This is a genomic window from Sulfitobacter dubius (genome assembly GCF_027214245.1).
Lineage (GTDB): Bacteria > Pseudomonadota > Alphaproteobacteria > Rhodobacterales > Rhodobacteraceae > Sulfitobacter > Sulfitobacter dubius_A.
Window position 1 is genome coordinate 451,135 of sequence record NZ_JAPWHM010000004.1, and the last position, 54,350, is coordinate 505,484.

Annotated in this window: 59 protein-coding genes, 1 tRNA gene and 1 other RNA gene (1 of these 61 running past the window's edge); 24 read left to right on the plus strand and 37 right to left on the minus strand. The window is 61.9% G+C overall.

The genetic code is table 11. The features are described 5' to 3' along the window. On the plus strand, positions 1-321 hold the 3' portion of the coding sequence (gene cobS, locus O4H31_RS12240) for an adenosylcobinamide-GDP ribazoletransferase (protein WP_269346139.1). 486 nt of this gene lie to the left of the window's left edge; the window shows 321 of its 807 coding nt (coding positions 487-807); its start codon lies off the left edge, out of view; it ends in the stop codon at positions 319-321. 52 nt (positions 322-373) lie between these two features. Here the strand turns inward: cobS and O4H31_RS12245 are convergent, their stop codons facing one another. From O4H31_RS12245 to O4H31_RS12265, 5 genes are all read right to left on the minus strand, one after another. Then, a complete protein-coding gene (locus O4H31_RS12245; protein WP_007120274.1) occupies positions 374-886 on the minus strand; it encodes a CarD family transcriptional regulator in 513 nt (170 codons plus the stop codon). Between the two features lie 315 nt (positions 887-1,201). After that, a complete protein-coding gene (gene fdxA / locus O4H31_RS12250; protein ID WP_093925769.1) occupies positions 1,202-1,537 on the minus strand; it encodes a ferredoxin FdxA in 336 nt (111 codons plus the stop codon). Positions 1,538-1,589: 52 nt separating this feature from the next. Further along, positions 1,590-1,973: an RNA-binding S4 domain-containing protein gene (locus O4H31_RS12255; protein ID WP_269346145.1), complete on the minus strand. Its 384-nt coding sequence runs from the start codon at positions 1,971-1,973 to the stop codon at positions 1,590-1,592. Further along, on the minus strand, positions 1,974-4,955 hold the full coding sequence (locus tag O4H31_RS12260) for a helicase-related protein (RefSeq protein ID WP_269346148.1): 2,982 nt from the start codon (positions 4,953-4,955) through the stop codon (positions 1,974-1,976). Between the two features lie 15 nt (positions 4,956-4,970). After that, the gene (locus O4H31_RS12265; RefSeq protein WP_269346150.1) at positions 4,971-5,528 is read right to left on the minus strand and encodes a tetratricopeptide repeat protein; all 558 of its coding nucleotides are present in this window, start codon (positions 5,526-5,528) and stop codon (positions 4,971-4,973) included. 74 nt (positions 5,529-5,602) lie between these two features. On the opposite strand from O4H31_RS12265, the gene O4H31_RS12270 reads away from it, so the two are divergent. Genes O4H31_RS12270 through O4H31_RS12295 form a run of 6 tightly spaced genes read left to right on the plus strand, consistent with a single transcriptional unit; the run spans position 5,603 to position 11,616 of the window. Further along, positions 5,603-5,893: an SCP2 sterol-binding domain-containing protein gene (locus O4H31_RS12270; RefSeq protein WP_269346152.1), complete on the plus strand. Its 291-nt coding sequence runs from the start codon at positions 5,603-5,605 to the stop codon at positions 5,891-5,893. Next, on the plus strand, positions 5,893-6,840 hold the full coding sequence (locus O4H31_RS12275) for an alpha/beta fold hydrolase (protein WP_259981728.1): 948 nt from the start codon (positions 5,893-5,895) through the stop codon (positions 6,838-6,840). The genes O4H31_RS12270 and O4H31_RS12275 overlap by 1 nt, the downstream gene beginning before the upstream one ends. 57 nt (positions 6,841-6,897) lie before the next feature. After that, entirely contained in the window at positions 6,898-7,902 is a 1,005-nt protein-coding gene (locus tag O4H31_RS12280; protein ID WP_269346154.1) for a ligase-associated DNA damage response exonuclease, read from the plus strand. Continuing rightward, a complete protein-coding gene (locus O4H31_RS12285) occupies positions 7,899-9,497 on the plus strand; it encodes an ATP-dependent DNA ligase (protein WP_269346155.1) in 1,599 nt (532 codons plus the stop codon). The genes O4H31_RS12280 and O4H31_RS12285 overlap by 4 nt, the downstream gene beginning before the upstream one ends. A gap of 56 nt (positions 9,498-9,553) precedes the next feature. Beyond that, positions 9,554-11,374, plus strand: coding sequence for a M3 family oligoendopeptidase (locus O4H31_RS12290; protein ID WP_269346157.1), 1,821 nt, complete (start codon positions 9,554-9,556; stop codon positions 11,372-11,374). Further along, a complete protein-coding gene (locus tag O4H31_RS12295; RefSeq protein ID WP_269346159.1) occupies positions 11,374-11,616 on the plus strand; it encodes a hypothetical protein in 243 nt (80 codons plus the stop codon). Before O4H31_RS12290 ends, O4H31_RS12295 begins: the two co-directional genes overlap by 1 nt. A gap of 3 nt (positions 11,617-11,619) precedes the next feature. Here O4H31_RS12295 and O4H31_RS12300 read toward each other — a convergent pair whose 3' ends face one another. The 3 genes from O4H31_RS12300 to O4H31_RS12310 all read right to left on the minus strand — a co-directional run bounded on the left by O4H31_RS12300 (position 11,620) and on the right by O4H31_RS12310 (position 13,301). Then, positions 11,620-11,889, minus strand: a complete 270-nt coding sequence (locus tag O4H31_RS12300) for a DksA/TraR family C4-type zinc finger protein (RefSeq protein ID WP_067936579.1) — start codon at positions 11,887-11,889, stop codon at positions 11,620-11,622. Positions 11,890-12,149: 260 nt separating this feature from the next. Then, positions 12,150-12,536, minus strand: coding sequence for a hypothetical protein (locus O4H31_RS12305; protein ID WP_269346162.1), 387 nt, complete (start codon positions 12,534-12,536; stop codon positions 12,150-12,152). Positions 12,537-12,740: 204 nt separating this feature from the next. Continuing rightward, complete coding sequence (locus O4H31_RS12310) at positions 12,741-13,301, minus strand: hypothetical protein (RefSeq protein ID WP_269346164.1); 561 nt, start codon at positions 13,299-13,301, stop codon at positions 12,741-12,743. An 89-nt stretch (positions 13,302-13,390) separates the two neighbouring features. Here O4H31_RS12310 and O4H31_RS12315 point away from each other — a divergent pair, with 89 nt between their 5' ends. Further along, entirely contained in the window at positions 13,391-14,029 is a 639-nt protein-coding gene (locus O4H31_RS12315) for a GntR family transcriptional regulator (RefSeq protein WP_269346166.1), read from the plus strand. Between the two features lie 49 nt (positions 14,030-14,078). On the opposite strand, the gene rpoH is transcribed toward O4H31_RS12315, so the two are convergent. Both rpoH and O4H31_RS12325 read right to left on the minus strand, forming a co-directional pair. Beyond that, the gene (gene rpoH / locus O4H31_RS12320) at positions 14,079-14,975 is read right to left on the minus strand and encodes an RNA polymerase sigma factor RpoH (RefSeq protein ID WP_067624486.1); all 897 of its coding nucleotides are present in this window, start codon (positions 14,973-14,975) and stop codon (positions 14,079-14,081) included. Positions 14,976-15,148: 173 nt separating this feature from the next. After that, positions 15,149-16,195, minus strand: coding sequence for an RluA family pseudouridine synthase (locus O4H31_RS12325; protein WP_269346352.1), 1,047 nt, complete (start codon positions 16,193-16,195; stop codon positions 15,149-15,151). Between O4H31_RS12325 and O4H31_RS12330 the strand changes: the two genes are divergently transcribed. Further along, positions 16,194-16,484: a DUF6476 family protein gene (locus O4H31_RS12330; protein ID WP_243260962.1), complete on the plus strand. Its 291-nt coding sequence runs from the start codon at positions 16,194-16,196 to the stop codon at positions 16,482-16,484. The two genes, O4H31_RS12325 and O4H31_RS12330, sit on opposite strands and share 2 nt — an antisense overlap. On the opposite strand, the gene O4H31_RS12335 is transcribed toward O4H31_RS12330, so the two are convergent. Continuing rightward, positions 16,485-17,270, minus strand: a complete 786-nt coding sequence (locus tag O4H31_RS12335) for an inositol monophosphatase family protein (protein WP_067624477.1) — start codon at positions 17,268-17,270, stop codon at positions 16,485-16,487. Positions 17,271-17,436: 166 nt separating this feature from the next. On the opposite strand from O4H31_RS12335, the gene O4H31_RS12340 reads away from it, so the two are divergent. Then, positions 17,437-18,477, plus strand: a complete 1,041-nt coding sequence (locus O4H31_RS12340) for an NADP-dependent oxidoreductase (protein WP_269346169.1) — start codon at positions 17,437-17,439, stop codon at positions 18,475-18,477. Positions 18,478-18,586: 109 nt separating this feature from the next. On the opposite strand, the gene O4H31_RS12345 is transcribed toward O4H31_RS12340, so the two are convergent. Further along, on the minus strand, positions 18,587-19,492 hold the full coding sequence (locus tag O4H31_RS12345) for a LysR family transcriptional regulator (protein WP_269346170.1): 906 nt from the start codon (positions 19,490-19,492) through the stop codon (positions 18,587-18,589). Between the two features lie 94 nt (positions 19,493-19,586). Here O4H31_RS12345 and O4H31_RS12350 point away from each other — a divergent pair, with 94 nt between their 5' ends. Both O4H31_RS12350 and O4H31_RS12355 read left to right on the plus strand, forming a co-directional pair. Beyond that, positions 19,587-20,453, plus strand: coding sequence for a methylenetetrahydrofolate reductase (locus O4H31_RS12350; protein ID WP_269346171.1), 867 nt, complete (start codon positions 19,587-19,589; stop codon positions 20,451-20,453). Between the two features lie 81 nt (positions 20,454-20,534). Next, a complete protein-coding gene (locus O4H31_RS12355) occupies positions 20,535-21,017 on the plus strand; it encodes a PaaI family thioesterase (protein WP_067624465.1) in 483 nt (160 codons plus the stop codon). 80 nt (positions 21,018-21,097) lie between these two features. On the opposite strand, the gene O4H31_RS12360 is transcribed toward O4H31_RS12355, so the two are convergent. Both O4H31_RS12360 and O4H31_RS12365 read right to left on the minus strand, forming a co-directional pair. Next, positions 21,098-21,553, minus strand: coding sequence for a PRC-barrel domain-containing protein (locus O4H31_RS12360; RefSeq protein WP_269346173.1), 456 nt, complete (start codon positions 21,551-21,553; stop codon positions 21,098-21,100). A 183-nt stretch (positions 21,554-21,736) separates the two neighbouring features. After that, positions 21,737-21,813 (minus strand) — tRNA-His (locus O4H31_RS12365). 362 nt (positions 21,814-22,175) lie between these two features. Between O4H31_RS12365 and O4H31_RS12370 the strand changes: the two genes are divergently transcribed. After that, positions 22,176-22,364: a DUF6324 family protein gene (locus O4H31_RS12370; RefSeq protein WP_067624462.1), complete on the plus strand. Its 189-nt coding sequence runs from the start codon at positions 22,176-22,178 to the stop codon at positions 22,362-22,364. Between the two features lie 96 nt (positions 22,365-22,460). On the opposite strand, the gene O4H31_RS12375 is transcribed toward O4H31_RS12370, so the two are convergent. Beyond that, the gene (locus tag O4H31_RS12375; RefSeq protein ID WP_269346176.1) at positions 22,461-22,937 is read right to left on the minus strand and encodes an MmcB family DNA repair protein; all 477 of its coding nucleotides are present in this window, start codon (positions 22,935-22,937) and stop codon (positions 22,461-22,463) included. Between the two features lie 89 nt (positions 22,938-23,026). Between O4H31_RS12375 and O4H31_RS12380 the strand changes: the two genes are divergently transcribed. The 3 genes from O4H31_RS12380 to ssrS all read left to right on the plus strand — a co-directional run bounded on the left by O4H31_RS12380 (position 23,027) and on the right by ssrS (position 25,358). Then, positions 23,027-24,355 carry a hypothetical protein gene (locus O4H31_RS12380; RefSeq protein ID WP_269346177.1) on the plus strand — a complete coding sequence of 443 codons (1,329 nt, stop codon included), beginning with the start codon at positions 23,027-23,029 and terminating at the stop codon, positions 24,353-24,355. Further along, positions 24,352-25,128 (plus strand): hypothetical protein, encoded by a 777-nt coding sequence (locus O4H31_RS12385; protein ID WP_269346179.1) that lies wholly within the window; start codon positions 24,352-24,354, stop codon positions 25,126-25,128. The genes O4H31_RS12380 and O4H31_RS12385 overlap by 4 nt, the downstream gene beginning before the upstream one ends. Positions 25,129-25,203: 75 nt before the next feature. Next, a non-coding RNA gene (gene ssrS, locus O4H31_RS12390) (6S RNA) lies at positions 25,204-25,358 on the plus strand. A 56-nt stretch (positions 25,359-25,414) separates the two neighbouring features. Here ssrS and nusB read toward each other — a convergent pair. The 4 genes from nusB to O4H31_RS12410 form a co-directional block, all read right to left on the minus strand. After that, positions 25,415-25,891 (minus strand): transcription antitermination factor NusB, encoded by a 477-nt coding sequence (gene nusB / locus O4H31_RS12395; RefSeq protein ID WP_120350678.1) that lies wholly within the window; start codon positions 25,889-25,891, stop codon positions 25,415-25,417. Continuing rightward, the gene (locus tag O4H31_RS12400; RefSeq protein ID WP_269346181.1) at positions 25,888-26,439 is read right to left on the minus strand and encodes a 6,7-dimethyl-8-ribityllumazine synthase; all 552 of its coding nucleotides are present in this window, start codon (positions 26,437-26,439) and stop codon (positions 25,888-25,890) included. The genes nusB and O4H31_RS12400 overlap by 4 nt, the downstream gene beginning before the upstream one ends. Before the next feature lie 5 nt (positions 26,440-26,444). After that, positions 26,445-27,569, minus strand: a complete 1,125-nt coding sequence (gene ribB, locus O4H31_RS12405) for a 3,4-dihydroxy-2-butanone-4-phosphate synthase (RefSeq protein WP_269346183.1) — start codon at positions 27,567-27,569, stop codon at positions 26,445-26,447. Positions 27,570-27,651: 82 nt separating this feature from the next. Further along, positions 27,652-28,239 (minus strand): riboflavin synthase, encoded by a 588-nt coding sequence (locus O4H31_RS12410; RefSeq protein ID WP_269346185.1) that lies wholly within the window; start codon positions 28,237-28,239, stop codon positions 27,652-27,654. A 129-nt stretch (positions 28,240-28,368) separates the two neighbouring features. On the opposite strand from O4H31_RS12410, the gene O4H31_RS12415 reads away from it, so the two are divergent. The 3 genes from O4H31_RS12415 to O4H31_RS12425 all read left to right on the plus strand — a co-directional run bounded on the left by O4H31_RS12415 (position 28,369) and on the right by O4H31_RS12425 (position 32,934). Beyond that, entirely contained in the window at positions 28,369-29,661 is a 1,293-nt protein-coding gene (locus O4H31_RS12415; protein WP_269346187.1) for a capsule biosynthesis protein, read from the plus strand. Positions 29,662-29,775: 114 nt separating this feature from the next. Beyond that, positions 29,776-30,906, plus strand: coding sequence for a polysaccharide biosynthesis/export family protein (locus O4H31_RS12420; RefSeq protein ID WP_269346189.1), 1,131 nt, complete (start codon positions 29,776-29,778; stop codon positions 30,904-30,906). A gap of 9 nt (positions 30,907-30,915) precedes the next feature. Further along, the gene (locus O4H31_RS12425; RefSeq protein WP_269346191.1) at positions 30,916-32,934 is read left to right on the plus strand and encodes a capsular polysaccharide biosynthesis protein; all 2,019 of its coding nucleotides are present in this window, start codon (positions 30,916-30,918) and stop codon (positions 32,932-32,934) included. 3 nt (positions 32,935-32,937) lie between these two features. On the opposite strand, the gene ribD is transcribed toward O4H31_RS12425, so the two are convergent. Together ribD and nrdR are read right to left on the minus strand one after the other, a co-directional pair. Next, positions 32,938-34,017, minus strand: a complete 1,080-nt coding sequence (gene ribD / locus O4H31_RS12430) for a bifunctional diaminohydroxyphosphoribosylaminopyrimidine deaminase/5-amino-6-(5-phosphoribosylamino)uracil reductase RibD (protein WP_269346354.1) — start codon at positions 34,015-34,017, stop codon at positions 32,938-32,940. A 29-nt stretch (positions 34,018-34,046) separates the two neighbouring features. Then, entirely contained in the window at positions 34,047-34,514 is a 468-nt protein-coding gene (gene nrdR, locus O4H31_RS12435) for a transcriptional regulator NrdR (protein WP_067264800.1), read from the minus strand. Positions 34,515-34,700: 186 nt separating this feature from the next. On the opposite strand from nrdR, the gene O4H31_RS12440 reads away from it, so the two are divergent. Further along, positions 34,701-35,372: an SDR family oxidoreductase gene (locus tag O4H31_RS12440; RefSeq protein ID WP_269346196.1), complete on the plus strand. Its 672-nt coding sequence runs from the start codon at positions 34,701-34,703 to the stop codon at positions 35,370-35,372. An 18-nt stretch (positions 35,373-35,390) separates the two neighbouring features. Here O4H31_RS12440 and O4H31_RS12445 read toward each other — a convergent pair whose 3' ends face one another. The 11 genes from O4H31_RS12445 to O4H31_RS12495 form a co-directional block, all read right to left on the minus strand. Next, positions 35,391-35,807, minus strand: a complete 417-nt coding sequence (locus O4H31_RS12445; protein ID WP_269346198.1) for a secondary thiamine-phosphate synthase enzyme YjbQ — start codon at positions 35,805-35,807, stop codon at positions 35,391-35,393. A 1-nt stretch (position 35,808) separates the two neighbouring features. Then, positions 35,809-36,288 (minus strand): hypothetical protein, encoded by a 480-nt coding sequence (locus O4H31_RS12450; RefSeq protein ID WP_269346200.1) that lies wholly within the window; start codon positions 36,286-36,288, stop codon positions 35,809-35,811. Between the two features lie 79 nt (positions 36,289-36,367). Next, positions 36,368-36,781 (minus strand): hypothetical protein, encoded by a 414-nt coding sequence (locus tag O4H31_RS12455; RefSeq protein ID WP_269346202.1) that lies wholly within the window; start codon positions 36,779-36,781, stop codon positions 36,368-36,370. A gap of 101 nt (positions 36,782-36,882) precedes the next feature. After that, positions 36,883-38,865, minus strand: coding sequence for an RNA polymerase sigma factor RpoD (gene rpoD, locus O4H31_RS12460; RefSeq protein WP_269346204.1), 1,983 nt, complete (start codon positions 38,863-38,865; stop codon positions 36,883-36,885). A gap of 136 nt (positions 38,866-39,001) precedes the next feature. After that, positions 39,002-41,002: a DNA primase gene (dnaG, locus tag O4H31_RS12465; protein WP_269346205.1), complete on the minus strand. Its 2,001-nt coding sequence runs from the start codon at positions 41,000-41,002 to the stop codon at positions 39,002-39,004. A 114-nt stretch (positions 41,003-41,116) separates the two neighbouring features. Then, positions 41,117-41,425, minus strand: a complete 309-nt coding sequence (locus O4H31_RS12470; protein ID WP_067626514.1) for a hypothetical protein — start codon at positions 41,423-41,425, stop codon at positions 41,117-41,119. 51 nt (positions 41,426-41,476) lie between these two features. Then, the gene (locus tag O4H31_RS12475; RefSeq protein ID WP_269346208.1) at positions 41,477-42,013 is read right to left on the minus strand and encodes a sarcosine oxidase subunit gamma; all 537 of its coding nucleotides are present in this window, start codon (positions 42,011-42,013) and stop codon (positions 41,477-41,479) included. Next, the gene (locus O4H31_RS12480) at positions 42,006-44,942 is read right to left on the minus strand and encodes a sarcosine oxidase subunit alpha family protein (RefSeq protein WP_269346210.1); all 2,937 of its coding nucleotides are present in this window, start codon (positions 44,940-44,942) and stop codon (positions 42,006-42,008) included. The genes O4H31_RS12475 and O4H31_RS12480 overlap by 8 nt, the downstream gene beginning before the upstream one ends. Then, entirely contained in the window at positions 44,939-45,211 is a 273-nt protein-coding gene (locus O4H31_RS12485; RefSeq protein WP_269346212.1) for a sarcosine oxidase subunit delta, read from the minus strand. The genes O4H31_RS12480 and O4H31_RS12485 overlap by 4 nt, the downstream gene beginning before the upstream one ends. Positions 45,212-45,223: 12 nt before the next feature. Then, positions 45,224-46,477, minus strand: a complete 1,254-nt coding sequence (locus O4H31_RS12490) for a sarcosine oxidase subunit beta family protein (protein ID WP_269346214.1) — start codon at positions 46,475-46,477, stop codon at positions 45,224-45,226. 149 nt (positions 46,478-46,626) lie between these two features. Next, on the minus strand, positions 46,627-48,057 hold the full coding sequence (locus tag O4H31_RS12495) for a Glu/Leu/Phe/Val family dehydrogenase (protein WP_269346216.1): 1,431 nt from the start codon (positions 48,055-48,057) through the stop codon (positions 46,627-46,629). Positions 48,058-48,413: 356 nt separating this feature from the next. On the opposite strand from O4H31_RS12495, the gene O4H31_RS12500 reads away from it, so the two are divergent. From O4H31_RS12500 to O4H31_RS12510, 3 genes are read left to right on the plus strand one after another with little or no spacing between them, the layout of a single operon-like run. Continuing rightward, on the plus strand, positions 48,414-49,844 hold the full coding sequence (locus O4H31_RS12500; protein ID WP_269346218.1) for a Tad domain-containing protein: 1,431 nt from the start codon (positions 48,414-48,416) through the stop codon (positions 49,842-49,844). Beyond that, positions 49,841-50,380: a TadE/TadG family type IV pilus assembly protein gene (locus tag O4H31_RS12505; RefSeq protein ID WP_269346220.1), complete on the plus strand. Its 540-nt coding sequence runs from the start codon at positions 49,841-49,843 to the stop codon at positions 50,378-50,380. The genes O4H31_RS12500 and O4H31_RS12505 overlap by 4 nt, the downstream gene beginning before the upstream one ends. Continuing rightward, positions 50,380-50,928 (plus strand): TadE/TadG family type IV pilus assembly protein, encoded by a 549-nt coding sequence (locus O4H31_RS12510; RefSeq protein ID WP_269346222.1) that lies wholly within the window; start codon positions 50,380-50,382, stop codon positions 50,926-50,928. Before O4H31_RS12505 ends, O4H31_RS12510 begins: the two co-directional genes overlap by 1 nt. Here the strand turns inward: O4H31_RS12510 and O4H31_RS12515 are convergent. The 5 genes from O4H31_RS12515 to O4H31_RS12535 all read right to left on the minus strand — a co-directional run bounded on the left by O4H31_RS12515 (position 50,925) and on the right by O4H31_RS12535 (position 53,689). Next, positions 50,925-51,431 carry a hypothetical protein gene (locus tag O4H31_RS12515; RefSeq protein ID WP_269346224.1) on the minus strand — a complete coding sequence of 169 codons (507 nt, stop codon included), beginning with the start codon at positions 51,429-51,431 and terminating at the stop codon, positions 50,925-50,927. The two genes, O4H31_RS12510 and O4H31_RS12515, sit on opposite strands and share 4 nt — an antisense overlap. 125 nt (positions 51,432-51,556) lie before the next feature. Further along, entirely contained in the window at positions 51,557-52,075 is a 519-nt protein-coding gene (locus tag O4H31_RS12520) for a periplasmic heavy metal sensor (RefSeq protein ID WP_269346226.1), read from the minus strand. Between the two features lies 1 nt (position 52,076). Continuing rightward, positions 52,077-52,451: a hypothetical protein gene (locus O4H31_RS12525; protein WP_269346228.1), complete on the minus strand. Its 375-nt coding sequence runs from the start codon at positions 52,449-52,451 to the stop codon at positions 52,077-52,079. Next, on the minus strand, positions 52,444-53,040 hold the full coding sequence (locus O4H31_RS12530) for an RNA polymerase sigma factor (protein ID WP_093925725.1): 597 nt from the start codon (positions 53,038-53,040) through the stop codon (positions 52,444-52,446). Before O4H31_RS12530 ends, O4H31_RS12525 begins: the two co-directional genes overlap by 8 nt. A gap of 46 nt (positions 53,041-53,086) precedes the next feature. Beyond that, the gene (locus O4H31_RS12535; RefSeq protein ID WP_269346230.1) at positions 53,087-53,689 is read right to left on the minus strand and encodes an EF-hand domain-containing protein; all 603 of its coding nucleotides are present in this window, start codon (positions 53,687-53,689) and stop codon (positions 53,087-53,089) included. A 218-nt stretch (positions 53,690-53,907) separates the two neighbouring features. On the opposite strand from O4H31_RS12535, the gene O4H31_RS12540 reads away from it, so the two are divergent. Continuing rightward, entirely contained in the window at positions 53,908-54,324 is a 417-nt protein-coding gene (locus O4H31_RS12540; RefSeq protein WP_093925723.1) for a DUF983 domain-containing protein, read from the plus strand. Positions 54,325-54,350 lie beyond the last annotated feature (26 nt).

Here is a 54,350-nt window from a genome sequence, read left to right on the forward strand (position 1 = left end):
CGCGCGGCAATGGTCTGGGTAATGGACAGCCTGCCGACGGTACGCCGCGATGGGCTGTCAAACCGCACCGGCCGGCCCGGCGAATTGGCGACGGCGGTGGCAGTGCTGATCGGGGTGGTGGTGATCGTGGTCGCGCCGGACTATTCAGCATGGCGCTTGGCGCTGTTGGGGCTGCTCGGGGCGCTGGTGGTGCGGCAGATCGCCAAACGCAAGATTGGTGGGCAGACCGGCGATGTGCTGGGCGCGACCCAACAGGTGACAGAGATCGCCCTGCTAACCGGCTGTCAGATGATGGCCTATGGCTGGCAGGCCATCCCCTAACGAAAAAACCGCGCCCCTAGGGGACGCGGCATCTTCTTAACCTGCGAAGCCCTTAGGCGGCGACGCGGCTTTCCAGCACATCGCCCACCTGTTTCGCGGCGGCAAGTTCATCGCCCCCCGAAACAGCGGCCACTTCGCGTGTCAGACGCTCAAGTGCGGCTTCGTAAAGCTGACGCTCGGAATAGCTCTGCTCGCGCTGGTCGTCGGTGCGGTGCAGGTCGCGCACAACCTCGGCAATGGCAATCAGATCGCCGGAGTTGATCTTTTGCTCATACTCCTGCGCGCGGCGGGACCACATGGCGCGTTTGACTTTGGCCTTGCCCTTAAGTGTCTTCATCGCGTGGTTGATCACATCGGGCGTCGACAGGGCGCGCATGCCAATTTCGGTTGCCTTATGGGTCGGCACCCGCAGGGTCATCTTGTCTTTTTCAAAGGAAATTACGAAGAGCTCCAGCGCGATGCCGGCAACTTCCTGCTCCTCGATCGAGACGATCTGCCCCACGCCATGCGCAGGGTAGACGACGAATTCATTGGGGCGGAAATCAAGCTTTTTCGATTTGGTCATATAGGTCGCTCCTTGGCGCGCGGGGGAAACCCCGCCATTACTTCATATACCTGAACAACACGTCAAAACGCATACGAAGCACCGCCAGAGCGGCTTGCGTTCGGGTGCGTCTGATCTAGAAATGTGAGGTCAACCTTGGCAGCAGGGTCGAAACATTATCAGGCTCGTGTGTTACAGCTTGAAGACATCATACCACAGAATCACGCCTTCCGAAAGCTACACCAAGTCACGCTCGGCGGTTTCCCGGTCATTTCAGCGGTTTAACCCGAAATTTTGAGGTCACAAAGCCGCAACAAAGCGCGAATCGACTGAGCCTCAGCCGCCCTCGCCCGGCTTTTCCGAGAAGAGCTCCATCTTGCCATCTTTGCCGTCCATTTCCTCTGCCTCGGGCAGCGGATCTTTCTTGGTGATGATGACGGGCCAAAGCTCGGAATACTTGCGGTTGAACTCCACCCACTTCTCCATGTCCGGCTCGGTGTCCGGGCGGATCGCATCGGCGGGGCACTCAGGCTCGCAGACGCCGCAGTCGATGCATTCATCGGGGTGGATCACCAGCATGTTCTCGCCTTCATAGAAGCAATCCACCGGACATACTTCGACGCAGTCGGTGTATTTGCAGGCGATGCAGGCGTCATTCACGATATAGGTCATGCGGGAAACTCTGGCTGGGTATGTGAGGGACTAGCTAAACCGGGGCGCGGGATCATTCAAGGTGGCGTGCCTTAGAAAGATCAAGCTGCCTGCGGTCACGCTTGGTCGGGCGGCCCTTTCCCTCAAAGCCGGGATTTTCGGGCTGTATGTCCTTTGGTTTCGGCTGTGGCGGGGACAGATCGGTGTAAAGCGCTTGCGCTTCGGGCGCTGGACCGCGGCGTAGGCCGATTGCATCGATCTGTATCACCCGAACGTGATCCCCTTGGGCAAAGGTTAACACATCGCCGGGGCCGACGTTGCTCGCGCGTTTCTGGGTGGGGGTGCCGTTGATCCGTACCGCGCCGCCCGCCACCTGAGCGGCAGCGAGCGAGCGGGTCTTAAAGAAGCGGGCGTGCCACAGCCATTTATCGAGCCGTAGTTTCTCGCCCGCTGCCACTTACTTGTCGTCCTTCAGCCCCATAAGCGCGGCGGCGAATGGATTGTCGGGATCGATCTGCTTTTCCTTGCGTGGTGGACGGGCGGAGAAATTCTGCGCCTTGCCACCCTTGTCGCCACCGGGCTTGCGCCCTTTGCCTTTAGCGGGTTTGCCGCGCGGCTTGCCCTGCCCGTGAGGACGGTCACCGCCACGGCGGTTGCCGGCATTTCCACGGGGGCTGCGCGACCATGTGAAGGTATAGAAGGTCTCCATCTCCGGCCCTGCCAGATCGGCATCCGGCGCCGTGCCTTGGGGAATTTCCTCGGCCGGAACCTCGGGAATTGTGGTGTCGACCTCTGGGTCTTCGGCGGCCACGTCGGCAATGGGGGCAATACCATCATCGGGAATGGCGGCCACATTACCGGGGCGGTCGTCGGGGTTGGTCTCACTCGAAGGTGTCTCAATGATCCCGCCTGCAGGCTCTTCCGCCGCCACATCCATGATGGGCTTGTCCGCCGAGTCATCAGCAGCAAGATCACTGTCGAGTTTTTCAGGGACGTTGGTATCAGCAGAGGCGCCCATCGCATCATGGCTGCCGTCTTTGGGCATCACCACATCAACCGGTTTCACCTTGGTCCGCTCGTCCTTTTCGGCCTTGTACCCCAAGCCCTCCATCAGGTCGGCGAATTGTTCAAGCGTCATCCCTGTGATCGACAGCATGTCGGGCTTGGCTTCAAACCCACCCCGGGAATCTTCGGCGCGCAGCATATCGGCCAAACGCTCCAGCATGTCGATGCGGATCGCGCGTTTGCCAGCGTTGCGGTAACCCGACATCGTGTCGGCACCCGCAGGCGCGTCTGCCTCGACCGGGATTGTTACCAACCCGGGAGGAGGCGATTCAGGAAATTCGTTCAGCCCTTTAGTCAGCGACCAAAGCACCAGACGCAAGCGCGTCGGCGCGGGCTTGAGCATTAGCGGCATAAAGATGGTGAACTGGCCGAAGCGGATGCCATGCTTGCGCAGCGCGCCACGGGCGTCTTGATCCAGCGCTTTTACATCATCGGCCACTTGGGCACGCGGCAGAATGCCGAAATTCTCAACCAGTTGGAATGCAAAGCCACGGGCCAAGCCGGTCAGCGTCTCATCCTTGCTCAGCCCCAGCAGCGGCTCGAACAATGCTGCAACCTTGCGGTCGATGAAGTGCTGCAGTCGGCGCTTCACCTTCTCCACCACTTCGGGACCGGCGATATCGTCGACGAAGACCTCGACCTGCGGCTTCAACGCGTCGCTGCCAGCGGTCAGTTTACCAACCGCAGCGCTGCCCCACATCAGGCCGCCCTGTTCGGTGAAATCAATCTCGGTATCGGGTGCGTTGTAGAACCGGTCGGCACGCAGATGGAATTGCGGAGCCAAGGCCTGCAATGCGGCGGTTTTCACCGTCTTGTCCTCGGCCGCGCCCGCGCCCTTATCCACCCGAAAGCGGAACCCGTCCAGCTTGCCTACAAATTCACCTTCAACGGTGACTTCACCGGTCTCGTTTACATCGGCCACCATGGCTTCCTTCTGTCCAAGCCGGCGCAGCAATACGGATGTGCGCCGATCTACAAATCTTTGAGTCAAACGCTCATGCAGAGCATCCGACAAGCGGTCTTCTACGACACGCGTCGTGTCGCGCCAATGGCTTTCGTCCTTTGTCCAGCCCTTGCGCTGCGCAACGTAGGTCCATGTGCGAATAAACGCGAGTCGTTTGGACAACGCATCAATGTCGCCATCGGTTCGATCAATTCTCTTGATTTGTCGTGCGAGCCAATCGTCGGGGATATATCCGCGCTGGTGCAGGTCGTTGAAAATGGTCTCCAAAAGCCCCGCATGTTCGGCATGGCTGATGCCGCGGAAATCGGGAATGCGACAGACATCCCAGAGCAGCCGCACGGACGCGCCGTCGGTCGCCCGGGCAAAAACTTCATCGACTTGGGCAAGCGCTTTGAGAGCCTTTAGATCGTCGGACTCGCGGGCCCGGACCAGCCGCTCATCCTCGGGCGGCATCTCCAAGGTTTGGATCAGTCGGTCGATACTGCCAAATTGCAACGCGTGGTTGCGCCAGTTCACCTTGTTCTGAGGCGTGAAGTTATGGTCCATGATTGCCCGCGCCACGCCATCGTCCAGCGCCGGTGCATCGCCGGTGGTGCCAAAGGTGCCCGATTTGAACCCGCGCCCTGCCCGGCCCGCGATCTGCGCCAACTCATTGGGCGCAAGTGGACGCATCCGCCGCCCGTCAAACTTGCTAAGCGCCGAGAAGGCAACGTGATCGACGTCGAGGTTCAAGCCCATGCCGATGGCATCGGTAGCGACCAGATAATCGACCTCACCATTTTGATACATTTCAACCTGTGCATTGCGCGTGCGCGGGGAAAGCGCGCCCATCACCACGGCTGCACCGCCTTTCTGACGGCGGATCAGCTCGGCGATGGCATATACATTCTCAACTGAAAACCCGACAATAGCGCTGCGCGGCTTCATTCGGCTTATCTTTTTCTGACCAGAATAGACCAATTCGCTCATCCGGTCGCGGCGCATGAAATCGACACCCGGAACCAGCGCCGCGATGGTGCCGCGCATCGTATCAGACCCCATGAACAAGGTCTCATGCAGACCACGCGCCCGCAGCAAGCGGTCGGTGAACACATGGCCCCGCTCGGGGTCGGCGCAGAGCTGGATCTCATCAATGGCCACGAAATCCGCGCCCATCTCTTGGGGCATCGCCTCAACCGTGCAGACCCAATACTGCGTGCGCGGCGGCACGATCCGCTCTTCGCCCGTGACCAGCGCCACGACCGAGGGCCCGCGTGCCTTGACGATCCGGTCATAGACCTCACGCGCCAACAGCCGCAGCGGCAGGCCGATCACCCCGGTCCGATGCGCCAGCATCCGCTCAATTGCATAGGTCGTTTTGCCGGTATTTGTCGGGCCGAGAACGGCCACGACACGCTTATTGCCTGCCACCTGTTTATCCTTGAATTAAAGCTCGCGCCCGATGCCGTCCCTGCGCAGCCCCTCAAGGGCCGACCGGGCGTCATCGTGATGCGGGTTGAGGGCGAGCGCCCTGCGGTACAGTTCCGCCGCGCGGCCCAGATCTCCGAACTCCTGTATCATCACGGCAAGGCCGAAGATCGCGTTGTAATTGTCGGGGTTCAGCGCCAGCGTCCGTTCCAGATCATCCAGCGCGGGACCATAGAGGTTGGCCGCATAATAGGCCTGCGCCCGCGTGTGGAACCCTTCGGCAAAACCGGGCGCGTGATCGGTCAGCGCGGTCAAATGCTCAATCGCCAACTGGCTGTCGCCATTTGCCATCGCTTCGCGCCCTCGTGACAGCAGCAAATCCATCGAAGCCGAGCCGGAGCGCTGCCAATGCGCTTCGATTTCATGAGTGATTCTGGGGGCTTCGGCTGCAGGGGCCTCGCGCAGCTTTTGCATAAGCTCGGGCGGGGCCATTTCGGCCACGGCCATGCCCGCAAGCAACACAAAGCCACCAACTGCCGCAACGGTATGTTTGAGGTTGACGGGTATGATGCGCATAACAAAACTGAATGTAACAGGCTGCCGCCGCAATTCCAGACGTAGCGGGGCCAAATGCCAAAAAAGGGCGAGCGATGAGCGATATTGTGAACGAAGCGGTTGTGGTGCTGAACGAAAAGCTGGCCGGCAGTGATTTTGACGGCACGGCCAAGTTCGACATCGAAGGTGAAGGCACCGTGATGATGGACGAAAACGGCGCCCGCGCCGCGGATGAAGAAGCCGACGTGACGCTTAGCGCCGACCCGGAAACTTTCCAGTCGATCCTTGAGGGCGACACCAACCCGACATCCGCATTCATGACCGGCAAGCTCAAGATCGACGGCGATATGGGCATGGCGATGAAACTCGCCGCTGTTCTCGGCTGATGCAGCTGGACCCGGCCCCGCTTTACACCGATATCGCCCCCGGCCCCGAGGGGGGCCAAGCCCATTGGGCCGAGACATCGGATGGCAAGCGGATCAGGCTGGGTCATTGGCCTTGCGCTGGCGCGCGCGGCACTGTGCTGCTTTTCCCCGGACGCACGGAGTATATTGAAAAATATGGGCTTTGCGCCGCCGAACTGGCGCGGCGCGGCCTTGCCACCATGGCGATCGACTGGCGCGGTCAGGGTCTTGCCGACCGGATGCTGCCGGACGCGCGGATCGGCCATGTGGATGTTTTCAGTGACTACCAGAAAGACGTCGCCGCCATGCTGCGTGCCGCGCGCAGCTTAAACCTGCCGCGCCCCTATTTTCTGCTGGCCCACTCCATGGGCGGCTGCATCGGCCTGCGTGCCGTGATGGAGGGGTTGCCGGTGCAGGCCGTCGCCTTCACTGGTCCAATGTGGGGCATCTATGTCGCCCCCCGGTTGCGCGCTATTGCGTGGTCTTTGGCGCAGTTCATGCCGCGGGTCGGCCAAGGCCACCGCCTGCCCCCGGGCACCAAGATCGACGCCTATCCGGCCATAGCCCCTTTCGAAGACAATCTGCTGACCACTGACCCCGAAATGTACGACATGATGCGCGATCAACTGGCCGCGCATCATGAGCTCAGCCTCGGCGGCCCCAGTTTTGTCTGGCTGCGCGAAGCTTTAGCCGAGACGAAGCACCTCGCCGGGCGCTCAGCACCCAACATTCCCTGTGTAACCTTCCTTGGCAGCAACGAACGTATCGTCGCCACCGACCGGGTGCACGCGCGCATGGCACAGTGGAAAGGCGGGCGGTTGGAAATCGTGCCGGGCGGTGAGCACGAAGTGCTGTTCGAAACCCCGGAGCTGCGCAAACCGATCTTCGACGGGCTGGAAAAGCTCTATCTGGGCAATATTACCGGTTAATCCCGCTCAGGCGTCATTTTCCTGTGCAATCGGCCCGCGCCGCCTAGATTGCTTGGGATGACACGTGAACCCGTCCTTACCTTCACCGAAAACGGCATTTATTGCCCTGCAGGTGACTTTTACATCGACCCTTGGCGCCCCGTTGACCGGGCGTTGATCACCCATGGCCACGCCGACCATGCCCGCGACGGGATGGGCAGTTACCTTGCCACCCACGCTGCCCTGCCCGTAATGCGCCACCGCTTGGGCGAGATTGCCATCGAGGGCATCGCCTATGGCGAGACGCGGCAGATCGGCGGGGCGATGGTCTCTTTCCACCCGGCGGGCCATGTGCCCGGCAGCGCACAGATCAGGGTTGAAGTCGGCGGAGAGGTCTGGGTCGCGTCGGGCGACTACAAGGTAATCGATGATGACATGTCTGAGCCCTTCGAGCCGGTCCAGTGCCACCATTTCATTACTGAAAGCACCTTTGGCCTGCCGGTCTTTCGCTGGGCGCCGCAGGCCGAGGTGGCAGCGCAGATCAACGACTGGTGGGCGGGTTGCAAGGCGGCGGGCAAGACCGCTTTCCTCGGGGCCTATTCGCTGGGCAAGGCGCAGCGGCTGCTGTCGATGCTCGATCCCGCGATCGGACCGATCCTGACCCATACGGCGGTGGAGAACACCAACGAAGTGCTGCGCGCACAGGGCATCATCCTGCCCGAGACAACGCTTGTGACGCCCGAGCTCAACCCCAAGGAGCATCCCGGCGCGCTGGTGCTGGCGCCGCCCTCGGCCTTGGGCAGCCAATGGGCGCGGCGCTTCGGGGCACAGGAGAGCGCTTTCGCCTCGGGCTGGATGGCGCTGCGCGGCGTGCGCAGGCGGCGTGCGGGGGATCGGGGGTTTGTCATATCAGACCATGCGGATTGGCATGGGCTGCTTTGGGCGATCCGTGAGACTGGCGCGGAAAACATATATGTAACTCATGGTTATACCGATATCTTCACGCGATACCTGAACGATCAGGGCTGGAAGGCCGAAGTCGTGCCGACCCAGTTCGACAGCGAAGGAGGCGACAGCGAATGAAGGACTTTGCCGCTCTTTTCAATGCCGTCGACCAGACCACCAAAACCACAGTAAAGGTCGCCGCCCTGGCCGAATATTTCACCACCGCGGCCGAAGAGGACCGTCTTTGGACCGTGGCGCTTTTCTCGGGCCGCCGCCCGAAACGCGCCGTAACCACGACCAAGCTCCGCGAATGGGCCTCAGAGGCGTCCGGTGTGCCGCTCTGGCTATTCGAAGACAGCTACGCCATCGTCGGCGATCTGGCCGAGACCATCGCGCTGGTCCTCCCCCCGGTAGAGAGCGAGGACACCGGCACGCTGACCGCATGGATCAACGCCCTGCGCGGGCTGAAAGACGAAGACGACGCGGCGCGCAAGGCCTTCGTCCTTTCGGCCTGGCAACAACTCGGCGGCACAGAGCGGTTCCTGTTCAACAAGCTCATCACCGGCGGTTTTCGCATCGGCATCAGCCAAAAGCTGATGACCCGGGCGCTGTCACGCGCCACCGACCGGCCCGAGCCGGAAATGGCGCACCGCTTGATGGGCAACTGGCACCCCGATGACGTGACATGGCACAGCCTGATCGAGGCCGAGGACGCCAGCGCCGACGCCTCGCGCCCCTACCCTTTCTACCTCGCCTATGCACTGGAAGACGGACCGGAAGCCCTAGGCACCCCCGAAGACTGGCGCGCGGAATGGAAATGGGACGGCATCCGCGGGCAGCTTATCCTGCGCGATGGCGACTACTTCGTCTGGTCACGCGGCGAAGAGCTGATGACCGACCGGTTCCCCGAACTCGCTCGCGCCGCCGATCATTTGCCGCCGGGCACGGTGCTCGACGGCGAGTTGCTGGTCTGGCAGCCGGGGGCGGAATTTCCCTCATCCTTCAACGCGCTACAAGCCCGCATCGGACGCAAGACCGTGCCGAAGAAGCTTTTGAAGGAGGCCTCCGTGGTGCTGCACGCCTACGACCTTCTGGAATGGCAGGGCGCGGACATCCGCGACCGCCCCTTTGCCGAGCGCCGTGCCCTACTGGAAGAAGCCGCCGCCGATCTGCCCGCCGACGCGCCCGTCCGCCTCTCGCCACAGCACCAGTTCACCGATTGGGCCGAACTCGCCACCCTGCGCGAGACCGCGCGCGAGGCGCAGGCCGAGGGGTTGATGCTGAAACGGGCCGACAGCCCGTATCTCTCGGGCCGCAAAAAGGGCGACTGGTGGAAATGGAAGTTGGACCCGCTGACCATCGACGCGGTGATGATCTATGCGCAATCGGGCTCGGGCCGCCGGGCGAACCTTTTTACCGACTTCACCTTCGCGGTCTGGAACGGCAATGATCTGGTCCCCTTCACCAAGGCCTATTCCGGCCTGACGGATGCCGAGTTCCGCCAAATCACCGCTTGGGTGCGCAAGAACACCCAGCAACGCTTTGGCCCCGTGCGCCAAGTTACCCCGCACCATGTCTTCGAGATCGCCTTCGAGGGCATCCAGCCCAGCCCGCGCCACAAGTCCGGCGTCGCCCTGCGCTTTCCGCGCATGCTGCGCTGGCGCAAGGACAAGCCGCTGCAAGAGGCCAACACCCTCGACGATCTGAAAGAAATGCTGCGCATCTACGGATAGGTTGTTCCGGCCCGCCCGGAGGCATAGATGTGACGAAACGCAAATGAGGTACACCGATGTTTCAGCTTCCCTTCCCGCTTCACGATGCCAACGCCAGCGCCGGGGGCAAAAACCTCGGCGATCTGCCGGAATGGGATCTGAGCGATCTTTACACCGCCGAAGACGCGCCCGAACTGAAGCGCGACCTCGACTGGCTAGAGGAAGCCTGCGCGCGTTTTGCCACTGACTATCAAGGCAATCTGGCCGCGCTCGACGCCAAAGGGCTGCTCGACTGTGTGCTGCGCAACGAAAAGATCAATCAGGTTGCGGGGCGCATCATGTCCTACGCGGGCCTGCGTTATTACCAGCAGACGACGGACTCAGGCCGGGCCAAGTTCATGTCCGACATGCAGGAAAAGATCACCGATTATACCACGCCGCTGGTGTTCTTTACATTGGAGTTGAACAAACTGCCGGACGACCATCTGGCCAACCTGCTCGACCAAGACACTGATCTTGCACGTTACAAGCCTGTGTTTGACCGCATCCGCGCCATGAAGCCCTATCAACTGTCGGATGAGATGGAGAAATTTCTGCACGACCTCGGCGTGGTCGGCGACGCTTGGGAGCGGATGTTCGACGAGACAATCGCCGGGCTGGAATTCGAAGTCGAGGGCGAGACGCTCAACATCGAAGGCACGCTGAACCTCTTGACCGACCCCGACCGCAGCAAGCGCGAAGCGGGCGCGCGAGAACTGGCCGACGTGCTGGGCCGCAACATCCGCACCTTCGCCCGCGTCCATAACACGCAGGTGAAAGAGAAAGAAGTCATCGACCGCTGGCGGGGTATGGAGACACCGCAGACCGGGCGGCACCTCAGCAACCATGTCGAGCCCGAGGTGGTCGAAGCGCTGCGCAACGCCGTGGTCGAAGCCTATCCGAAGCTGAGCCACCGCTACTATGAGCTGAAGCGCAAGTGGCTCGGCCTTGATGTGATGCAGGTCTGGGACCGCAACGCGCCGCTGCCGATGGAGGACCCAAAGGTGGTGAACTGGAAGCAGGCCGAAGAGACCGTGATGGAAGCCTACACCGCCTTTGATCCGCGCATGGGCGAGTTGGCCAAGCCGTTCTTCACCAAGGGCTGGATCGACGCGGGCGTGAAACCGGGCAAGGCACCGGGCGCCTTCGCGCATCCCACCGTGACGGACGTGCATCCTTACGTGATGCTGAACTACCTCGGCAAACCGCGCGACGTGATGACGCTGGCACACGAGTTGGGCCATGGCGTGCACCAAGTGCTGGCCGCCGATCAGGGCGAGATGCTCTCCTCGACCCCGCTGACGTTGGCCGAAACGGCCTCGGTCTTTGGTGAGATGCTCACCTTCCGCAAGATGCTCGACAAGGCCAAGACGCAGGCCGAGCGTAAGGTGCTGCTGGCAGGCAAGGTCGAGGACATGATCAACACGGTTGTGCGCCAGATCGCCTTTTATGATTTCGAGTGCAAATTGCACGAGGCGCGCCGCGGCGGGGAGCTTACGCCAGACGACATCAACGCGCTGTGGATGAGCGTTCAGGCCGAAAGCCTTGGGCCAGCATTCGAGTATATGGACGGCTATGAGACCTTCTGGGCCTATATCCCGCATTTCGTGCATTCGCCCTTTTACGTCTATGCCTATGCCTTTGGCGACGGGCTGGTGAACGCGCTCTACGCGGTCTACGCCGAGGGCGAGGAAGGCTTTGAAGAGAAGTATTTCGACATGCTGAAAGCAGGCGGATCGAAACACCACAGGGAGCTTCTGGCCCCCTTCGGGCTTGATGCCTCTGACCCCGCCTTTTGGGACAAGGGACTGTCGATGATCTCTGACATGATCGACGAATTGGAGGCGATGGAGGACTGATGTCCCTCGCCGAGCGCATGAAGGACAGGTTCGCGCCGTTCTTTGCTTGGGTCCAAAGGCGGGTCCCGCCCGGATTCAGGTTTGCGCCCGGCCTGCTGCTGATCTGCGGCGGCATCCTTGGGTTCTTGCCGATCCTCGGCTTTTGGATGCTGCCGCTTGGTTTCATGGTGGCGGCGATGGATGTGCGGTTGTATCGGCGCTGGCGCTCTCTTCGGCGTCGGCGCCGGGCAATGCGCCCCTGACCCTCACTTCAACTGGCTGTCTTTCGACCCGCGCCGGTTTATCCCGCCGCGCATCTGCGCCTGCCCGTCCCGGTCGCGCACGCAATCAATGCAAAGTTTCACCCCCGGCAGAGCGATGCGTCGTGCTTCGGGAATAGGTTCTTCGCATTCCGCGCAATGGGTCAGGCTCTCACCCACCGGCGCGCGGCGGGATTTCAGCCGTGCCAATTCGTCCGATATGGATGCTTCGATCTGTTCGCTTACCGCGCCATCACGCGCCCATCCGCCAGCCATGCCACGGCCTCCTATTGCTATGCTCATCATTGATATGGGGCCCGCAGACCGCATGTCACGGACCTGCGGCCGACACCCACGCCAAGCCCGGGCTGCCCTTATCAGAGTGTAACAAATGGGGGGCCTGTGCAAATATACAAGGTTCACAGGCCGAGCCGATGCGCCGACGGGTAATTGCGCGAAACGCGACCGTACCGCCTGCCCGACATAAAAAAAACACCCCCATAAGGGGGTGCAGTTGCTAGGCATTGGGCTGTGAGTCAAGCAGCACGCAGGGTCGTATCTCCTTCATTTTGACGATTGATCAGGACGGACAGGGTAACGGCACTTTGGATAAGCCGTTGGCGAAGCTCTTGGCGCTGCCCCGCGGGGCGCAGCGGCACGTTGGTGCGCAGGTACACCGTTTGTGGCATGGCGCGCGGATGGTGCGTATAGGTCACCTCGACCATCGCCTCCACCCTGCCGAAATCGCGGTTATGGTGGACACTGTGGAAACGCGCGCTGCAAATGTTTAGAACAGTGGGAAATTCATCGGAAGGATGACAGACTGTAACGGGTTCATAGCCGCGCCTACGGCGGATAATGTCACCTGCGTTAAGGGACGCGATGGGGCCGGATGTTTCTGGCGCGATGGAGCGGCTTTGCATGTCTAATCCTCTTTCTACTCGTCTGTTCGTTAGTCTTCCCTTTCTGTGGGCTGTTGCGTTCCCTCGGGAGGTTCCGCTGTTTGCCCAACCTGTATACATGTTGTCCGATCCAATTGTGGCAAGAATGGGGCAACAACTTGCCGACGATGGGGCAATCGTATAATTCGACAATCTTTTTTCACATAATCTATGCGAATGGAGCGCCTAACCCACCTTTTCGACGTCTAGGAGCCACCTTTCCTGAAGCCGATTCTCGATTGCCTCAGGAAAGTGAGCGCGCACCAAGGCGATGGCGTCAGCCGCCGCCAACCCGCACCCTATTAGCAACCATGCCGCAATAACTCCGCTACGGCCCGCCCCGTATTGGCACGACAGGGCCACCGTCTCCCCCGCATCCAACGCCTGCTCAAAACCGGCCCGACGTTCCGGCCATTGCGTCAGGAAAGCCTCGCCGGGCACATTGAAATCTTGGATCGCCGCGAAAGACAGCGTCAGGCCAAGGGATTGAGAAACCTCGGAAACCAAAGGAAAGGCCCCCTTGGGTAATTCTGCTTCCTCAGTCAGGATGAGCAATTGGCGCGCGCCGGTCGCATGCAATCCTTCCAAGGTTTCGGCCATTTGATGCGGATCAAGAAAGGCAGAGCCATCGACATGGGTCAGCAGCCCCGGAAAGCCGGTCATCGCCAGATGCCCCCCGCGCGGAGTCGGGATGACGGCGCGTATTGAGGTCGCTTCGGGATCGAAAAAAGGCAGATTGCCAGACATAACAGCTTCCATAAAAATTGAGTAAGTGCAGCGACACCTGTATACATGTTAATCAGGCAAGATGTGAACAGACCGAAGGACGCCGGGCGATGCTCAACCAAGTCAAATCCAGCGCTGCGATTGCTGACACGCTCCGGGCGGATATCTGCCTGGATCGCGACATCGCAGATGGTATGCTGCACGAGGTGGCCTTGGCGCAGCGGTTTGGCGTCTCCCGCACGCCGATCCGACAAGCGCTGCAACGGTTGGCCTATGAACGGATGATCGCCGTTAAATCCGGTGTCGGGTCTGTCGTGACGCCCTTGGAGGAGGCGATGCGCGCTGACGATATCTGCGCCGCAGCGGCGATTATCGAGGCCGCGGCCAAATGCGCCCCCTCTAGCCCTGCGCCGCCCATGCAATTCATGTCGCTGGCCGGGCTTTTGGGGATGATGGACATCAGCCAACTCGACCAAGCCGAGGCGTTTTTCGAGATACGCGCCCAGCTTTTGAATGTCTTATCCGAGTTGATTGAGAACCCGATCCTTAGTGATGCTTTTCGCGCGGCCTATTGGCGTCTGATCAGGTGGTCGCTGCGGGATTTCGAGACTCAGCCACAGGCTCAGATTGCGCATCTGCGTGAGGTGCTGCAAACCGCGGCCCGCGCGATGAAGAGCGGCACCCTTGCCGCCTGCTTTGAACAGATTGCCGAAATCGAAGGCAGGCTTGCCCGCCCAAGCCAGACATAAAAAAGCCCCGCTCCTGCGAGCGGGGCCATCTATGTTAGCTTGCCGACAATTAGCTGGCCGCCATCATGCCTTTTTCTTTCGCCAAGTCGCGCATCCGCTTCTGCAACTTTTCAAAAGCACGCACTTCGATTTGGCGAATACGTTCGCGGCTGACATCATATTGCGACGACAGGTCTTCCAAAGTGACCGTTTCATCCGACAGGCGGCGTTGGGTCAGAATATCCTTTTCACGGTCGTTCAGCACGTCCAAGGCTTCGGCCAACATCTCACGCCGAGTTTCCAACTCATCACGTTCGGCATAGTCGCCCGCTTGGTCGGCGTCTTCGTCCTCCAACCAATCTTGCCACTGCATCGTGCCTTCGCCTTCGGACCCGACTGTGGCGTTGAGCGAGGCATCCCCGCCCGACATCCGCCGGTTCATCGAAACGACTTCAGCTTCGGTCACGCCCAGTTGGGTCGCAATCTCTGTCACGTTTTCGGGCCGCAGATCGCCTTCTTCCAAGGCACCGATCTTGTTCTTTGCCTTACGCAGGTTGAAAAACAGCTTCTTCTGACCCGAAGTTGTGCCAAGTTTCACCAGCGACCACGACCGTAAGATGTACTCTTGGATCGACGCGCGGATCCACCACATCGCGTAGGTCGCAAGGCGAAAGCCCTTCTCCGGATCGAAACGTTTGACCGCCTGCATAAGGCCGACATTCGCTTCCGAGATCACCTCGGACTGCGGCAGCCCATAGCCCCGGTAGCCCATCGCGATTTTCGCGGCGAGACGCAGGTGCGACGTGACCATGCGGTGCGCGGCTTCGGTATCTTGTTCCTCGACCCAACGTTTGGCCAGCATGTATTCTTCCTCAGGCTCCAACAGCGGGAACTTGCGGATCTCTTGCATATAGCGGTTTAGCCCGCCTTCCGGTGTCGGTGCGGGCAGATTTGCATAATTTGCCATGTCTTGTCCCTTTCCTCAGTTTGACCGAGGCCTATGTTATTTCGCTTAACATGCAATATGGGCGGCCCCCTTCGTGCTTTCAAGACAGAAGCGTTCACGCTTTTGTTCAGGATTGCACAGCTTCTGTGAACAAAACGTAACCCACGCCGGGGTGGTTCCTTGGGGTGGCGGGGTCACGCCGAAGGGTCGACAGGCCCCTCACGCAGCAGTTGGAGCAGCGCTGCCATATCCGGCGGGAGGGGGGCTTCGAAACGCATGTTTTCGCCCGTCACAGGGTGCTCAAACCCCAAAACAGCCGCGTGGAGCGCCTGACGCGGGAAGGCGCGGATGGCCTCTGCGGTGGCTTCAGGCAAGGCCGCTTTGGCCAGCTTGCGCCGCCCGCCATAGGTCGCATCCCCCACCAAACCGTGGCCCGCGTGAGACATATGCACGCGGATCTGATGGGTACGGCCTGTCTCAAGCCAGCATTCCAGCAGAGCCAGAACGGCGGGCGTGCCGAAACGCTCAATCGTGCGGGCACGGGTCACGGCGTGGCGACCGCCTTGGAACAGAACCGCCTGCCGCTGCCGGTCGGTTTTGTGCCGCGCCAGTTGTGTGGTCATGCGCAGGATGTTTCCCGCCTCAAAGGATGCGCCTTTGACACCGCGCAGGCGCGGGTCATTGGCATCCGGCACACCGTAGACAAGCGTTTGGTAGTACCGCTCAACGGTATGTTTCTCGAACTGCGCCGCCAGCCCATGATGCGCTGCGTCGGATTTTGCGACAACGAGCAGCCCGGTGGTATCCTTATCAATGCGGTGCACAATACCGGGCCGCTTCATGCCGCCTACACCCGAGAGATCGTCGCCGCAATGTGCGAGCAATGCATTAACCAAAGTGCCCGATGGCGAGCCCGGCGCAGGATGCACCACCATGCCTGCAGGTTTGTCGATCACTATGAGGTCAGCATCCTCAAACACCACCGACAGGGGAATATCCTCGGGCAAGATATGGCTTTCCGCCGCTTCCTCAACGGAGATATGCACCACCTGACCTTCGGCCACCTTGGCGCGGGGGTCTTGCACCACTGCACCGTCCACGGTCACAGCCCCCTCTTCGATCAAACGGCCCAACCGGGTGCGCGACAGGTTCGCTTCCTCTGGCACATCGCGGGCCAGCGCCTTATCAAGACGGGCGGGCGGGCTTTCGCCCAGAATGAAATCAATGCGGCGGTGAGACATGGACACGGACAACCCTGATGAACCGGCGAACCTGCGGTTTCTGCGGCGGATGGTGACGGTCTTGACCGTCGTGATGATTGGCGGGGTTTTAGTGCTGATCTTCGTGCTTGTCACCCGCCTGAGCGATCAAGGCCCGACCATGCCGCGCAGCATCACCCTGCCCGATGGCAGCAGCGCCCAGGCATTTACGCAAGGACGCGGCTGGTATGCGGTGGTAACAGATGCGGATGAGATCCTGATCTTTGACCAGTTGACCGGCGAATTGCGCCAGACGATCCCGATCGACTAATCAGCCGCGGATCGTTTTGGCGAAGGTCGAATAGATCGGCTCGTTCGAACAGATAATCTCGCCATGTTGCAGGATGTTACGCTCAGGACGGATCGCCTCAACAAGGCCACCGGCCTCTTTGACGATCAACATGCCTGCGGCCACGTCCCATGGCTTCAAACGGCGCTCCCAGAAACCGTCGTAACGGCCTGAGGCGACGTAAGCGAGATCGAGCGATGCAGCCCCCCAGCGGCGGACACCGGCGCAGACAGGCAAGAGACGGCCCAGATCCTTCAGCGTTTCAGGCAGATCGGCACGGCCACCGAAAGGCAGACCCGTGGCAAAGATCGATTCAATCATGCGGTGACGACCCGACACGCGCAGGCGGCTTTCGTTCATCCAAGCGCCAGTGCCTTTTTCCGCAAAGAACATCTCATCCTTGGCAGGGTCGAAAACCACACCAGCGACGATCTCACCCTTATGCTCCAACGCGATGGAGACGGCCCAATGCGGCAGACCGTGCAAGAAGTTGGTGGTGCCATCCAGTGGGTCAACGATCCAACGGCGGGTCGGGTCTTGGCCCTCTTCCTCACCGCCCTCTTCGGCCAGCCAACCGTAGGTCGGGCGCGCGCCCATCAGGTCGTCTTTGATGATCTTCTCGGCGCCAATGTCGGCTTTGGTCACGAAATCGCCCGCGCCTTTGACCGAGACCTGAAGGTTCTCGACCTCGCGGAAATCCTTGACCAATGCACGCCCCGCTTTGCGTGCCGCTTTGATCATGATGTTAAGATTCGCACTGCCGATCATTGTTCGCGCCCTTTGATGGATAAGGCGGGACGTATAGGGCGCAAGAGCGCAATTGCCAAGGGGGCAGAAACCTAGGCCGCTAGGGCATTCTTACGCAGCGTGCGGGTTGTTTTAAAAGCACAAGGTGACACCTTGGACCCAAAGCAATCAGCCCGAAGGAAATCCCATGTCCGACCAGATGAAAAAAATCGTCCTCGCCAGCCGCCCAGACGGTGCGCCAACGCCTGAAAACTTCCGCCTAGAAAGCGCGAATATGCCCCAGCCGGGCGTCGGGGAAATCTTGGTCGAAGTGCACTACATGTCGCTTGATCCTTATATGCGGGGCCGCATGGATGATGCGAAATCTTATGCGCAGCCGGTTCCTATTGGCGGGCTCATGGAGGGCGGCAGCGTCGGCAAGGTGGTCGCCTCCAATGATCCGAGCTTTAACGTTGGCGATTTTGCCTTTGGTGCCTTTGGATGGGCGACCCACGGCGTTGCCCCGGCCAAGCAGTGCCAAAAGGTCGACGCCGAAGCCGTGCCGATCACTGCCTCGCTTGGTGTGCTGGGGATGCCCGGATTGACCGGTTGGTACGGGCTGAACGAAATCGGCCAGCCGAAAGAGGGTGAGACGCTTGTCGTCGCGGCCGCAACGGGGCCTGTCGGGTCGATGGTGGGGCAGTTGGCCAAGGCCAAAGGGCTGCGCACCGTCGGCATCGCGGGCGGGGCCGAGAAATGTAAGATCGCCACGCGCGACTTCGGCTTTGACGTCTGTCTTGACCACCGCGCCTATGACGATGCCAAATCCCTGCGCGCCGCGTTGAAAGAGGCCGCGCCGGATGGCATTGATATCTATTACGAAAACGTCGGCGGTAAGGTGCTGGATGCGGTATTGCCGCTGATGAACCCGCATGGCCGTATCCCGCTTTGCGGCATGATCGCGTGGTATAACGCGGGCGGGCTTGGTGCCGACGCCGAGGGCGCTGGCCTCACCGCGCCGCGGCTGTGGCGGACAATTTTGGTGAATTTCCTCACCGTGCGCGGCTTCATCATCTCGAACCACTGGAACCGCATGCCCGAGTTCCACCGCGAGGTGGCCCCGATGGTCGCGGATGGACGTGTGAAGGTGAAAGAGGATATCACCGAGGGGTTGGAGAATGCGCCGCAGGCTTTCATCGACATGCTGAATGGCGGCAATACTGGCAAGGCAATCGTTAAGGTGAAGTAAGCCTTGCGCCTACCTTTGGCCCGGAAACAAGCCGCAGGCGCCGGGCCATCGCCTGCCCGTTCCCCGGGTAGGCGATTTGATGAGGCAAGGCGCTGCCCCTCAGCACCCCTCAGGCCCGCTGCAACTTCCGCGCCTCTTGCCCGGCCAGTTTCAACAACTCATCCATAAACGGTTTGCCCAGATCATCCTTGCGCACCGCCGCATAAAGCCGCCGCGTTATACCCTGCGCCGTCAAAGGCCGCGTGACGTAATCCGACGAATATTTCACCTCGCGCACCACCCAGTCCGGCAGGACCGACACCCCGCGATTGGACGCCACCAGCAGCAAGATCACCGCCGTTAGCTCAACCTTTCGGATCGCTGCAGGCTCGACCTTAGCGGGGATCAACAACTGGCTGAACACATCCAGTCGCGTCCGTTCCACCGGATAGGTGATGAGCGTCTCACCACGAAAATCAGCCGCCTCAACAAAGGGTTTATCGGCCAAAGGGTGACTTTGCGAAGCCACGAAAACCGGATTGTAATCAAAGAGTTCGACAAATTCGACCCCCGGCAGTTCTTCGGGATCCGATGACACCACCAGATCAACCTCTTCGCGCAGCAGAGCGGGCAGCGCGTCAAAGGCCAGACCGGGGCGGATATCGACATCAACATCCTGCCAATGCCGCCGGAACTGTTCCAACACCGGGAAAAGCCACTCGAAACAAGCGTGACATTCAATGGCGATATGCATCCGCCCCGTGCTGCCTGCCCGCAGCCCCGAGAATTCATCTTGCAAGGCTTCGACCTGTGGCAAGACCTGCTGCGCCAGCTTCAGAAGCCTCTGCCCGGCGGGCGAAAGCTTCAACGGTTTTGAGCGCCGAACAAACAGCTCAACCCCGGCCTGGTCCTCCAAGCCCTTCACCTGATGACTTAACGCCGATTGCGTGATATTCATCTGATCCGCCGCGCGGGCCAGCCCGCCCGCCTCGTGAATGGCCTTGATTGTGCGCAGGTGACGGAACTCAATGTGCATGTGAGGTATTACTCATGTTCAAGATGAATGTTATGAGTTTGTCTCACAAGGCTAGATGTGAGACAAGACGTGAAACCGCCAAAAGGATCTCTCAATGACCACGCCTGCCGTTTCCTTCGAAGTCTTCCCGCCCCGCACCGTCGGCGCGGCGTTCAAACTGTGGGATGCAGCTCAGGCGCTGGCCCCACTGGCGCCGCGTTTCTTCTCGGTCACCTATGGCGCGGGTGGCACGACCCGGGATCTGACCCATGATTCGGCACATGTGCTGCACCGTACCTCCGGCCTGCCTGTCGCCGGGCACCTGACATGCGTGGGGGCCAGCCGCGCGGAAACCATGGAAGTCGCCGATAAATTCGCCGAAGCGGGCATCAAAGACATCGTCGCCCTGCGCGGCGATCCGCAGGCGGGCACCGACAAATTCGTTCCGCATCCCGAAGGTTTTGCCGATAGCTGTGAGCTGATCGAGGCGCTGGCCAAAACCGGCAAGTTCACCATCCGCGTGGGTGCCTACCCCGACCCGCACCCCGAAGCGGCCGACCAGCAGGCCAATATCGATTGGCTGAAACGAAAGTTCGACGCGGGCGCGGACGAGGCGTTGACCCAGTTCTTCTTTGAAGCCGATACCTTTCTGCGTTTCCGCGACGCCTGCGTCAAAGCGGGCATCAACAAGCCGATCACGCCGGGCATCCTGCCAGTGGTCAACTGGACCTCGGCTCGCAAATTCGCCGTCAAATGTGGCACGCCCGTCCCGGAATGGGTCGACCAAGCCTATGAAGCGGCGATCCGCGATGACCGTCATGACCTGCTGGCCCAAGCCATGTGCACCGAACTGTGCAGCGAATTGATCGACGAGGGCGTGGACGCACTGCATTTCTACACGCTCAACCGCGCCGAACTGACCCGCGATGTTTGCCGCGCCATCGGTGTGACGCCGCAGGTTGATCTGTCGGACGTCGCGTAAACTTGGCACCTCGGGCGCAGGGGCTTGCTCCTGCCCCGCTCGGGCGTATCCTCCGGCAAAATTCATCTGCCGGAGAAGACCATGCCCCGCATCGCCCAGAGCCCTGCTGACCTTTTGTCCCAATCCGAGGCCCTGAAACTGTCGGGGCTGGAGTTCATGCAGGCGATCCTCGACGGCACCAACCCCGGCCCGCCCATCGGCCAAACCATGGGCTATGCGCTGCATTCGGTCGAAGAAGGCCGCATTGTTTTTCGCGGCGCGCCGAGCTTCGCCATGACCAATCCGATGGGCACGGTGCATGGCGGCTGGTACGGCACGCTCCTCGATTCGGCGATGGCCTGCGCGGTGATGACGAAAGTCCCGCGCGGTTCAGTATACACCACTTTGGAATACAAGATTAATATCCTACGCGGCCTGCCTTTAGGGATGGAGATCGACTGCATCGGGGTGACCGATCACGTGGGCCGCTCTACCGGCGTGGCGCATGGGGAGATACGCGGGGTCGAGGATGGCAAACTCTATGCCACCGGCTCAACCACCTGCATCGTGATGAAGCTGGGCTAATCCCATTCACAAAACAACCCCGGCGTGGACGGCGCCACGCCGGGGTCAAAACTCTTTCGGCAAAGAATTAACCGTTCAGATCAGTCCCAGAAACCTTCGTCAACGCCGGGCAGCGCTTCCAGTTCTTCTTCGCTCAGACGGGTAACATAGGCATAGGTTTGGTCGTCGACGGCCACGAGGTTCACGTCGGGCGTCGAAATCATGACATGCTTGTCACCGATATCAAGGAAACCACCGACCTCGGCCACGATACCGACCATTTGGCCATTTTTGGACAGAACGATGTCTTCGATCTCACCGATCTCGTTCCAGTCGGTGCCGATCTCGGAATATGCCGTGTTGGGGCTCCATTCGTCGCCGGCTTCGTTGATGGTGAAGATCTCTCCACCGGTGATATCCCGCGAGCGGATCAGATCGCCGCGCATCTCGTTCATCGCCGCGCTGTCGAGGTTGGCATGGTCGACCATATGGGCTTCTGCGAAAGCGGCGGTGCCTGCGATTGTCAGGGCAAGGGTGCTGGCTGTGAGCGTTTTCATGTCTCTCTCCTCTTTCGTTAATTGCTGTGGTTGCAACGAAAGCTGAGGGTGAACGTTCCAGAAAAAGCTTAGATTCTATAGGTTAGCGTGGAAACGCCGGCGCGACACCACGCGGCCAGCCCTCGCGGAAAGGCGCTAGTCTCACTAGAAAGAGTGGCCGATGCACGAAAAGTGGGGGGGGGATGGTACCACCTCCTGGTCTCGAACCAGGGACCTCTTGATCCACAATCAAGCGCTCTAACCAACTGAGCTAAGGCGGCACTGGGGCGGATTTAGCGCCCGTGGCAGAGGAATGCAAGACCTCAGGGACAGAAGAATGGTCGGTTTTCGGCAGAATTTTCGCGCCTTCCCGACCATCGCCTTTTCTGGGGGAAACTTCGGTGGCTGACCACTGGCTCTTGCGCCCCTGCCCCTACACCGCGCCTTGTTCAGCCCTTTCGGCTCAGAGGTGTGCCAAAAAACGGCAGCATAGCCCACCACGTGCCGCATAGAGAGTCAGCGTTTCCCGCACGCATCCGCACCATGCCGAATCCCGGTCGCCACAGTCCCGCAACACCGCAAGATCCCTTGCCTTTTCCGCCACGCCGCGCTAGCGATAAGCCCCACCAAACCGGAGGCTCCCATGGGCATCGACACCGAACGCGACATCGAAGCAAACCTGCAAATCGGCCCGACCGACAAAGGCATGGTCCGCCTTTTTGTCGAAGGGGACGGCGTTGAAATTCCGATGGATTTCACGCCCGAGGAAGCCCGCGAAATCGCCGAAGAAATCATGGCCGCCGCGAACCGCGCGGGCAAAAAGGGGCGTTAACCCCCCTTGAGGGACAGGCAGCCCGCAGGGCATTGCGTTCTTCCAGTGATCTGCCAAGGCACCCTTTCGAAGCAAAAACTGCGCCCGGCCCCACAATCAAGACCAGTTCGGCACCATATCTGGATCGCGCAGCCGATGCAGGCGCCGGGCGGCATGGGTCGCAAACTTTTGCACCATCACCTTGCGCCGGGCGGGCGCAAGCTTGGTCTCATCGCTCATTCGCACAATCTCGGCCCCATAGGCGTCACCGATGATAAGGCCGCTTTCCTCCGGCAGCAGCTCTACCGGAAAATCACTGTCGACGGCCCAAAAGAACCGGTCCGCCCATTCCAAATAGCCCTCCCATTTTGCGTCGCCCATGAAATCGGCGCGGCAGGATTTACATTCGACGATCCAAATCTCCCCCTTCGGGCCAAGTGCCATCACGTCCACCCGCAGGCCGCGCGTTGGCACCAGTTCCTCAACAGAGGCGAAACCCAGATCGGCCAAATGCCGCATCACCCCCCGCGCCAGAAGCTGACCGGGTTGGAACTGTCGTATCTCGTTTTCCATCATAGCGACAAATATGAACATTTGGTGAACAGTCGCAAGGGCCCACATCGGAAAGTTTGGTATTTCCCCCACAACCCCCTATCTTCAAACAAGCAAAGCGAGGGGGGCCCATGGCACAACGCGAACCGATGAGTGAGACACAGGCGCGCGGGGTGCGCTATGCCCGTGAATTAGAGGGCCATTTGACATGGCTCGACACATTCTCTGGCACGGCGCTTGGTGTCCTCGCCGTGGCCTCGGGCATCTACACCTACCTTGGCGTTTCCTCACTGCTCGACGACAATGGCGCCATGTCGGCCTTTGCCGCGATCGCCTATTCCGTGGCGGTTTCGGTCGGTATCTTCGTCTTTTGGTCCTATCTGCTGCGGCTCTTCCCTGCCGTGCGCACGACACGGGCGCGGATGGGGCTTTTGGGGGCCATGGGTCTCGGCTCCGTGGCGATCATCGCGATGTCGAGTTGGCTGAACGCCGCGGCGCTGGCCGGGTCGGCGGCGGTCGAACAGCATCTGGCCGAGACGGTGCAAGACTACCAAGGCGCGCTGGAGCGCACCCATGAAATCGCTCTTTCCGCTCAAGGGCTTGAGCGTGACGTGGCGCGGGTCAGACAGAGTTTCGAGGACCTGAGCGAACAAGAGGCCGCAGGCAGTCTTTCGGGCCTTGCGGGGCGCGGCGCGGTGTTCCGTGTCCTGCGGCAGAAATCGGCGGAATTGGCAGGGCTAGAGGCGCAGATCGCCACGCAGACCCCGCTGGTGAATGACGCCTTTGCAGAGGGCAACCAAATCCTCAGCCGGATGCGCGCGCTGACGGTGGAGCCCGGCCCTGTCGAGGCTCGCTCGGTCGAATTTTCCGAACAGGCCGTGCGGCTGGCAGGGCTAATCACCCGGCTACGCCAGCTATCCGTCGCACCACTGGTTGAACGCGCGGCACAGGATCTGGCCGCCTCCGTCGTGCTGCCGGAACTGGACGGCAGCAACGAGGAGCAGCGCGGTGCGCAGGGCGCAACGATCACCTCGGTGCTCGAAGTGCTGGCGCAGCGCGCAGCGACATTGGAACGCGCCGCGCAGGATGTACAGGCCATGCCGCCCGCCGCCGACACGACCTATACCCCGATTTCCAGCGCCGATGCGGTGATCCTCTATGCGCGCAACTTCGTGCCCTCTTGGGCCGGTGCGATTGCGATTGACCTATTGCCCGCCGTGCTGGTGATGATCCTCGCCATTACCCAAGGCGCGATCCGCTCTGGCCGCGAGGGGGCCGCGGTCGAAGACACGTTGACCCTTGCCGAGCTGCGCGCAGCGCTGGCCGCCGTGCGCGATGTCGACGTGGCGATGCAAGAAAGCCCCGCCCACAAACGCCCCGCCGCAGAAGCCGCCCCCCTGACCGATGAGGGCGCACGCGAAGACGCCCCCGGCCATGTCACGCCGATAAAAAGCACATGAGCGAGGAGACTTCGGAGAAACTAGAAGGCACCCGCCGCCCGCCCATCGTGGGGCGGGTTCTGATCGGCGTGCTGATCTTTCAACTGGGCCTCGCGGTGCTGCTGTTCTGGGGCGATTTGGGCGAAGGGCTGCGCCTGCCCGGCTTTGGCCCGCGCGCACCGGAACTGACCGAGCCCATCCGCCCCGGCGACCAGACCCGCCGCTTTCGCCCCGAACGCGCGCCAAATCCCGGCCAGCCGATGCCCGATACCGCTCTGCCCGACCGGCTGATCCTGACGCCCGTCTCTGGCGGCCGCGCGGCATTGCTGGAAGGCACCATCGAAGCAGGCGATGCAGAGCGGATCACCAAGCAACTGGCCGAGCTTTCCCCCGCGCCCGAGGAAATCTATCTCAACTCCCCCGGCGGGTCGGTCCGCGATGCACTGGAACTGGGCCGCTACCTGCGCCGCAAAGGTTTTGACACCGCGCTGCGGGACGGCGACATCTGCTATTCCGCCTGCCCCTACCTGCTGGCCGCAGGCGAGGCACGCACGGTGCCCGACAGCGCCTCGGTCGGGGTGCATCAGCATTACTTTGGCGAAAGCACGATTCTACCCGCCTTTGTCGCCGTTGAGGATATCCAGCGCGGCCAAGGCGAGGTGATGCGCTATCTTGATGAGATGGGGATCGACCCGCTGGTCATGCAGCATGCGCTGGTGACTCCGCCCGACGAAATCTATGTGCTGCTGCCCGACGAGTTGCGTCGCTACGGCTTTATTCCCCCCGAAGACTGAGTGGCCAAGAGAAGTTTGCGAAATCCACCTTCGCCCCCTTGCCGCAGCCCCCTGCGCCGCCTACATCGGGGTGGACGGGTTCTGCCCTGTTCGTGAACGTTACATTCCAGTGGCCTTAAGCAAATCCGAGGGAGCTGGCTCTGTCCGAGCCCTGGTTCGGTTACCTGGCGCCCACCTGTACATACAGGTCCTCGGGAATATAAAACAGCAGCGGCAGGCGCGGTTCCCGTCACTTTTCCCAAGATAATGATGTGGTTGATGGCCCCTCGGGGCCACTTTCCCTTGCTTAAAAGGCCTCGGGACGCGCTTCGCGTGCCATATGGTCAAGCACGGCGTTGACGAAGCTCGGCTCGCGCCCTTCGGGGAAGAACGAATGCGCCACGTCGACGTATTCTTTGATTACCACACGCGGCGGCGTATCGTCATGCCGGAGCTCGGCACCCGCGGCGCGGAACAGCGCGCGCAGCGTCGGGTCGATGCGGGCAATGGCCCATTTCGCCACAATAGCCCGGTTGGCCATCTGGTCGATCGGCGCTTGATAGTTTACCGCATCTTCAAGCACGCGAGAGAAGTGATCGACGTCCCCCTCCTGCATCTCGTCGCCCTCATAGACGGCACCAAAACGGTGGTCGATGAACTCGTGACGCACGACATCGACGGTCTGCGCGGAATGCTCCATCTGGAACAGCGCCTGCACGGCATAGAGCCGCGAGGCCGACTTCATCTTACGTTTCTGATTGCCCGAAAGCGCGTTGCTGGTCATGCGAGGTTTGATCCATCCGTGTCGCCGGCCATCAAAGTGTCCTGCCCGAATGGCTTGAACCCGATGCCCTTGCTCTGGCGGCCCCATTTACGAGCGAGCGCGATAAGATGCAAGGCCGCAGCCGCCGCGCCACCGCCTTTGTTTTGCCCCGCAGGGTCGGCGCGGACCTCGGCCTGTTTTTTGTTCTCAACCGTCAGGATGCCGTTGCCGATGCAAAGCCCTTGCAGCCCAAGCATTTGCAAGGCGCGGCTGCTGTCGTTGCAGACGGTTTCGTAATGCGTCGTCTCGCCACGGATCACACAACCAAGCGCGACATAGCCGTCGAAATTGCTGCCCCGGTCGGAAATGCCGATGGCGGTGGGAATCTCCAACGCGCCGGGCATCTCGATGACCTCATAGGTGGCACCCGCCGCCTCAAGCTCGGCCTTGGCGCCGGTCAGCATGCCGTTCGCGATGTCCGAGTAGTAGGGCGAGACGACGATCAGCAGCTTCACCGGTTCGTCGAAGCTGGGGCGCGGCAGGATGGTGTGTTCTTCGGCGGAAGCCATGGCGATTACTCCGTGGTGATGGGCCGGGTGCCCACGATTTCCAGCGCATAGGCATCAAGACCCAGATAGCGCGTGTCGGGATTGTCGGTCAGCAGGACAAGCTCATGCAGGCCCATCGACGACAGGATCTGCGCACCCAGCCCGGTGCGTTTGATGGTGCGCGGACGCTCGTCGTCTTCGGCATCCAGCCGCAGGCGCGGATAGGGATCGCGGAACAGCACAACAGCGCCGCGGCCCTCGTCAGCGATGATCTGCATCGCGCGGGGCAGCTCATCCGCCGGGCTGGGGCCAAGGCCGAGGATATCTTCCAGCGCGTTGATCGCATGAGTCCGGATCAGCACCGGCTCAGGGGTCGAGATATCGCCCTTGGTCAGCACCACATGGTCGGTCCCGGTGATCTGATCGGAAAATACCCGCATCTGCCAGTCGCCGCCATAGGCCGAGGTCACGGTGCGGCTGTCACGTTCCACCAGCAGGTTGTCGTGTTTGTGGCGATAGGTGATCAGATCGCTGATTGTGCCGATTTTCAGCCCGTGCTCGGCGGCGAATTCCACCAAATCGGGCAGCCGCGCCATTTCGCCGTCGTCTTTCATGATCTCGCAGATCACGCCCGAAGGGTGCAGCCCGGCAAGACGCGAAATATCCACCGCCGCTTCGGTATGCCCTGCCCGTACAAGCACGCCACCATCACGGGCGCGCAGTGGGAAGACATGGCCCGGAGTCGCGATATCAGCCGAGCCTGCTTGCTCCGAGATCGCCACCGCCACGGTCAGCGCGCGGTCGGCGGCGGAAATACCCGTGCTGACCCCCTCACGCGCTTCGATACTGACGGTGAATGCCGTCTCATGCCGCGAGGAGTTGTTCACCGCCATCATCGGCAGGCCGAGGTGATCAACCCGCGCCGAGGTCATCGGCAGGCAGATCAGCCCGCGCCCGTGGGTCGCCATGAAATTGATCGCCGCGGCATCGGCAAACTGCGCCGGGATCACCAGATCGCCTTCGTTCTCGCGGTCCTCATGGTCCACCAGAATGAACATACGGCCTTGGCGCGCGTCTTCGATGATGTCCTCGATCGGCGAGATCGCATCGCTCAGCCCTGTCTCGACCGGTCCGGGTTTGTCAAATTGCATCGGCTGCTTTCCATCTATCTGTTGCCCGGCTCTTAGCCTGACCCGCGCCGCTTGGCCAGAGCGCGCCCCGAAGGGCGCGGCGTCACATCTCGTTCAGGCGCGCCACGTAACGGGCCAGTGTGTCGATTTCGAGGTTCACCAGATCACCCACCTTGGCGTCGCCCCAAGTGGTGACTTCCTTGGTATGCGGAATAAAGTTGATGCCGAAATCGCAGCCGTCGACATCATTCACCGTCAGCGAGGTGCCGTTCAGCGCGACGGAGCCCTTGGGCGCGATGAACCGCGCCAGTTCCTTTGGCGCGCGCAGCGTCACGCGGGTGCTGTCGCCCTCGTCCTTCATCTCGATAATCTCGGCCACGCCATCGACATGGCCCGAGACGATATGCCCGCCCAGCTCATCGCCCACCTTCAGCGCGCGTTCAAGATTCACCCGTCGCCCTTCAGCCCAATGCTGGCCAAGGTTGGTCTTGGCCACCGTTTCGGCGCTGATCTGCACCTCGTACCAATCATCGCCCAGCCCCACGACCGTCAGGCAGACCCCGTCGCTGGCAATTGACGCACCCATGTCGATGCTGCCGGTGTCATAGCCGGTCTGAATGCGCGCGCGCAGATCGCCTTCCTGCTCCAGCTTGGTCACGGTGCCAACGTCTGTGATAATGCCGGTAAACATGGGGTAGGCTCCTTTGCAGTTTGGCGCAGTGGTAAACCCGCGCACCGCCACAGGCAAGAGCGGGTGACGCCACATTGTCGCCCCTATTATATGATGGTTAAGGGTAAACCACGCCGTTTTAGGACCTATATGATCGTGACCGCCGCCCCCACCCGCACCTTCCTGTTCCTGCAAGGCCCGCATGGGCCTTTCTTCAACAGTCTGGGCAAGATGCTGCGCCGGGCGGGCGCTGAGGTCTGGCGCGTGGGGTTCAACGCGGGCGATCGGGCCTTTTGGTTTCATCCGTCGACCTACATCCCCTATCGCGGCACGGTCGAGGACTGGCCGCAGACTTTTGCGACCCTGTTGGACGAAAAGCAGGTCACCGACATCGTGCTTTACGGCGACACACGCCCCATCCACGCCGAAGCGGTGGCCGAGGCCAAACGCCGGGGCATCACCGTGCATGTTTTCGAGGAAGGCTATATGCGGCCCTATTGGGTCACCTATGAGCGCGGCGGGTCGAACGGCAACTCGCGCCTGATGGAGATGACCATCCCACAGATGCAGGCCGCCCTCGCCCGCTCGGACATGGAAGCCCCCCTGCCCCCCGGCCATTGGGGCGACATGCGGCACCACATCTTCTATGGCGCACTTTACCACTGGTTCGTGATGTTCCGAAACGGCGATTACCGCAATTTCAAACCACATCGCAGCCTGCCGGTGACCAAGGAATTCCGCCTCTACCTCAAGCGCCTGCTGCTGATGCCGGTGCTGGCGGCTGACCGTCTTCTGGCGACGCTAAAAATACGGCTGGGCGGCTTTCCCTATCATCTGGCGCTGCTGCAACTGGAGCATGATTCCTCTTTCCAGATGCATTCGCCCTTCGACACGATGGCCGATTTCCTAGAGCTTGTGATCGAAGGCTTTGCCAAGGGCGCGCCGCAGCACCACCACCTCGTCATTAAGGCGCATCCGCTGGAGGATGGTCGCGTACCGGTGCGGCGCGATGTCAAACGGCTGGCCCGCACGTATGGGGTTTCCGACCGTGTGCATTTCGTGCGCGGCGGCAAGCTAGCGCAGCTTTTGAACGACACGCGCAGTGCTGTGACGGTGAACTCCACCGCCGGGCAACAGGTGCTTTGGCGCGGCATCCCCCTTAAGGTTTTTGGCCGGGCGGTCTATTCCCAGCCAGAGTTCGTATCAGAACAGCCCTTGCCGGAATTCTTTGCCGCGGCCAGCCGGCCCGACAACCGCGCCTATAAGGACTACCGCCGCTATCTCCTTGAAACTTCTCAGGTTCCGGGCGGGTTCTATGCTGCGCGGGGGCGGCGTCAGTTGTTGCGTCAAGTGGTCGATATGATGCTTGCGCCCGAAGATCCATATGACGCGCTGGAACAGGGCACCGCGGCCCCTCGGCAACAGTTGCGGGTCGTCACCTGACTTAACCCATTCCGCCCTGTAGATTTTTTCGGTAGGCTGCGCTAAGTTGCAAAGTAATACGCCAAAACAATTGGCGATTTCGAGGCAGATATTTCAGGTCGAGGAGACCGGGCAGTGAAATCCGTATCTTTCCGGTGGGCGCGTCCCGTCGCAGCACTGGCGGCAGTGGCCGTCATCTCATCTTGTGGTTTGCCGCAGGTCGGGCCGAACAAGCGGCAAATCTATGCAGGCTCCGTTCAACGCGAGGGCGATGCCTTTGTCGTCAGCGTGAACGACCGCGTCACCCGTGCCACCGCCGTGGCCCCCGCCCTTGGCTTTTCCGAAAGCTTTAAAAACGCAGGCCGGGTCGGCTCTGACACGATCCAACCGGGCGACATCCTCGGCATCACCGTTTACGAGAACGTGGACGATCCGCTTTTGGGCGTCGAAGGCGCGCCGGCCACCCTGCTCGAAGAAGTGCAGGTCGACGGCGCGGGCTTTATCTTTATTCCATACGCGGGCCGCATCCGCGCTGCGGGCAACACGCCCGAGGCCATCCGCCGCATCATCACCCAAAAATTGGGCGAACAGACCCCCGACCCGCAGGTCGAAGTGCGCCGCGCGGCAGGCGATGGCTCAACCGTGTCGCTGATTGGCTCCATCGGCGCGCAAGGCGTCTATCCCATTGAGCGCCCCACCCGCACGCTGGCCGCCATGTTGGCCCGCGCAGGCGGTGTGACCATCATTCCCGAAATTGCACAGGTCACCGTGATCCGCGGCGGGCAGCGGGGCAAAATCTGGTTCCAAGATCTTTATGATCACCCCGAACTCGACATCGCCCTGCGCCCCGGCGACCGTATCTTGGTTGAGGAAGACACACGTTCTTTCACCGCCCTTGGCGCCACCGGCGGTCAGGCCCGCGTGCCCTTTGAATCGCAGAACCTCTCGCTTTTGGAAGGCATCGCGCAGGTCGGCGGGCTGAGCCCGATCTCGGCTGATCCCACCGGCGTTTTCGTCTTCCGCAATGAGCCTGAAGAGGTCGCCGAGCAGGTGCTGGGCCGCAGTGATCTGACCGGCGCGCAGCGCTTGGTCTATGTGACCGATCTGACCAAACCCAACGGCATGTTCATGGCACGTGACTTCGTGATCCGCGACGGTGACACGATCTATGTGACCGAAGCGCCCTTTACCCAGTGGAGCAAGGTGATCTCGGCCATCACAGGCACGGCAGGGTCGGCGGACAGCATCACCTCACTCTCCGAATGATCCACCCCGGTGGCCTTTGAAGCTGACCCATACCCTGCCGCCGGTCCCGAAAGGAGCCGGCGGCTTTTCGTATATAACGGCGGATTTCTGACGCAGCGCCGTCTGCGGCGCATCCTGCACCTGTCGGGCCATTCCCTGCGCATCGGCCTACCCGGCCCCGGTGATGCCGTGGCGGTCTGGGGCAACTCCCCCACCGCGCATCGCGGACTGGCCGTGGCGGCAAAGCGCGGCGTGCCGGTGATCCGTGTGGAGGACGCATGGCTGCGCTCCCTCCACCCGGGCCGCGCCGGAGAACCGCCCTTGGGCCTGCTGATCGACAGCCGGGGCGCGCATTTCGACCCTGCCCAACCCTCCGACCTAGAAGAACTCCTGGCCCATCATCCGCTGGACAACACCGCCCTGCTAGACCGCGCGCGGGGCGGCATGGCGCAGATGGCCGAGGCGCATCTTACCAAATACGCGGGCTTTGACCTCGGCACCCCTGCCCCTGAACCGGGCTATGTGCTGGTGATCGACCAGACCCGCGGCGACGCCTCTGTCACCGCCTCGGGCGCAGATCGTGCGCGGTTTCTGGAAATGCTAGTCTTCGCGCAAGAGGAACACCCCGGCGCGCGGGTGATCATCAAAAGCCACCCCGAGACGGTGCGGGGCTATCGAGCGGGGCATTTCGGCCCCGAGGATACCAACGACCGCATCACCCTGCTGACCGATCCTGTCAGCCCTTGGACGCTGTTCGAAGGGGCGGTTGGCGTCTATACCGTTTCCTCGCAAATGGGGTTCGAGGCGATTTTCGCAGGCCACAAGCCGCGCGTTTTTGGCCAGCCTTTCTACGCCGGATGGGGTCTGACGGAGGATGAAATCCCCGTCCAACGCCGCCAGCGCCGCCTCACCCGCGCGCAGCTCTTTGCGGCGGCGATGATCCTCTATCCCACGTGGTACGACCCCTACCGCGACCGGCTCGGCAGTTTCGAGACCGCCCTTGCCGCGCTCGCAGCGCAGGCCCGGGCGTGGCGGGAGGATCACCTCGGTTGGGACGCATGGGGCATGCGCCTGTGGAAGCGCCGCCCGCTACAGCAATTCTTTGGCGCGTCAACGCCGCTTCGCTTTCGCAAAGGCGCGGCAGAGACGCCGCAGCCGCCCCGCCGCGCCATGGTCTGGGCCAGCAAGGCAGAGACCGCGCCCCAAGGTGCGTTGCGGGTCGAAGACGGGTTTCTGCGCTCACGCGGGCTGGGGGCCGAACTGGTCCAGCCCCTGTCGCTGGTCTGCGATGATCTGGGCATCTACTACGATCCCGAAGGGCCGAGCCGGTTGGAAAAATGGATCGAAAAGCGCGCTGACCTACGCCCTGACCAACATGCCCGCGCCTGCGCCCTGATTGAAACGCTCACCGGGGCGGGCCTGAGCAAATACAACCTCGGCGGGGCCGCGCCCGACCTGCCGCAGGGCCGCCGCATTCTGGTGCCGGGTCAGGTGGAGGATGACGCTTCGATCCTTACGGGCACAAGCGAGGTGCGCACCAACGCGGCTTTGCTTGCCGCCGCCCGCGCCGCCAACCCGGATGCGGTGATCCTCTATAAACCCCACCCCGATGTCGAAGCTGGGCTGCGCAAAGGTGCGACCGATGCAGGCGAAGCCGATCTTATCCTCCACCACGCCGACCCGATGGCCCTGCTGAGCCAAGTCGACGCGGTTTGGACCATGACCTCGCTCTTGGGGTTCGAAGCCCTCCTGCGGCGCGTGCCGGTCGTGACCTTGGGCGCGCCTTTCTACGCAGGCTGGGGGCTGACCGAAGACCGGGGCGATGTGCCACCCCGCCGCCGGGCGCAACCGACCTTGGAAGGGCTGGTCCATGCTGCCCTCATCGACTACCCGCGCTACCGCGATCCGCTAAGCGGCCTGCCCTGCCCCGTCGAAGTGGTGGTCGAACGGCTGGCCACGGGCCGCCTGCCCCGCGCCGGGCTGGGCAACCGGCTGCTGTCGAAACTTCAAGGCGTCTTTGCCAGTCAGAGCCACCTCTGGCGGCGGTAACGTTTAGTCGGCCGCGTTCCGGCGCCACACGTGCAGCAGGTCCGGCCCAATCTGCTGGCTCGATTGTAGGGCAAAGCGCGGCGCCTCGGCCAGCCGCGAAAGACCGAGCGCTCCGATCCCCGGCAGACCTTCAGCCCCGATTACCAGCCCGGCGGTGAAGCCCACCAGCCGGTCGACCAAATCCGCCTCAATCAAGGACGCGGCCAAGGCACTGCCGCCCTCGCAAAAGATACGGGTGAGCCCATGGCCCGCCAGTTGCCGCAACACATCATTGGGGTTCAATTGCGCCCCCCGCGCAGCGCAGGGCAGCAGCGTCGCCCCCAGATCGGCCCACGCTTTGACCAAAGCCGGATCGGCATCCGCCCCATGGCAGAGGATCAAGGGCACCTCTGCCGCCGTACGCGCCAATTGCCCCATCAACGGCAGGTCCAGCCTGCGGGAGACGACGACGCGGGCCGGTTGCTGGGCGACGCCAAGACCGCGCACCGTGAGGCTTGGGTCGTCCTTGCGCGCGGTGCCTGCCCCGACCATCACCGCGTCGTGCCGCGCGCGCATGGCATGGGTCAACCGCCGCGCCGGGGCATCGGTGATCCACTGGCTCTCGCCCGTGCCGGTGGCGATGCGCCCGTCAAAGGAATTGGCCAGTTTCAGCGTCAGCATCGGGCGGCCCAGATCGGTACGGCAGAAGAAACCGGCGTTATCCGCGCGGGCCGCGTCTTCGTGCAGACCGACCGAGACCTCGATCCCCGCCGCGCGCAACATCGCAATGCCGCGTCCGTTCACCCGCGCGTCGTCATCTTGGGTCGCGATTACCACGCGGGCCACCCCTGCGTCGATTAGCGCCTGTGCGCAGGGCGGTGTCTTGCCGTGATGGGAACAGGGCTCAAGCGTGACATAGACCGTCGCCCCCCGCGCCGCAGCGCCCGCCTGCGCCAGCGCCTGTGGCTCGGCATGAGGGCGCCCGCCGGGCTGGGTCCAACCGCGCCCAACGATGCGGGGGCCTTGGGTAATCACACAGCCGACCGCCGGATTGGGCCAGACATTGCCCTGCCCCCGCCGCCCCAAGGACAGCGCCAGCGCCATGAACCGCGCGTCGCTCACCCTCACGCCGATCACTCTTCCGGCAGGGCGTCGGGCCGCAGTTCCTGAACGAATTTATCGAAATCATCCGCGGCTTGGAAGTTCTTGTAAACAGAGGCGAAACGCACATAGGCCACGGTGTCGATCCGGGCCAGTGCCTCCATCACGATTTCGCCAATGTGTTTCGAGCTTATGTCGGTCTCGCCCATGCTTTCCAACCGCCGCACGATGCCAGAAATCATCTGATCGATACGCTCGGGATCGATGGGGCGTTTTTGCATGGAGATGCGGATCGAGCGTTCCAGCTTGTCGCGGTCGAAATCCTCGCGCTTACCGGAGGTTTTGATCACCACAAGATCGCGCAGTTGCACCCGTTCGTAAGTGGTAAAGCGGCCCCCGCAAGCCGGGCAGAACCGTCTGCGCCGGATCGAGACGTGATCCTCGGCTGGACGGCTGTCTTTCACTTGAGTGTCGATATTTCCGCAAAACGGGCAGCGCATGGGCCGTCCCCCTCTTCATCCTGCCTCACTTGTGGGGCGCGCGGCCCTCTTGTCAAAACTTATAGGGGAGCCGCAGGGTTTTGGGTAGAGAAGATTTCCACAGCTAGATGTTGCGTTCAAATATGTGTCATGGACCCAACGCCATGCCCCTGCGTTGGTCAGCGAAGGCTATAAACGGAGCATACCATGACCAAGACACTTTTCCTCACCGGTGCCTCCAGCGGGATCGGCGCGGCCACCGCGCGTGCCGCCACGAAAGCGGGCTGGAACATCGGCCTCTTTGCCCGCAGCGAAGACAAGCTGAACGCCCTCGCCGATGATATCGGTGAGCAGGCACTGGTGCTCGTGGGCGACGCCACCGATTACGACACGCAAAAACGGGCGCTCGACAAGCTGGCCGATCACTTTGGCGGGGTCGATGCAGCATTCGCAAATGCCGGACGTGGCACCAGCCCGGCGGGCACCGAAAAGGGCGATCCGCAGGATTGGAAGGCGATGGTCGACCTCAATATCATGGGCGCGCTTTATACCGCCCATGCCGCCATGCCGCATCTGCGCAAAACGACCGGGCAATATGTCGTCACCGGCTCTGCCGCAGGCCGGCGCCATATCCAAGGCTCGATTTATAGCGCCACCAAGTGGTTCATCCATGGTTTCGCGGGCAATCTGGCGGATGAGATGGCCGAATGGGGTGGCCGCTGCATGGTGGTGTCCCCCGGCATGGTCGATACGGCGTTTTTCGATGAGGCCAAGCCCGACAAGCTGCAACCTGAGGACGTGGCAAATGCCGTCATGCATGCGCTCGACGCGCCTGCACGGGCGGCGGTGCGTGAAATCCATCTGATGCCTACGGGCTGAGCCCTGTCCGGTCCGGCGTCAGTCGGGCCGGAAATGCGCCGCGATTTGGCGGTGATGGGGGGCGTTGCGGTGCTCGAACAGATAGATGCCCTGCCATGTTCCCAGCATCATCCGCCCCCGCGCCACGGGGATGCTGAGGCTGACGGGCAGAACCGAGGCTTTGATATGCGCAGGCATGTCATCCGGCCCTTCCAACAAATGCGTGAGATAGCCCATTTGCGGCGCATCCGCAGGCGGCACCAGCCGCGCGAAATAGGCCAGAAGGTCGCGCTGCACGTCTGGATCGGCGTTCTCTTGGATCAACAGCGAGGCAGAGGTGTGCCGCACAAGGAGCGTCAGCAGCCCATCCCCCTGCCCGGCAAGCCAGCGGGCGACATCATCGGTGAATTCGTAGAGCGCCTGCCCGCGCGTTTCGACGGTAACTACAGTCTGCATCTTAGCAGGCTCCCCAATTTTGCGCGTCGGCATCCCAGCATTGGCCCCCCGCCTGTTTCGCGTCGCTGAGCGCAAAGAGCCCCAGTTCCGCCGTGCCGCTGTCGCAGGTAAGCGCTGCGATCTCGCGGCCCTGCTCGGTCACTGTCACACCGCCATTGCTGGTCTGGTCGATCTTGTCGTATGCGCCGTAGACCTCATAGGAAAACGCGCCGTTGCGAAAGGTCGTGCTCTCCCAAATGGCGCGACCAATCCCCGGCCAAGGCTGATGCGCAACCTCCTTGATCGGTGCGCTTAGCCTCAGGTCAGGCGCGGTGTGAGGGCCAAAGCGGTAGGTTACGCGATCCCCGGTGATACAGACATCCAACTGCTTGGTGCCCCTGCCGGTCGTACAGCTCAAAACCGTGGTGCTGCCCGCGTCGCAAAGGGCAGCGGCTTGGCTGACGCCGAGGGCCAGAAACAGGCTGGCAAGAACGAGACGCATGAGATTGATCCACCGCAACATCCCACGCAGAATAGGCCCGAGGTGCCGCGCAGACAACGGTCTGGGTCGGATTTTGGCTTTAGAAATCTTCCAACTCAATCTGGTGGTCCAAACAGAACTGGCGCGCATGGTGGCTGGGCAGGTTCTCTCCCGCGCGACGCAGGGTGACGGAATAGGACTGCCGGATATCGCCGTTCACCCGCTCGGGATCGGTGGTGAAAACAACGCCGGTTCGGCCCACCCCGCTGAACGACGGCCCACGGGGCGTTTTGATGAAAAGCCGCTCGCTGCGCGGCAGGCCCAAAACATCCTGCGCAAATTGTGCAGCGGCGCACCAGACCTGACGCGCGCCTGCGCCGTGGTCTTCGATCACCTCAAAATCACGCGCGGTGAGGGGCACGACGACCAACCAATTCTCGGCCCGATAAGCCTGCGCGGCGGCTTGCAGCGGCAGCATCAAGCACAGAAGCGTAAGGAGCGTTTTGCGCATCATGGGATCCTCCTTGGGATATCCCATTGATGTAAGCGGCGCGCGCGGCAGGTCAAAGGCCCACCCCGCAAAAGGAAGCGCGGCCACCGGGGCCGCGCATCGTTTTATTGATCAAGGAAGCTGCGCAGCTTGCGCGAGCGGCTCGGGTGTTTGAGCTTGCGCAGTGCCTTGGCTTCGATCTGGCGAATACGTTCGCGGGTGACCGAGAACTGCTGACCGACTTCTTCGAGCGTGTGGTCGGTGTTCATGCCGATGCCAAACCGCATCCGCAGGACACGCTCCTCCCGCGGGGTGAGCGAGGACAGCACGCGCGTCGTGGTCTCCTTGAGGTTTTCCTGAATGGCGCTGTCGAGCGGCAGCACGGCATTCTTGTCCTCGATGAAATCGCCCAGCTGGCTGTCTTCCTCATCGCCGATGGGCGTCTCAAGGCTGATCGGCTCTTTAGCGATTTTCATCACCTTGCGGACCTTTTCGAGCGGCATCTGCAGCTTCTCGGCCAGTTCTTCGGGCGTCGGCTCGCGGCCGATTTCGTGCAGCATCTGGCGACCGGTCCGAACCAGCTTGTTGATCGTCTCGATCATATGCACCGGAATACGGATGGTGCGCGCCTGATCCGCGATCGAACGGGTGATCGCCTGACGGATCCACCATGTGGCGTAGGTCGAGAATTTATAGCCGCGACGGTACTCGAACTTATCCACGGCCTTCATCAGGCCGATGTTACCTTCCTGAATGAGATCAAGGAATTGCAAGCCGCGGTTCGTGTACTTCTTGGCAATGGAGATCACGAGGCGCAGGTTCGCTTCGACCATTTCCTTCTTGGCCTGACGAGCTTCTTTTTCGCCCTTCTGGACCTGCTGCACGATACGGCGAAATTCAGAGATATCAAGACCGACATACTGACCGACCTGCGCCATGTCAGCGCGCAATTCTTCGACCTTGTCGCTAGAGCGTTCGATAAACATCTGCCAACCGCGACCGGACTTCTCGGCCATCCGCTCCATCCAGTTGGGATCAAGCTCATAGCCGCGGTAGTTGTCGACGAACTCCTTGCGGTTGATGCGCGCTTGGTCGGCAAGCTTTACCATCGCGCTGTCGATCTGCATGATGCGACGGTTGATGCCGTAAAGCTGGTCGATCAGGGCTTCGATACGGTTGTTGTGCAGGTGCAGTTCATTCACCAACAGCACGATCTCGGACCGCAGCTTTTGGTACATTGCCTCCTGATCTTTGGTGAAAGACCCGTCTTCGTTCAGCGTGGCCGAAATGCGGCTGTCCTGCATCGCGCTAAGCTTTTCGTAGTCATCCGCGATGATGTCGAGTGCTTCGAGGACCTGAGGTTTCAGCGCCGCTTCCATGGCCGCAAGGCTCATGTTGGCCTGTTCGTCCTCATCGTCATCGTCGTCGGAAGAGATCGGGTTGCCGTCGGCGTCGTACTCGGGCTTGGAGTCTTCGCTCTTGGTCTCGGTCCCGGCGGCAGGGGCCACGACCGGCGTGGTTTCTTCCTCATCGCCCATCTGGGTTCCAAAGGTCGCCTCAAGGTCGATCACGTCGCGCAGCAGAATGTCTTCGGACAGAAGTTCGTCGCGCCAGATGGTAATCGCCTGAAACGTCAGCGGGCTTTCGCAGAGCCCGGCGATCATCGTGTTGCGGCCGGCCTCAATCCGCTTGGCGATGGCGATCTCGCCCTCACGGCTAAGCAACTCGACGCTGCCCATCTCGCGCAGGTACATGCGGACCGGATCATCGGTGCGGTCGAGTTTTTCAGAGGTGCCAGAGGACAGGGCCACATCACGGTTGGACTCGGTGGTCGTGACTTCGGTCGAGCCTTTGTTCTCTTCCTCTTCGGCCTCTTCGTCTTCGATGATGTTGATGCCCATTTCCGACAGCATCGACATCACGTCTTCGATCTGTTCCGAGCTTACCTGATCGGGCGGCAGCACCGTGTTGAGCTGATCATAGGTGATATAGCCCTTCTCGCGGGCCTCGCCGATCATCTTCTTCACGGCGGCTTGGCTCATGTCGAGCGAGTGGCCAGCCTCTGAATCGTTGCTCTTTGCGTCGTCATTCGTATCTTTGGCAGCCATCTCATGCTCCTTCAGCGCGTCAGCGCGAATCATCCGCAGACGATTCGGTTTTCCGAATCATGCGGGGTTATTGGTGATTCTTAAACCCGTTGCCCAGCATTTTCAAAAAGTCCTGCAAATGGGCCACGCTGATGCCTCATCCGCGACCCTTCGACTTCTCATATTTAATCGTTCCAAGCAGCGCATCCAATGCACTGCGTTCATCGCGGTCCATGGTCATGCCGTTGTCGCCCACGTCGAATTCACCGTTGTTGTCTTCTTGTGCACTGCGCCGGGCCATGTCGGCGGCGCGGGCTGCTTCGCTCAGACGCCAAGTGACCCCCTCGTCTGCCGGGCCGCTTAGGTCTTCTACGGCTTCTGCAATTTCCTCGTTCAGCCCGCGGGCAGCGTCCAGTTTGGCCAGTTCCTCCGCCACGGTCAGCCGGGTCATTTCGACATTGCCGGGATTGCGGATGCAGGGCGTGATCGCAACCTGGCGTTGCCCCTTCATGTTTTCAAGTGTCTCCCAGCCGAGGGAATAGGAAATCTCTTCGCGCAGCACATCTTCACCGGTATGGCCAAAGCGCAGCAGCAGGTCGCGCAGCCGCGCATGGTCGGGGTCCGCGCAGCCCATCCCCTCCAACCCGGTCTCGAAGGTTTCGATCAACTGAGGGCAGTCCACGAGGGCGACGAGGATTACCGCCTCGCGCAGATGCATGCCCACCTGTTCATCGCTCATCGCCACGAGGGCCGAGGCTTTCGTGCTCGCCAAAGGTGCCAGCGGCGCGCCCCATGGAGCACCCTTGCCTCCTTTGCCCCCGCCCTTGCCCGGCCCTCTGCCGCCCACGGGGCGAAAATCAGGGCGCTGTTTTTGCGAGCGAAACAGGTCCCACCGGAGGTCTTTGATCTCTTGCCCATAGTGGCTGCGGATCGACGGATCGCGGATAAGTTTAATCTTTTCACGCAGACTTTTATCCAGCGCGGCCTTGCGTTCGGGGCTATCAAAGACTTTGCCCTCGGTCTCGCGCTGCCACAGCAAGCGCACCATGGGCAGGGCGCTGTCCAAGAGCTTTTGCAAGGCCCCGGCCCCTTGGGCCCGCAGCAGATCGTCGGGGTCCTGCCCCTCGGGCATCACCGCGAAACGCAGGCTTTGCCCGGCCTCTAGCAGCGGAAGCGCCAGATCGATCAATCGAAGCGCCGCGCGCTGGCCCGCCGCATCGCCGTCCAGCGTGATAATCGGCTCGGGCGCGATCCGCCAGAGCATCTGCAACTGGTTCTCGGTGATCGCGGTGCCAAGCGGGGCCACGGCCCCCTCGAACCCCGCCCCATGCAGGGCAATCACATCCATATAGCCTTCGGCGACGATCAGCGGCTGACCCCGCCCTGCGGCGGCGCGGGCGTCTTTCACGTTGTAAAGGCTGCGGCCTTTGTCGAAGAGTTCGGTCTCAGGCGAGTTGAGGTATTTCGCCTTATCCTCGGGGTCCATCGCGCGACCGCCAAAAGCGATCGCCCGCCCCCGCGCATCGCGAATCGGGAACATGATCCGGCCCCGGAAAGTGTCATAGGGCTTGCCGCCCTTGGACGAGGGTTTCGCCAGCCCCGCGCCGAGGATCAACTCATCCGCGACGCCCTTAGATTTGAGGGCATCCCATAGACCCTGCCAACTGTTCGGCGCAAAGCCAATCTCCCAATGCGCCTGCGCCTGTTCCGAGAGGCCGCGCTTGGCCAGATAGTCCCGCGCCGCCCCCGCAGCCCCGGTGCGCAATTGCAGGCGGAACCACTGCACCGCTTGCTCCATGACCTCGGCCAGTTGGGTACGCTTGTCAGCCTTAGCCTGCGCGCGGGGGTCTTGCTTGGGCACCGGCATGCCGACTTCGCGGGCGATGATCTCAACCGCCTCCATAAAGCTCACATTCTCGGTCTCGCGCACGAAAGAGATCGCGTCCCCCTTCGCGTGACAACCAAAGCAGTAGTAGAACCCCTTGCGGTCATCGACGTGGAAGCTGGCCGATTTCTCCTGATGGAAGGGGCACGGCGCCCACATGTCGCCCTTGCCCTGATTGGACTTTCGATTGTCCCATATGACCTTGCGCCCCACCACCTGAGACAGGCTGGCGCGGTCACGCAGTTCTTCCAAAAATCCAGGGGGCAGGCTCATGACTTCATATACCGGGCGGGGCGGATCAGAGTCCAGAGGAGGCAGGTCAGCCACGGGCGGCAAAGCGCCCTTCCATAATGGGCAGCGCCCCTGCCCAGTATGATGCTTGTCAGCTTACTGCGCGAGGCACATTTCTTTCCATGCAGCGGAAAGATCGTTCTTTTTCACATCGCGCATTTTCATTTCATAGACCCAAGGGGTCACCAGCGGGATCGCGGTGTTAAAGCTCTCGGGCCATGTTGCCTTGGCCTTCACGGCGGCGGGCACTTCGCGTTCCTTCACCCGGTCCAGCCGCGCCTGCTGCACGGCGGCGACCACGGCGGCCTGATGCATACAGCTGTCTTCTTTTTTCGAGGCCGCCAGCGCCGGGCCCGAGACCGCCATGCTCATCGCGGCCAACGCGGCGAAAATCGTTTTGTTCATGTCTATGCTCCATCGTTTGCCAAACGGGGATTCGGGCCCCCGCCGGACAACCTAGCGCCGCGATGCCACCGCTTCCATAGCGCGGCGCAATTCCTGCACCAAAGTGGCGGCCATCGACCGATAGACCATTAGCAGAAAACCGGTCTCGGTGCGGGTGATCGAGGCGGGCATGTCGCGCAATTGGCTGCGTAGAGTATCGCCGGGTTGGAAGACGCTGTCGCGCAGGTCCACCGGGGCCAAACGCGCCAAGACGTCTTCGGCCCCCGACCCCTGCAGTTCCGCCACCGCCCATCCGTCTGAGACATCGACGAGGGCCGCGTGTTTCCTCAGCGCCTCGCCCGGCGCAACACCGACGAGCAGCGCTTCGTCCCCACCGAACCACAGGCAGCGGGCATCGCCCTTGGCAGTGCTGCGTAGCGGGTCCGGCAAGGCGAGGCCATGGGCCGCCTCAAGCGCCTCTGACAGGCCCGCCCGATCAAACACGCCCAGCACGGTCAACTGGCCCAGATCACGGGCCGCCACCGTCATGTCGCCGATGTGCAGCGAGAGCAGCTCGCCGAACGGCGTTTGCGCTTTCAATTCAACCACGGGCGCGCCCTCCTTCCGGGTCCACAAAGACCGGGGCGCAGATCTCCACCTCCGCCTCAATCTCGCGCAGATGATCGACCATGCGCATCACCTCCCCATGCCGTGCGCGGCCCCGGTTGACGAAGCCCAGCCCGATAAAGGTGCCGACATCCGGCGAAAAGCCGACCGAAGTCGTATGCCCCTGCGCATTCTCGCGGCGCGCCTCGGCCCCGGCTTCGAACAGAAACGCCCCTGCGGTCAACTGCTTCACCGCGCCCACAGGCCGCAGCCCCACCAGTTGCGCGCGGCTTGGATCGCGCAGGCCGGGGCGTTCCGACATGGTTTTGCCAATACAGTCCTTTGCGTCCGACAGCATCCGCCCCATGCCGATATCCTCCGCCGTGGTGCGGCCGTCGATCTCTGCATGGGTGATATGGCCCTTTTCCAACCGCAGCACGTTGAGCGCCTCCATCCCATAGGCGCCGCCCTCCAGCGCCTCGGCCCGGGTGACCAGCAGGTCGAACAGCGCCGCGCCATAGCGCGCGGGCACGGCGATCTCATAGGCATGTTCGCCCGAGAAAGAGATGCGGAACAGCCGCGCCGCGACACCGCCGAGCCGCACGCTACCGCAGGCCATGAAGGGGAAACTGTCATTGTCGATCGGCTGCTCCAGCAGCCCGTTCATCAATTCGCGCGCCTTCGGCCCTGCCACGGCAAACTGCGCCCAATGTTCGGTGACCGAGGTCAGATGCACCTGCCACTCAGGGTGCAGACATTGGGTGACGAATTCCAGATGCCGCATCACTTCGCCTGCTGCACCCGTGGTGGTGGTCATCAGGAAATGCGTCTCGCCCAACCGCGCGCAGGTGCCATCGTCCATGACGAAGCCATCTTCGCGCAGCATCAAACCATAGCGCACTTTGCCGACCTTTAAGGTGCTGAACTTATTCGTATAAACCAGATCGAGCAGCTTGGCCGAATCCGGCCCCTGAATGTCGATTTTGCCCAAGGTCGAGACATCGCAGATGCCCACCGCCTTACGCACGAACCCGACCTCGCGGTCACAAGACTGCCGCCAGTTGCGTTCCTGCCCGCGTGGGAAATAGCTGGGGCGATACCACAGCCCCGCCTCGACCATCGGTGCACCCATGGCAAGGCTGGCGGCATGGCTGGTGGTCAGCCGCTCGGGCGCAAAGCCCTTGCCCTGCCCGCCCGCGCCCATGGCCGAAATGGTGACCGGCGTATAGGGCGGGCGGAAGGTGGTCGTGCCCGTCTCGGCGATGCCGCGCCCCGTGGCATCGGCCAGAACTGCCAGCGCCGCTACGTTGGAGTTTTTGCCCTGATCGGGTGCCATGCCTTGGGTCGTGTAGCGCTTCATATGCTCAGCAGAGCGGAAGCTCTCTGCCGCCGCCTGCTGCACGTCTTTCACACAGACATCGTTCTGAAAATCGAGCCACGCCCGGCCCTTGCCCGGCACCGCCCAAAGCGGGGCAAGGTGGAAGGGCGCGTCATCGGCCTGCGGCAGGTCCATGGGCTCTGGCTTGCGGCCCAACGCCTCCAGCGCGTCCCCGGCCGTGGCCACACCCGCCGCAAGGCAGCCGTGGGTCGAGAAGGTGCCGTTGCAGGCCCCCGCCACATGCATCCCCGGCACCGCGCCGGGGGTCGGTACGAAAGCGTGGATCGCGGGATCCCAAATGGGTCGCGCGCCCAAATGGCAGGTCAGATGCACCGAAGGATTCCAACCGCCCGACATGGCCAGACAGTCGGCCTGTATCTTATGCTCTCCGCCCGCTGTGCGGATGGTCACGGCCTCCAATTCCTTGCGGCCCGAAGCGTTGCAGACCACGGCACCGCGCAGCACCGGGAAATCCGCATTTTGGACGGTGATACCCTCACGGCTGTCGATCAACGCGGCCACATGCACCCCCGCCGCCGACAGATCGCGGGCGGTGCGATGCGCGTCGTCGTTGTTACCAAAAACCGCGACCTGCTTGCCCGTCGCCACGCCCCAGCGGTTCAGATACGCCCGCACCGAACCCGCAGTCATGATGCCGGGGCGGTCGTTATTGGCGAATGCCACCGGACGCTCCAATGCGCCGGACGCGAGGATCGATTGCTTGGCCGCGATGCGCCAAAAACACTCCAGCGGCGCGCCTTCGCCCCGCCGCGCGCGGTGTTGGTTGACCCGCTCCAACGCGCCGAACATGCCGCCGTCATAGGCGCCGGTGACCGTCGTGCGGGGCATCAGCCGCACATTGTCCATCTCCGCCAGTTCCGCTACCACGCCCGCCGCCCATGCATGACCCGGCTCACCATCGACGTGCTCGCTCTCGGCATTCAGCCGCCCGCCCATCAGCGCATCTTCGTCGGCAAGGATCACATCCGCCCCCGCCCGCGCCGCCACCAGCGCCGCCATCAGACCCGCCGGCCCTGCGCCGATCACCAAGAGATCGCAAAAGGCATAGGCTTTCTCATAGGCGTCGGCATTGGGTTGGCCGCTCAACCGCCCGAGCCCCGCCGCGCGGCGGATCACCGGCTCGTAGATGTGCTTCCAGAATTTGCTCGGCCACATGAAGGTCTTGTAATAGAACCCCGCCCCCAGAAACGGCGACGCCAGATCGTTCACCGCCATCACGTCGAAATCAAGGCTCGGCCAAGCGTTCTGGCTGCGCACCTGCAAGCCTTCGTAAATCTCTTGCATCGTAGCGCGAACGTTGGGCTCCGATGCGGGGCCAACCCCGGTGGTCACCAGCGCGTTCGGCTCTTCACTGCCCGCGCTGAGCACCCCGCGCGGGCGGTGATATTTGAATGACCGCCCCATCAGCCGCTGACCGTTCGCCAGCATGGCCGAGGCGACCGTGTCGCCCGCAAAGCCGTCATAGCGCCGCCCGTCGAAAGTAAAGCTGACCGGCGTCTCCCGGTCGATCAATCCGCGCCCTGCGATCCTCATGCCATGGCCCTTTTCACATCAGACGCCAGTTCGACGGCGTGAACCGCATGGGTCCCCGTATCGCGGGTGACGACCAGCCACGCGCCGCAGCCGCCCTCATGCTGCCACAGGTCGCGGGTCTCTCCCGCCGGGTTGTCGCGCAGGTGAAGGTAAGCATCCCAATCCTCTTCCGAGGCGCCGGGCGCGGGCCGCGCTAAGGCGATGGCATCGCCGCGATAATAAAACTCCCGCCGGTCCCGGCTGCCGCAAATGGGGCATTCAATCCGCATGGTCGCCCTCCCTCAATGCAAGTTATGCTGAAACCCGGTGGCCTCTTCATCCATCAGACCTTCGCCCGAGCGGAACCGGTCGAGCCGGAAGCCCGCCGCCGTCTCATGTGGTTGGCCCGTCGCCATCAGATGCGCCAGCGCATAGCCCGAGGCCGGCACCGCCTTGAAACCGCCGTAACACCAGCCGCAATCGATGAACAAACCCTCGGTCTCGGTCTTGTCGATGATCGGGCTGCCATCGGGCGTCATGTCCATGATCCCACCCCAAGAGCGCAGCACGCGGGCCTTGCCGAGCATCGGCATCAGGGTCATCCCTGCCTCCATCACATGTTCCATCATCGGCAGATTGCCGCGCTGCGCGTAGGAGGCGTAGAAATCCAGATCGCCGCCAAAGACCAAGCCGCCCTTGTCAGACTGGCTGATATAGAAATGCCCCATGCCAAAGCTGATCACATGGTCGATCACGGGCTTTAGCCCTTCGGAGACGAAGGCCTGCAACACATGGCTCTCGATTGGCAGGCGCATCCCGGCCATGGCAGCGACTTGGCCCGAGCGCCCTGCCGTGACGATCGCTACCTTCTTGGCCCGGATCGCCCCGCGCGTGGTCTGCACGCCACGCACGCGGCCATTTTCAATGTCGATGCCGGTGACTTCGCATTGCTGGATCAGATCAACACCGCGCTGGTCCGCGCCGCGCGCATAGCCCCACGCCACCGCGTCATGGCGTGCCGTGCCACCGCGCCGGTGCAGCAACCCGCCGTGGATCGGAAAGCGCCCATTGTCGTAATCCAGATAGGGCAGCAGTTTGCGCAGACCCTCGCGGTCAAGCAGTTCCGCATCGTCGCCTTGGTTGATCATCGCATTGCCGCGCCGGGCCGAAGCATCGCGCTGCGCGTCTGAGTGAAACAGGGTGATCACGCCGCGCTGGCTGAACATCACGTTATAGTTCAACTCCTCCGACAGCCCTTCCCAGAGTTTCAGCGAATGGCTGTAGAACTCGGAATTGCCGGGCAGAAAGTAATTGCCGCGCACCACGGTCGTGTTGCGCCCGACGTTGCCCCCGCCGAGGTAGCCTTTTTCAAGCACCGCGATATTCGTCATGCCGTGGTTCTTGGCAAGGTAGTAGGCCGTGCTTAGCCCGTGCCCGCCACCGCCAATGATCACCGCGTCATATTCCGCCTGCGGTTCTGGATCGCGCCATTGCGCCGTCCAACCCCGATTGCCGGTCAAGCCTTCGCGCAACACCCGCAGTCCTGAAAATCGCATCATTCGCCTCCCCCGGTCTTGCCGCAGTCAAGCAACTTGGGGCGCAAGTATCAATGACCGAAAACGCCCTCTGCCCCCATCGTGGGCCCGGTCAGCAAAAAGGGGCGCACTGCGCCCCTTTTTCGTTCACTTAAGGGAAATACGCCCCCTCAAAGCCCTTTGGCGTGATAGCTCGCCGCGACCTTTTCGATCGAGACGAGATAGGCCGCCGTGCGCAGGTCATCGACATCGTCGCGGCTGTGCCAGACATGGGCCATCGCCTCATAGGCCGTGCGCATCGTGTCGTCCAAACCAGAGCGGACCAGCTCCAACTCGCCCGCGCCGCGCAGATACTTCTCTTTGAAGTTCGGGCTCAGCGTCCAGCCCAGATCCTTATCCGCGCTCAGCCGCTCAAGCTCATCCACCACCAGTTGGTGACGCGATTCCTCGGCGCGGCGCTGCATACGGCCAAAGCGGATGTGGCTAAGGTTCTTGACCCACTCAAAGTAAGAGACCGTCACACCGCCCGCGTTAGCATACATATCCGGCACGATAACCGTGCCCTTCTTGCGCAGCACCTCATCCGCCCCGGCGGTCACAGGGCCGTTGGCCGCCTCGATGATCAGCGGCGCTTGGATACGCTCGGCATTGCTGAGGTTGATGACGCCTTCAAGCGCGGCAGGGATCAAGATATCGCATTCTGCTTCCAGAAACTTGGCGCCATCTTCCTCAAACTTCGCATCAGCGTAGCCTTTGATGCTGCCGTGCTTTTCGATCCACTTGTGCACGGCTTCGACGTTCAGCCCGTCTTCGCTGTGCAGCGCGCCATCGCGTTCGATGATCGCGGTGATCTTTGCGCCATCCTCTTCGCTCAGGAACTTGGCGGCGTGATAGCCCACATTGCCGAGCCCCTGAATGATGACCCGCTTGCCCTCAAGCTTACCGCTCAGACCGGCTTTCTTCAGCCCCTCCGGATCACGGAAGAAGGCTTGCAAGGCATATTGCACGCCCCGGCCCGTCGCCTCGGTCCGGCCTTGGATGCCACCCGCGTTGATCGGCTTACCGGTGACACAGGCGACACCGTTGATGTCGGTGGTGTTCATGCGTTTGTATTGATCCGCGATCCACGCCATCTCACGCTCGCCAGTGCCCATGTCGGGGGCGGGCACGTTCTGCGCGGGGTTGATCATATCGCGTTTGATCAGCTCATAGGCGAAACGCCGGGTGATCAGCTCAAGCTCATGCTCGTCGTAGTCGCGAGGGTCGATACACAGCCCGCCCTTGGAGCCGCCAAAGGGCGCTTCGACCAGCGCGCATTTGTACGTCATCAGCGCCGCCAGCGCCTCAACCTCGTTCTGGTTCACGGCCATGGAGTAGCGGATGCCGCCCTTCACGGGCTCCATATGTTCGGAATGGACCGAGCGGTAGCCGGTGAAAGTATGCATACGGCCCCGTAGGCGGACGCCGAAACGCACCGTGTAGGTGGCGTTACAAACGCGGATTTTCTCTTCAAGACCGGGTGGCAAATCCATCAGCGCGACCGCGCGGTTGAACATCAGGTCCACACTGTCGCGGAAACTCGGCTCATTGGCTGGATTCATCGGTCTCTCCTCTTCTTGTCTGGCCGCATTACCTCTGTTGCGGGGCGCGACTCATCTGGCTGCCCTAGGGGCATGCTGCCGCACCGTAGGACGCCTCATGACGGGGTGCGACCTAATTCAGCGCGATTTTCAAAACTTTATCAACCGTGGGTAGGGCCGGAAAACACGCCCTCCCCGTTCGGTGGAAATCAGCCAACCTTAGGGGGTCATATCCATGAAAACCTGCCCGGAACGCTGTCTATTGCCTCAGATGCGCCAAACTCTGGACACTTTCCCACAGCACAACAAGGGCAAGGCAAATGCCGCCCATTCCCTTTGGTGCCCGCAGGACGCCACAGGAAGAAAGGTTGATGACGATGCGCAAGACATCTCACAGTTCGGAACGTTCCCCGCGGCCCCTGCCCGCGCTGCTTCGGCGTTTTGCGCGGGAAGAAGACGGGTTGGTCACGCTTTTCGCCATTCTGATGATCCTGTTGATGATCCTTTTGGGCGGTGTCGGGGTGGACCTGATGCGCCATGAACGTGAACGCTCTCGGGTGCAGGCCGTGGCCGACCGCGCCGTACTGGCGGCAGCTGATCTTGATCAGACGCTCAGCCCCGAAGCTGTTGCCCGCGACTATTTCGACAAGGCAGGGCTGGCCGAATATGTCTCAAGCGTCACGGTCGAAGAAGGGCTGAACTACCGCCGCGTCACAGTCGATGCCTCCCATACCCTGAACACCATGTTCATGAGCAAATTCGGCCAAGACAGCCTGCGGGTGCCCGCCAAATCTCAGGCCGAGGAAAAGGTCAGCAAGGTCGAGATTTCCATGGTGCTCGATATCTCCGGCTCGATGCGGGAGAACGGCAAGATGGCCAACCTGCACGATGCTAGCGATGCCTTCATCGACACGGTGATCAAACCCGAGAACGCCGATCTGATCTCAATCTCGGTGGTGCCCTATACCGCGCAGGTGAACGTCGGGCAGGACATCATGAATGAGCTGAACGTCACGCAATTGCACTCCTTTTCGCACTGCGTCGACTTTGCCGACAGCGAATTTGATCTCACCGCCATCAGCCAGACCCGCAGCTATGAGCATATGCAGCACTTCGAGGCGGGATATAGCTGGAACGGCTATGACCGCGAGAACACCGGGCGCTATGACAACATCTACAATCCCGGCTGCCCGAAACAAAGCTATGAAGAGGTGGCCGCCTTTTCGCAGAACGCCGCCGCGCTGAAGGCCCGTATCTCAAATTTTCAGCCTCGCGCGAACACCGCCATCCATCTGGGGATGAAATGGGGCGTGGCCCTGCTTGACCCGTCCTTCCGGGCGATCAATCAGGCCATCGGCGGCGAGGCTGCATTTCAAGATCGTCCGGCGGCATATGATGATATCGAGACGCTTAAGACAGTGATCCTGATGACCGACGGCGTGAACGTGACCACCCGCCGGATCAACCCGCAGGTCTATGCCAACATAGACCACTACCGCCACTGGAGCGATTACCCCTTTTATTGGTGGCTCAACCGCAATGTCCGCTCAAGCGAGCAATACCGCTGGTATTACACCAAATACACCGCCTCGCGGGCCGACGCCCTGCTGGACAACATCTGCGACGCGGCCAAGGCCAAGGGCATCGTGATCTGGTCGATCGGCTTTGAGGTGACCGACCATGGGGCGTCGGTCATGAAAAACTGCGCCTCTTCCGACAGCCATTTCTTCCGCGTTGAAGGGGTCGAGATCGTCAGTGCCTTTGAGGCCATCGCCCGGCAAATCAACCAGTTGAGGCTGACGCAATGATACAACGCAGCATCAAAGCATGGCGCCGGTTTCGCGGCGATGAGGACGGATCGGCGATGCTGATAGAATTCGCCATCCTGTCGCCGCTGCTCTTTGGCTGTCTGCTTATGTCGGTCGAAATGAGTTTTTACGCCATCCGCCACATGCTCCTTGATCGGGGCTTGGACATGACGGTGCGCTATATCCGGCTGAACACCAACACGCCGATGACGCATCAGACCATCAAGGACAAAATCTGTGAATCGGCAATCTACTTGGAAGACTGCAGCGACACCCTGCGCCTTGAGATGATCCAAGTGGATCCGCGCAATTTTGCGACTTTCGATCAGTCTCCCGATTGCGTCGACACCTCCGAAGACCCCAAACCGGTGCGCGGCTGGACCCTCGGGGTGGAGCATCAGTTGATGCTGCTGCGCGCCTGCGCCCGGTTTAAACCCTTTTTTCCGACCACCGGCCTTGGCTATGCCCTTCAGAAAGACGGCGCGGGCCGTGTTTCCATGGTCTCCAGCGCGGCCTTCGTACAGGAGCCGAACTGATGCCTACGCTCATCTCTCTGCTGGCCCGGTTCAAAGGGCGCGAAGACGGCTCGATCGCCGTTGAAACGGTGATTATGCTGCCGCTGATGTTTTGGGCCTATCTGGCAATGTATTCGACCTTTGACACCTTCCGCATGTATAACCTCAACCAGACGGCGGCCTATACCGTGGGAGATGCCATCTCGCGGGAGACGCAGGCGATTGACCCAGACTACCTGCAAGGAATGCAGCAACTTTTCGAATATCTCACCCGTGGCACAGGACAAACCGACATGCGGGTCAGCTCGATTTGGTATGATGAGGCCAACAACCGCTACCATACGGATTGGTCGCAGGTGCGCGGCACCCCCACCCCTCTGACCAGCGATGACGTGCGCGATTGGCATGACAAGCTGCCGGTGATGCCCAACAACGAACGTGTCACCTTGGTCGAGACATGGCGCGATTTCGAGCCACTGTTCAAAACCGGGCTGGAGCGCCGCGATATCTATAACTTCGTCTTCACCCGTCCGCGCTATGCGCCGCGCACGGTCTGGTCGGACGGTTAAGCCGCGTCACGCTCGGCCAGTTTGGCGCGGATGATCTCGGCGATCAGCTTGGTCTCGTTGGCCGGGGTCATGCCACCGACACCGATACGGCGGCCAAGGCTCCACCACAGGCCCAAGCGCCAGCCCCGCGCCACGCGGCGGTTGGTTTTGAGCAGGAAACCGTTGGAGGGTTTGACCGCAAAAGCACCCTGATCGATGCGGGCGATCTCATCCATGCGGACGATCACCCGGCCATCGGCATCGCGTAGCGCCTCATTGGTAAGTTCCACGCCACTGGCGGTTGAGCGGCGCATCAATTCGGCAATGCCGATGAACCCCAGCCCCACCAACGCCAGCGCGATCTGCCACCCCGGATCGGGCGAGCGGGTGAGCGCGGAATAGATCAGCAACAGCCCCAGCCCCGCCAGCGACAAAAGCCCCACCCCGCGCCGCGCCGGAGAGGCTTTGGCTCTGGCCAGCACGGTTTCCGCGCCGCTGTGCATCGTTTGGGGGGTATCGGTCATCGGCCGGGCTTTCTGAGGGGCAATGGGGCCGCACGCCTGCCGCCGCCTGCCAATTTCATTCGCCCTCGGCCTAGCCCGCCGCCCCGCAAAGGGCAAGACCGCGCGCCCGGGGGCGCCCTGCCCGATTAACGCTCAGCCTTGCCTTCGCGCTTGTCTTTTTTGCGGGCGTGCCCAGCTTGCAACCGCTCCTGCAGCTTGTCGGCATAGGCCTTGCGGGCGACGGTATCCATCGCGCTGACCTCGGCCAGCCATGCGTTATGGGCCACGGTTTGAACACTGGCCGCAGCCTCTCCTTGCGCGGCGAGCACCGCCGCGGCCACATCCGCCTGAAACGGCTCTGCCCGCAGCGCGGCAAGCATCTCGTCATAAAGCGCACGCCGCGCCGCCCGGTCTAGGTGATGCGCCGTGCCGCTGCTGCGCATCTTGCCGTGCAGATCGCGCCGCGCTTCGGGCGGCAGCGCCTGCACATAGGGCGAAGCATAGCTGCGCAGCCCCGGCAGATCGCCATCGCCGCGCGGCCCCGGCCCGCCATGACGCCACATCGCCCCGCCAAGCGCGCCGAGGATCATCACGTTCAGCGCCAGCGACAGACCAAGCGCCAAGCGCATCAGCCGCTTGCGCCGTGGTGTGGGAACCTGTGTCATCTCAACTTTCCTCCATGTCCCAGCCAAAACCACCCAGTTCTGTGCCTGTATCGGCTTCGCCCGTGTCCAATGTCTCGGCCGTCCATGTACCAGAGACGAATTGCCCGGCGAGATCCGGCATGCCCTCAGGCGGGGCAACGCCGACCCAAACCCCAACCGCCGCGGCGGTGGCAAGACCGCTTAGCCCTGCCGCACCGCCCAAAAGCTGCCAAAGTGCATGGAGCCACGGCTGGCGCGCTGCTTTGGGCATATGCGCTTCGGCATCGGCCAGAACCCGCGCCTGCAGATCGGCAGAGACCTGTGGCGGATTGGCCCGGGCTGCGGCAAAGAAATCTTCCAGTCCGTCGTCCCTCAATGCGTCGTCAAAATCATTCATTTTCAAACCCCAATGCGTCCCGTTGCGCAGATAGCTGCGCGGCCAACGCCCGTTTGCCCCGTGCGGTCAGGCTCTCCACCGCTTCCACCCCAATGCCCAACACTTCGGCAATCTCGGGGTTTGCCATACCGTCAATATGCCGCAAGACCACCGCCTGACGCTGCCGGTCGGGCAGGCTGGCCAGCGCCTGTTGCAGCGCGTCCACACGGGCCGCCTGCTGCATCTTTTGCGCCGCGCCGGGTGCCGGATCGGCGGGTTCAGCCACGTCATCAAGCCCCGTCGCCCCCGCACCGCGACGCCGCAGGCGGTCGGTGCAGAGGTTGGCCACGACGCGGTAGACCCAAGTGGTCACCTTGGCCTCTCCTGTGCGCCACTTCGGCGCTTGGCGCCACAGACGCAACATCGCCTCTTGGGCCACATCCTCTGCCTCGGCGCGGTCGCCCAGCACCCGCAGCGCGTGGCCGTGAATGCGCGGCACCAGGCGGGCGGTCAACAGCCGCGCCGCCGCCGCATCGCCACTGGCGTAGCGCTGCAACAACTCGGCATCCGCATCGTGCTGCTCGTCGGACAAATCCTGCATCCCGTCCATCGCTAAGGCCCGGGCGCGCCATGATCAAGCGCGCCCGGCGCATCAATTAGTCGCGCTGCGGCTTGTCATGGTCCATCTTGTGGCCCTTGCCGTGCCGCTTGCCATGCATTTTCTTCGCCGCTTCGAACTCTTCGGCGCTGATGCTGCCGTTCTCGTCCTTGTCCAGACGCTCGAACATCTTGGCGGGGTCGTGGCGCTGCGTCATTTCTTCCATCGACAGCTTGCCGTCGTCATTGGCGTCCATACGCTCGATCATGCGCTCGCCGCCTTTGTCACTGCGCTTGCCATCCTTTTTACCGTCGCGCTTGTCGCCGCGTTTGTCACCCATGGCTTCCAGCTCAGAGGCGTCGAGGCTGCCGTTGCCGTCGGTGTCGAAGCGCTCCAGCATCTTGGCCGAACGCTCGGCCCGACGCGCATCGCCTGCGGCTTTCAGCTCTTCGCCGGTCACGAAACCGTCGCCATCGGCGTCAACCTTGGCAAAACGCGCCTCGGCATGGGCCTGAAACTCTGCCTGTGTGATCTCACCGTTGCCGTCGCTGTCAAGCTGCTGGAACCGGTCCTGCCCGCTTTGCTGCGCGGTGGCGGCGACGGCACCGATGGCCAGCAATCCGCTGAGGGCTGCGATCTTCATGTTTGTACGAATGGTCATCTTGATACTCCTCGTTTTTTAAAGACCGTCTCACGCTTTTGCGCCGCGATCACAGGGTCAAACGGATGCCGCCGGAACTTCCGTCGCAGGTTTTCGGACTTTTTCTTAAAAAGGCACCACAGCCCCAGCCTGCGCGACATGGCGCCGCAACGGCAGCCTCGGGGCTTTTCATTTCATGCCTCAGGTTGCATCTATCCCCCAACCAAAGGATCGCTTCCATGTCACAGACACAGCAACTCTCTCCCGACACCGTAGAGACCCAAGACAGCGAAGAGCGGCCCCGCCTGCCCGCCATGCTGCGCGGCTGGCGTGGCAAATGCCCCTCTTGCGGGGGCGGGCAGTTGTTGCACGGCTATCTAAAGGTGAACGACGATTGTGCCGTCTGCCGCCAAGAGTTCCACCACCACCGCGCCGATGACGGCCCGGCCTATCTGACCATCCTGCTCGTCGGTCACCTGTTGGCACCGGGGCTGCACATCGCCTTTGTCGTTTGGCGGCCCGAGCCTTTGACCCTGTTCACCATTTTTGCGGTTGGCTGCACGGCGCTGTCGCTCTACCTTCTGCCCAGACTGAAGGGGGCCATGATCGGCTTTCAATGGGCCAAAAGGATGGGCGGTTTCGGCGGCAACACCTAGCGCGGCCCGCCCTTCGGCCCCTGACC

Excerpts from the sequence above, each read along its gene's own strand:
- O4H31_RS12355 (WP_067624465.1), top strand. The coding sequence starts at position 20,535 with ATGCCCCGCATCGCCCAGAGCCCTGCTGACCTTTTGTCCCAATCCGAG.
- O4H31_RS12470 (WP_067626514.1), bottom strand. The coding sequence starts at position 41,425 with ATGAACAAAACGATTTTCGCCGCGTTGGCCGCGATGAGCATGGCGGTC.
- fdxA (WP_093925769.1), bottom strand. The coding sequence starts at position 1,537 with ATGACCTATATCGTGAATGACGCCTGCATCGCCTGCAAATACACCGAC.
- O4H31_RS12295 (WP_269346159.1), top strand. The coding sequence starts at position 11,374 with ATGTCCCTCGCCGAGCGCATGAAGGACAGGTTCGCGCCGTTCTTTGCT.
- O4H31_RS12335 (WP_067624477.1), bottom strand. The coding sequence starts at position 17,270 with ATGATCGGCAGTGCGAATCTTAACATCATGATCAAAGCGGCACGCAAA.
- O4H31_RS12370 (WP_067624462.1), top strand. The coding sequence starts at position 22,176 with ATGGGCATCGACACCGAACGCGACATCGAAGCAAACCTGCAAATCGGC.
- O4H31_RS12535 (WP_269346230.1), bottom strand. The coding sequence starts at position 53,689 with ATGACCATTCGTACAAACATGAAGATCGCAGCCCTCAGCGGATTGCTG.
- O4H31_RS12540 (WP_093925723.1), top strand. The coding sequence starts at position 53,908 with ATGTCACAGACACAGCAACTCTCTCCCGACACCGTAGAGACCCAAGAC.
- O4H31_RS12330 (WP_243260962.1), top strand. The coding sequence starts at position 16,194 with ATGGACACGGACAACCCTGATGAACCGGCGAACCTGCGGTTTCTGCGG.
- O4H31_RS12350 (WP_269346171.1), top strand. The coding sequence starts at position 19,587 with ATGACCACGCCTGCCGTTTCCTTCGAAGTCTTCCCGCCCCGCACCGTC.
- O4H31_RS12340 (WP_269346169.1), top strand. The coding sequence starts at position 17,437 with ATGTCCGACCAGATGAAAAAAATCGTCCTCGCCAGCCGCCCAGACGGT.
- O4H31_RS12400 (WP_269346181.1), bottom strand. The coding sequence starts at position 26,439 with ATGGCTTCCGCCGAAGAACACACCATCCTGCCGCGCCCCAGCTTCGAC.
- O4H31_RS12315 (WP_269346166.1), top strand. The coding sequence starts at position 13,391 with ATGCTCAACCAAGTCAAATCCAGCGCTGCGATTGCTGACACGCTCCGG.
- O4H31_RS12270 (WP_269346152.1), top strand. The coding sequence starts at position 5,603 with ATGAGCGATATTGTGAACGAAGCGGTTGTGGTGCTGAACGAAAAGCTG.
- O4H31_RS12360 (WP_269346173.1), bottom strand. The coding sequence starts at position 21,553 with ATGAAAACGCTCACAGCCAGCACCCTTGCCCTGACAATCGCAGGCACC.
- O4H31_RS12495 (WP_269346216.1), bottom strand. The coding sequence starts at position 48,057 with ATGAATCCAGCCAATGAGCCGAGTTTCCGCGACAGTGTGGACCTGATG.
- O4H31_RS12490 (WP_269346214.1), bottom strand. The coding sequence starts at position 46,477 with ATGCGATTTTCAGGACTGCGGGTGTTGCGCGAAGGCTTGACCGGCAAT.
- O4H31_RS12455 (WP_269346202.1), bottom strand. The coding sequence starts at position 36,781 with ATGATGCGCAAAACGCTCCTTACGCTTCTGTGCTTGATGCTGCCGCTG.
- O4H31_RS12275 (WP_259981728.1), top strand. The coding sequence starts at position 5,893 with ATGCAGCTGGACCCGGCCCCGCTTTACACCGATATCGCCCCCGGCCCC.
- rpoH (WP_067624486.1), bottom strand. The coding sequence starts at position 14,975 with ATGGCAAATTATGCAAATCTGCCCGCACCGACACCGGAAGGCGGGCTA.
- O4H31_RS12530 (WP_093925725.1), bottom strand. The coding sequence starts at position 53,040 with ATGGACGGGATGCAGGATTTGTCCGACGAGCAGCACGATGCGGATGCC.
- O4H31_RS12440 (WP_269346196.1), top strand. The coding sequence starts at position 34,701 with ATGACCAAGACACTTTTCCTCACCGGTGCCTCCAGCGGGATCGGCGCG.
- O4H31_RS12515 (WP_269346224.1), bottom strand. The coding sequence starts at position 51,431 with ATGACCGATACCCCCCAAACGATGCACAGCGGCGCGGAAACCGTGCTG.
- O4H31_RS12485 (WP_269346212.1), bottom strand. The coding sequence starts at position 45,211 with ATGCGGATTGAATGCCCCATTTGCGGCAGCCGGGACCGGCGGGAGTTT.
- O4H31_RS12385 (WP_269346179.1), top strand. The coding sequence starts at position 24,352 with ATGAGCGAGGAGACTTCGGAGAAACTAGAAGGCACCCGCCGCCCGCCC.
- nusB (WP_120350678.1), bottom strand. The coding sequence starts at position 25,891 with ATGACCAGCAACGCGCTTTCGGGCAATCAGAAACGTAAGATGAAGTCG.
- O4H31_RS12410 (WP_269346185.1), bottom strand. The coding sequence starts at position 28,239 with ATGTTTACCGGCATTATCACAGACGTTGGCACCGTGACCAAGCTGGAG.
- O4H31_RS12375 (WP_269346176.1), bottom strand. The coding sequence starts at position 22,937 with ATGTTCATATTTGTCGCTATGATGGAAAACGAGATACGACAGTTCCAA.
- dnaG (WP_269346205.1), bottom strand. The coding sequence starts at position 41,002 with ATGAGCCTGCCCCCTGGATTTTTGGAAGAACTGCGTGACCGCGCCAGC.
- ribB (WP_269346183.1), bottom strand. The coding sequence starts at position 27,569 with ATGCAATTTGACAAACCCGGACCGGTCGAGACAGGGCTGAGCGATGCG.
- O4H31_RS12450 (WP_269346200.1), bottom strand. The coding sequence starts at position 36,288 with ATGCGTCTCGTTCTTGCCAGCCTGTTTCTGGCCCTCGGCGTCAGCCAA.
- O4H31_RS12285 (WP_269346155.1), top strand. The coding sequence starts at position 7,899 with ATGAAGGACTTTGCCGCTCTTTTCAATGCCGTCGACCAGACCACCAAA.
- O4H31_RS12325 (WP_269346352.1), bottom strand. The coding sequence starts at position 16,195 with ATGTCTCACCGCCGCATTGATTTCATTCTGGGCGAAAGCCCGCCCGCC.
- O4H31_RS12510 (WP_269346222.1), top strand. The coding sequence starts at position 50,380 with ATGCCTACGCTCATCTCTCTGCTGGCCCGGTTCAAAGGGCGCGAAGAC.
- O4H31_RS12280 (WP_269346154.1), top strand. The coding sequence starts at position 6,898 with ATGACACGTGAACCCGTCCTTACCTTCACCGAAAACGGCATTTATTGC.
- O4H31_RS12345 (WP_269346170.1), bottom strand. The coding sequence starts at position 19,492 with ATGCACATTGAGTTCCGTCACCTGCGCACAATCAAGGCCATTCACGAG.
- O4H31_RS12480 (WP_269346210.1), bottom strand. The coding sequence starts at position 44,942 with ATGAGGATCGCAGGGCGCGGATTGATCGACCGGGAGACGCCGGTCAGC.
- O4H31_RS12245 (WP_007120274.1), bottom strand. The coding sequence starts at position 886 with ATGACCAAATCGAAAAAGCTTGATTTCCGCCCCAATGAATTCGTCGTC.
- O4H31_RS12310 (WP_269346164.1), bottom strand. The coding sequence starts at position 13,301 with ATGTCTGGCAATCTGCCTTTTTTCGATCCCGAAGCGACCTCAATACGC.
- O4H31_RS12415 (WP_269346187.1), top strand. The coding sequence starts at position 28,369 with ATGATCGTGACCGCCGCCCCCACCCGCACCTTCCTGTTCCTGCAAGGC.
- O4H31_RS12525 (WP_269346228.1), bottom strand. The coding sequence starts at position 52,451 with ATGAATGATTTTGACGACGCATTGAGGGACGACGGACTGGAAGATTTC.
- ribD (WP_269346354.1), bottom strand. The coding sequence starts at position 34,017 with ATGGCGCTGGCGCTGTCCTTGGGGCGGCGGGGGCAGGGCAATGTCTGG.
- O4H31_RS12290 (WP_269346157.1), top strand. The coding sequence starts at position 9,554 with ATGTTTCAGCTTCCCTTCCCGCTTCACGATGCCAACGCCAGCGCCGGG.
- nrdR (WP_067264800.1), bottom strand. The coding sequence starts at position 34,514 with ATGCGCTGCCCGTTTTGCGGAAATATCGACACTCAAGTGAAAGACAGC.
- rpoD (WP_269346204.1), bottom strand. The coding sequence starts at position 38,865 with ATGGCTGCCAAAGATACGAATGACGACGCAAAGAGCAACGATTCAGAG.
- O4H31_RS12500 (WP_269346218.1), top strand. The coding sequence starts at position 48,414 with ATGCGCAAGACATCTCACAGTTCGGAACGTTCCCCGCGGCCCCTGCCC.
- O4H31_RS12445 (WP_269346198.1), bottom strand. The coding sequence starts at position 35,807 with ATGCAGACTGTAGTTACCGTCGAAACGCGCGGGCAGGCGCTCTACGAA.
- O4H31_RS12380 (WP_269346177.1), top strand. The coding sequence starts at position 23,027 with ATGGCACAACGCGAACCGATGAGTGAGACACAGGCGCGCGGGGTGCGC.
- O4H31_RS12520 (WP_269346226.1), bottom strand. The coding sequence starts at position 52,075 with ATGACACAGGTTCCCACACCACGGCGCAAGCGGCTGATGCGCTTGGCG.
- O4H31_RS12505 (WP_269346220.1), top strand. The coding sequence starts at position 49,841 with ATGATACAACGCAGCATCAAAGCATGGCGCCGGTTTCGCGGCGATGAG.
- O4H31_RS12305 (WP_269346162.1), bottom strand. The coding sequence starts at position 12,536 with ATGCAAAGCCGCTCCATCGCGCCAGAAACATCCGGCCCCATCGCGTCC.
- O4H31_RS12265 (WP_269346150.1), bottom strand. The coding sequence starts at position 5,528 with ATGCGCATCATACCCGTCAACCTCAAACATACCGTTGCGGCAGTTGGT.
- O4H31_RS12300 (WP_067936579.1), bottom strand. The coding sequence starts at position 11,889 with ATGGCTGGCGGATGGGCGCGTGATGGCGCGGTAAGCGAACAGATCGAA.